Genomic DNA, 57,671 nt, shown 5'->3' with positions numbered 1-57,671 from the left:
ATCGTCGGGCGGCTCATGGCCAATGCCGGCATGGGCACGCTGGAAATCGCCATATTGCTGATCATGTTCTCTCTTCCGGCATCGGAGGGAGCAACAGGTCTTTTCAATACCTTGCTGTCCTTCTTCGTGACGCCGTCGCGGCTTGTCGGCTACGAGTTCAAGGAAGGCATTCCGGAGGATGCGCGCACGCTGCTTGTCGTGCCATGTCTGATTTCGAACCGCGACAGCGTCGATGACCTGGTTCGCAATCTTGAGGTTCACTATCTCGCTAATCCCCGCGGCGAAATTTATTTCGCGCTGCTGAGCGACTGGCCGGACAGCGACGTCGAGGAGACGGCAAACGATCTCGAAGTGCTAGACTACGCCAGGCGCGAAATCGCCAATCTTTCGGCACGTTACGCCTATGACGGCAAAACGCGCTTCTATCTCCTGCATCGCCGCCGCCTCTACAACCCGTCTGAGGGTGTATGGATGGGCTGGGAGCGCAAGCGCGGCAAGCTGCATGAGCTGAACATGCTTTTGCGCGGCGACAGCGACACGACTTATCTGCCGGGTGCCAATATTGCTCCGGCTGGCGTTCAATATGTGATGACGCTCGATTCCGACACGCGCCTGATGCGCGATGCCGTGACCAAGCTTGTCGGCAAGCTCTACCATCCGATCAACCGTCCGGTGATCAATCCGAAGAGCGGCCGCGTCGAAAGCGGCTATGGCGTGTTGCAGCCGCGCGTGACCCCGTCGCTGACGACTGGAAAGGACGCCTCGGTCTTCCAGCGCGTCTTCTCCATCAATCGCGGTCTCGACCCTTATGTCTTCACCGTTTCCGATGTCTACCAAGACCTCGCGGGCGAAGGCACGTTCACCGGGAAGGGCCTTTACCATGTCGATGCTTTTGAGACTTCGCTCAGGGGCCGTATCGATGAGAATTCGGTGTTGAGCCACGACCTTCTCGAAGGCTCGATGGCGCGTTGCGCGCTTGTCACCGATCTGGAGCTCGTCGAAGACTTCCCGATCCGCTACGAAGTCGAGACGTCACGCCAGCATCGCTGGGCACGTGGCGACTGGCAGCTTCTGCCATATATGTTCAATCCGAAATACGGCGTCACCGCTCTCGGGCGCTGGAAGATGTTCGATAATCTGCGCCGGTCGCTGACGCCGATCGCCTGGTTTTTCGCTTCCGTGCTCGGCTGGTATTTCATGGGCCCGCTTGGCGCACTCGTATGGCAGATACTCCTGATCTTCTGCCTGTTCGTTGCGCCGACGCTGTCGCTCATCCACGGCATCATCCCGCGCACCAGCGATATCGTCGCACGGGCACATCTCTATACCGTCTGGTCGGATATCCGCGCTGCGAACGCCCAAGTGGCCCTTCGTATCGTCTTCATTGCCGATACCGCTTGCATGATGGCCGATGCGATCGGCCGTTCGCTCTATCGTCTTCTCGTCAGCCATAAACTGATGCTGCAATGGCGTACCGCCGCCAGCGTTCAGGCGGGCGGGCAGGGAACAATCCTCTCCTACTACAGCGCCATGTGGCACGCTCCGGTGCTTGCGCTGCTCGCACTCGGTTTTGCGGCACTTCCCGGCGACAACGCATTTCTCGTCGGCATTCCGTTTTCCCTGTTGTGGATCCTTTCACCACTCGTTGCCTGGTATGTTAGCCAGTCAGCAGAAACCGAAGACCGGTTGGAAGTCGCCGATTCGGTATCGAGCGAGCTTAGAAAGATCGCGCGCCGCACCTGGCGTTATTTTGAGACCTTCACCACGGCGGAACAGAACTACCTGCCGCCAGATAATATTCAGGAAACGCCGCACGTCATCGTCGCGAGCCGTACCTCGCCGACCAATATCGGTGTGTATCTACTCTCGGTCGTTTCCGGCCGCCAGTTCGGCTGGTTTTCCTTCGAGGAAACGATCGAGCGGCTGGAGCAGACGATCGCCACCATCGACAAGATGGAGAAGTACCGTGGGCACCTCTTCAACTGGTACCACACCGACACGCTGCAGACGCTTGGGCCGCGATATGTTTCCGCTGTCGACAGCGGCAATCTCGCCGGTCACCTGATCGCAATTTCGTCTGCCTGCCGCAACTGGGCCGAGGCGCCTTCGGCGCATATGCAGGGCAATCTCGACGGGGTCGGCGATACCGCCGGTATTCTCCGCGAAGTGCTCGCCGACCTTCCGGATGATCGCAAGACCGTCCGTCCGCTTCGCCGCCGTCTGGAAGAACGGATTGTCGGCTTCCAGAACGCGCTCGCAGCAGTCAAGCGCGAGCATGAGTTCGCTTCGATCCGCGTCATCAATCTTGCAGTTCTTGCGCGCGACATCCAGAAACTTGCGGCAAACCTCGATCACGAGGTGAAATCGGCGCTTAGCGGCGAACTAACGCGTTGGGCGGAGTCGCTCGTCAGAGTTTGCGAAGCGCATATTTCCGACAGCACATTCGACCTTTCGAATATCGACGCGTTGCGCCCGCGCCTGATTGCGCTTCGCGACAAGGCCCGCGATCTCGCCTTTTCGATGGACTTCAGCTTCCTCTTCCGTCCGGAACGCCGTCTTCTCTCGATCGGCTATCGTGTCGAAAGCGGCGAACTCGATCAGGCCTGCTACGACCTCCTGGCGTCGGAATGCCGTCTCACCAGCCTCTTCGGCATCGCGAAGGGCGACCTGCCGACGGAGCACTGGTATCGCCTCGGCCGCCAAGTCGTGCCGGTTGGTCCACGCGGCGCTCTGGTCTCTTGGTCCGGCTCGATGTTCGAATATCTGATGCCGCCGCTCGTCATGCAGGAGCGCGGCGGGGGTATTCTCAATCAGACCAACAATCTGGTCGTGGTCGAGCAGATGAACTACGGACGCAAGCTCGGTATTCCGTGGGGCATTTCGGAAGCGGCCTTCAATGCTCGCGACCATAACCTCAACTATCAATATACGAACTTCGGCGTGCCTACGCTCGGCCTGAAGCGCGGCCTCGGCCACAATGCCGTCATCGCGCCCTATGCCTCGATTCTCGCCAGCCAATACGACCCGCGGTCGGCACTCGAAAATCTGCAGCGCCTGCGTAAGCTTGGTGCGCTCGGCAAGTTCGGATTCCATGACGCCGTCGACTTCACGCCGACCCGCGTGCCGGAAGGCAAGAAATGCGCAGTTGTCTATAACTACTATGCGCACCATCACGGCATGTCGATCGCGGCTGTCGCCAACGTCGCCTTTAACGGGCATCTGCGCGAACTCTTCCATTCCGATCCGGTGATCGAAGCCGCCGAATTGCTGCTGCAGGAAAAGGCGCCGCGCGACATCCCCGTCATGAGCGGCAAGCACGAATCGGATACGCCCGCCAGCATCCAGGAAGACCTGTTGCGGCCGGAACTTCGCAAGATCGCCGATCCACTTTCGCGCGACCGCGAACTCGTGTTCCTGTCCAACGGTCACTATTCGATGATGCTGACGGCGACCGGTGCCGGCTATGCGCGCTGGAACGGCCAGGCCGTTACCCGCTGGAAGGCAGACCCGACGGAAGACCGCTGGGGGAGCTTCATCTTCCTGCGTGATACGGCGACCAACGAATGGTGGTCCGCGACGGCCGAACCGAAAAGTGTCGAAGGTGAAAAGGTCAATGTGCTTTTCGCCGACGAAAAAGCGGAATTCACCAAGGTCGTTGGCGACCTCAGCAGCGAATTGGAATGCATTGTTGCGACTGAACACGATGCAGAAGGCCGCAGGCTGACGCTTGTGAATATGGGATCGGAAGACCGCTTCATCGAAGTTACCTCCTATCTGGAACCCGTGATCACGACCGACGATACGGACAATGCCCATCCGGCATTCGCGCGCATGTTCGTGAAGACGGAATTCGGCAAACGCGGCGACGCCATCCGTGCCGAGCGCAACAAACGCGATCCGGGCGAACCGAACATGAGCATTGCCCATCTGATCGTTGATAGTGCCGGTCCTTCACGCCAGACGGAATTCGAGACCGATCGCCGCAAGTTCATCGGCCGCGGCCGCAGTCTCGCGGATGCCGCAGCTTTCGATCCCGGAGCGACCCTTTCGGGCACCGACGGCTTTACGCTCGATCCGATTCTTTCCCTTCGCCGCACGGTGCGTGTACCGGCCGGCAAGAAGGTCAGCGTGATCTTCTGGACCATCGTCGCCCCCAGCCGCGACGAAGTGGATAAGGCCGTCGCGCGCTATCGCCACGCCGATGCCTTCAACCATGAGCTCGTGCAGGCCTGGACACGTACGCAGGTACAGATGCGCCATGTGGGCGTGACGTCGCAGCAGGCCGCCGCCTTTCAGTATCTCGGCCGGCATCTGGTCTATCCGGACATGGATTTGCGCGCCGATGCCGCGGTAGTTCGGGCTGGCATGCACTCGCAATCGTCGCTGTGGCCGCTCGCGATCTCCGGCGACTTCCCGATCTTCATGTTGCGGATCGATGACGACATGGATCTTGACATCGTTCGCGAGGCATTGCTGGCGGAGGAATATCTGCGCTCGCGTGGCGTGACGGCCGATCTTGTCATCATGAATGAACGTGCATCCTCCTATGCGCAGGATATGCAGCACGCGGTCGACCAGATGTGCGAAAACGTGCGCCGCATCGGCCAGGCCGATGGTCTTCGGCAGCATATCTTTGCCGTCCGGAAGGATTTGATGGAGGAGGCGACCTATCATGCACTGATGGCCACTTCGCGGGTCACCTTCCATGCGAAGAACGGCAAGGTTGTCGATCAGATCAACCGCGCCATCGCCCTTTCTGCGCCTTCCAAGGACGAAGTGCAGGAAATGGAACGCGAGCAGCGTAAGACTCCGGTCAAGCGCGTGGCGCGCGTCGTGAAGCCCAAGCCGCCGGCGCTTGCGATCGAGGAAGAAGGCGATCTCGACTTCTGGAACGGATTCGGTGGATTTGCACGCGACGGCCGCGAATATGTCGTCCGCCTTGCCGGCGGCACGGCGACGCCGCAGCCCTGGATCAACGTGATCTCGAACGACAAGTTCGGCTTCCACGTGTCTGCGGAAGGCGCGGGTTTCACCTGGAGCGTCAACTCGCGCGACTACCAGCTGACCTCGTGGTCGAATGATGCCGTCGTCAACCGCTCAGGCGAGGCGATTTACGTCACCGATCTGGAAACCGGCGCGCTGATGACGCCCTTTGCTGGGCTTTCGCAGCGGAGCGATGTCCGCTTCGAGGCACGCCATGGTCTCGGCTACTCCGTCTTCTCCAGCGAGCAGAACGACATCGCGCTGGAAGTGACGCAGACGGTCGATCGCCAGAGGCCGGTCAAGCTGCAGCGCGTCCGGTTGCGCAACATGGGCACTACGGCGCGCAAGCTGCGGCTCTATGGCTATGTCGAATGGGTTCTCGGTAATAATGCACAGCGCTCGGTGCCTTTCATACTCTCATCGAATGATGAGGAAACCGGCGCACTCCTTGCCGCCAACCAGTACAGTATCGACTTCTCGAACCGCGTGTCCTTCTTTGCTGCCAGCGTGAAGCCGTCCAGCTTCACAACAAGCAGGCGCGAGTTCATCGGCAAGGCAGGTACGATCCAAGCTCCTCAGGCGCTCAAGCCATCCGTTGCACTTTCCGGCGCCACGGAACTTGACGGCGATCCGGCAGCGGCGCTCGCAATCGATATCGAAATCGGCGCCGGGGAAGAGCGTGACGTCACCTTCTTCCTGGGCGACACGGCATCGAGGGAAGAGGCCCAAACCTTGATCGCCGAGATCCGCAAGACCTCCGTTGAGGACACCGTTCAGGCAAACCGCGATTTCTGGCAGAGCTTTACCGGCAAGGTTCAGATTTCGACGCCGAACCAGGCGATGAACAATCTCGTCAATGCCTGGCTGCCCTATCAGAGCCTCGGCTGCCGCATCATGGCGCGGTCTGCCTTCTATCAGGCAAGCGGCGCTTTCGGCTTCCGCGACCAGTTGCAGGATACGCTGGCTTTCGTGCTTCAGGAACCGTCGCTCGCGCGCAACCAGATCGTCAACGCTGCCTCGAGGCAGTTCCGCGAGGGCGATGTCCAGCATTGGTGGCTGCCGGGAACTGGCGCGGGTGTCCGCACACTGATCTCGGATGACGTGGTCTGGCTTGCCTATGCGATCCACCACTACTGCACCACAACAGGCGACAAGAGCGTGCTCGACGAGGAACTTCCTTTCCTTGAAGGGCCGGCGCTGCTCGAAGGCCAGCACGACTCCTTCTATCGTCCGGAAGTCTCGGACGACAAGGTCAGCATCTACGAGCATGCGGCATTGGCGCTCGATCTTGCGATCAAGCGCAAGGGGGCCAATGGCCTGCCGCTGATCATGGGGGGCGACTGGAACGACGGCATGAACCGGGTCGGTATCCATGGCCAAGGCACGAGCGTCTGGCTCGGCTGGTTCCTGGCCGGCGCGCTGCGGTCCTTCACGCCTTTTGCGGAAGAGCGGGGCGACACCGCCCGCGTCGAGCGCTGGACGAAACATCTCGTCGAATTGAAGAAGGCGCTCGAAACCGCCGGCTGGGATGGCGGTTATTATCGCCGAGGCACATTCGACGACGGTAGCCTGCTCGGTTCGAAGGAAAGCCTGGAATGCCAAATTGATTCGATCGCGCAATCCTGGAGCGTGCTTTCCGGCGAAGGCGATCCGGATCACGCGGTCAAGGCCATGGACGCGCTTCTGAACCGCCTCGTGGATAAGGAAGCACGGATCATCCGCCTGTTTACCCCGCCGTTTGCTACGTCGGTCAGGGATCCGGGTTATATCAAGGCCTATCCTCCGGGCGTTCGCGAGAATGGCGGCCAGTATACGCATGCAGCCACTTGGGTGGTCATGGCGCTTGCTCAGCTCAACCGGGGTGACGAAGCGATGGCCTGTTTCGAACTCCTGAACCCGATCACCCATGCGCGCGACAAGGCATCGGCCGAGCACTATCGAGTCGAGCCCTACACCGTCGCTGCCGACGTCTACGGCGAAGGTGCGTTAAAGGGCCGCGGCGGCTGGACGTGGTATACGGGTTCCGCGGGCTGGCTCTATCGTGCCGCAGTCGAGGGGATTCTCGGTATCCGTTTGAAAAACGGAAAGCTTTTTGTTCGCCCGGCGCTGCCGAGTGGTTGGGACGGCTTTTCGGCAGAGATCGAACACTCAGGTGTGAAATATCGCATTTCTGTCTCAAAATCGTCCCATCCGGACGGTTACACTTTGGAGATCAACGGCAGCGAAGTCGCCAATCCCCATGAGGGATATCCGGTCGGATAGCAGCATTTTACACGCTCACACTCCGGCGATTCGTTGCAGCCAAAAGGTGAAACTTTTTGGCTGCAACTGCGTTTGCAGGTCAAACAGGAGAGACATCATGGCGGCTACGCCGGAAAACGCCATCGGCGCTGAGCGCTTGTCCCAATCCGCAGCGCGGCCAGCGCGCGATACGAGGCTCGATGTTTTGCGCGGCCTTGCCCTCATTACGATTTTCATCAATCACGTTCCCGGCCAGATATTCGAATACGTGACGACGAAGAATTTCGGCTTCTCCGACGCTGCGGAAGCCTTTGTGCTGGTTTCGGGCATTGCGGTCGGACTCGCCTACGGCTCCGGCTTCAAGGTCGGGAAGCGGCTGGACACGGCGAGGAAGGCGATCAAGCGTGCCTTCACGCTCTATCTCGCCCATATGATTACGACCTTCATAACGCTCGCGCTGTTCATTTGCGGCGCCTGGTTGTTCCACCGGCCGGGATTATTGGTTGAAATCAATATCCTCGCCGTCTTGATGAACTTAACCGATGGAATACCCGCTCTGCTTCTGCTTGGTCACCAGATCGGCTACAACAACATACTGCCGATGTACGGCGCCCTGATGCTCATGGTGCCAGTCATCTTGCTTCTGCACTCAGCCCATCCGCTGGTGGCGCTCGGTGTTTCGGGTGCTGTGTGGCTGCTTGCGGGCATCTATCAGATCGCGCCGCACAACATGCTCATCGCCGACTACTGGTTCCTCAATCCGCTCTCGTGGCAGTTCTTGTTCACGATCGGCGTTGTCGGCATCATGCATGTAAAGCGCGGCGGCAAGCTGCCTCAGCATCCGGCGCTTTTCATTCTCGCATCGAGCTATGTGGCGCTGTCCTTCGCGTGGGTGGTCGGTCAGCTTTGGGATCTCGGAAATTCGCTTGCGGCGCTTGGCTTGCCGCCTGTCCTTACCGGTTTCGACAAGACTTTCCTGTCACTGCCGCGGCTGCTGCATGTGCTGGCGCTCAGCTACCTCATAATCAACATTCCCGTGCTATCTCGTATCCTGCGCCGTCCGTCCGATCATCCACTGACCATCATCGGCCGCCACTCGCTGAATATTTTCGTCGCGGGAACAATCCTCGCGATGGCGGGTCAGGTGCTGCTCTACATTACTAATCACGACCAGATGATCGGTCCGCTCTTTGTTGTCGCAGGCATCTCGGGTCAGTTCGCTTATGCTTACCACCTCGAGCGCAAGCGCATCGACGGGAGCGCGAAGGCCAGATCCATGGCTCGCAGCGCTTCCGTTCCCGTCGCCGTACGCGTTGGTGATGGCCCAAAGCTCTATCGGGACGGCCGGAAATAGCCCACTTCTTTGCGATATTAGAACCGGCTGGCGGATCCGGCAGCCGGTTTTGATCAATCGGCCGAGGGCAACGCCAGCCTGCGGTCGACAATTGACAATGGCGGGCCGGCTCTATCTACACCCGCCTCAGATGCAATTGCTCGAGGAGAAATTCATGGTTGATGAAAAGCAACTGATTTCCAAAATCACGTGGCGGCTCATGCCGTTCCTAGGCATTCTTTATCTCATTGCCTACATCGATCGCCAAAATGTCAGCTTCGCCAAATTGGAAATGGTCGGCGCGCTTGGCATGAGCGAATATGCCTACGGCCTCGGCGCCTCGCTCTTTTTCATTGGTTATTTTCTGTTTGAAGTCCCGAGCAATCTGCTGCTCGAGCGGTACGGCGCCAGCAAATGGTTTGCGCGTATTTTGCTCTCGTGGGGCGCTGTTACCGTCGCGCTGGCCTATACGCAGAATGCGACGATGTTTTACATTCTCCGCTTTCTTCTTGGCGCCTGCGAAGCCGGGTTCTTTCCGGGCGTCCTTTATCTGCTGACACTTTGGTATCCGTCCACCTATCGCGGCAGGATGGTCGGATTGTTCATGATCTTCAGTGCTCTTGCCAATGCTGTCGGCGCACCGCTCGGCGGAATGCTGCTCGATCTCGATGGGCTTTATGGAATTGCCGGCTGGCAATGGGTATTCATCGCGACGGGCATTCCCGCCGTCATAGCAGGCGTGGTCACTCTGTTTTTCCTCTCGGATCGGCCGGAGAGTGCAAACTTCCTGAGCGATGCGGAGAAGAGCTGGCTGAAACGCAGGCTTGACGTGGAAAATGCAGACATGGACAAGAACGCCGAGAACGGCTTCAAGGCGCTCATCAACCCGAAGGTGCTACTGATGGCATTGTGCTATGTCGGCTTTCCCCTTGCAGCCTACGGCCTCAGCTATTGGCTCCCCACCATCGTCAAGGAATTCGGCGTCAGCAACACGGCCAACGGCTTTCTAAACATCATACCCTGGGTTCTGGTGGCGGTGGCTCTTTATATCGTCCCGTCGATGGCAGACAGGGCAGTCTCGAAGACGCCTTATATCGTCATTCCAGCCCTGCTGGGTGCCATATGCCTTGTCCTTTCGGCTGTTATTCCGGACCATGGCGTCCAGTTCGCATTTCTCTGCATCGCTGCAGCGGGCATCTTCGCCGGCCAACCGGTTTTCTGGAGCCTGCCGTCACGCTTTCTGAGAGGTGCCGGCGCGGCGGCCGGGCTCGCCGCCATCAACTCCGTCGGCAATCTCGGCGGTTTTGTCGCCCAAAACGTCGTGCCCTGGATCAAGGACAGTACGGGAAGCACGATTGCGCCGATGTTTTTTCTTGCCGCATGCCTGGCTGCCGCCGCGCTGCTGGTGTTCGTGGTCGGGCGCCTGATGCCGCGTGGGCAGATTTCCGCCGAAGAGAGCGGGGCTGTGCAACAGCGCGCGCATACCTAATAACCGCAAGCGGAAGTCCCAGCAGAGATATAAGGCTGCTGGGGCTTTGGCTTTCGAGTTCTGTTCAGGGATCTCATCAGGAGAAGGTAAACGTTAACCAACGGAGCCTAACAGTCTCATGGAAACATGGATTGATTCGATGGCATCTTCTTTCGACACCCCTCTCGCCGCGCTGACCGCAAGCGAAATCGTGATATTTCCAAGCATCCCCCGGCCAGGGGATATCGAGCGTTGCGCCGCGACGCTCGACGATCTGCACGGAGAACCGGCGGTCGGCTTCTGGAAAGCGGAATGCCGTCTGCTGGCGGACGAACTTGCGCGATGCGGCTTGCGCGAGGAGAAGATCCGGGAGCGCGTCTTGTCCTTCCAGGCTGCAGTGCAAGCCGCCTTGGTAGAGAGACATCAGTTGCGCGCTTTATCCGAAAGCCGCGCGAGGCAAGACAGACAGCGCCGTCGCTTCTGATGCGACAAAGCGCTTGTCCTCTGCCGCAGCCGTAACCGGCATCAGCCTTGAGTCTCGTCTGAAGTACTGAGCCCGTATCGATTTACGATTCATCGTCAGCGCTGTTTCAGCCCCACGTTGTCCTTCCCGCCTTAATCTGTGATTGCCTTTCCATGGACGAGCGAAGGGAGTTTCTCCATGGAGAGTACATTGGAGGTGCTCACAACCAGGAAGTCCGACGTGAGGTTCACCGGCACTGGCCGGACGAGGTTAGGGGCAGATCGTTTCGGAGAGCCTTCGGCCCGGCGCGATGGTGAATGAGGTCGCAGTGCGGCATGGCCTGAAGCCGAACCACCTGTCCACTTGGCGAACAATGGCGCGGCAGGGCAGTTGGTTCTGCCCGCACCCGAGTACCCGGTAGAGTTTGCAGCGATGATCGTTGATCCAATGCGAAGCCCGTCGGCATTGCAAAGGTGCTTTGAAATGAAAGCCCGGCAATTGGGGTGGTTCCTCAGCGTTAGAAATCGAGAAGGCTCTGAAGAAGCTGCTGTCGATGTCGGGGTTCAAGCTTCTCACCCGTCTTGCAGCAATGTATCTTTTGTTCTTCAAGGAGGCGGGACATGGAGGGACTACAAAACTCGTTGGATTTCTATAGTCAGGCAGGCCCCCTGACATCAGGAGGGCAGCATGCCGAAGCTCTTGGCGCGTTAGCAGGAGTTGCTGAGGTCGCCAGTGCTCTGCACGGCATATTGATACATGATGCCTGGGCGCAACGGTATGGCCAAGAGCTAACGCCGGCGCGCCGAGCGCAATCACAATTGCGATCTACACAACGAATGCTCGATGCAATCATTGAAATCGATGCCGCCCCGCTCGTTGTAACGCGAACGCCCAGCCAGAGGGCGGTTGGCGTATGCCGTCACTTTGCTGTTCTTGCCTGTGCGTCGCTGAGGGCTCAAGGGATCCCCGCGCGAGCCCGCTGTGGCTTCGGGATGTATTTTGAGCCTGGTAAAGGTGTTGATCATTGGATCACCGAATACTGGAGCGGACGACATTGGGTATCCGCAGACTTTCAGATCGATGATCTCCAGTGCTCCGAATTGAAGCTTGATTTCGATCCGCTCGACCTGCCGCGTGGAAAGTTCCTAACCGCTGGCGAAGCCTGGCGGCTGTGCCGTGCCCACACTGCCGATCCCGGAACCTTTGGCATCTTCGACGAGGGAGGCTTCTGGTTTATCGCGATGAACCTGGTGAGGGATTTCGCCGCGCTCAATAAAATGGAGATGCTTCCTTGGGACAATTGGGGCTTGATGCCGCGACCCGATGAAGACATATCCCCGGATCGCGCAATGCTCTTCGACCATCTTGCCATGCTAACGGAAGAAGTCGACGAACGGTTCGATGAGATCAGGACACTCTACCAGCAGGATGACAAGCTGCATGTACCGACGCGGGTATTCAACGGCGCGCGCAAGCAGATCGAAGATGTTGCGTCGACTTGATCGAGGAAGAGCCTTGCCTTAGGGCACGGTCGGCGTATTCGTCCGCAAAGCGGTCGTCAGGTTTGGGGGTAAATGCCCAAGGCAGCCGTTTGCCGCTCTGCGGCCCTCAGACGATGTAACCGTTGGCGGTCGATACCGATCGGAAGGACTTCAGGTCAAAAAGGGCATGATATCTACGCCGTCACCAGGAAACACGGTGATGTGCGGGTGGTCCTCGAACAGCCTTGCTGCGGCGTCGACGGTTTCCGCTTCGACGACAAGGTAGCCGCAAAAAGGATTCACGGCATTGGCGACCCCGTCCTTGGTTATGCGCGTCGTCTTGCCCACCATGCCACCACGATCAAGGATGGATGCGGCGTTTCTGTTTTCCCAGGCGGCCCACTGTTTCAGGCCGATGGCGTCGATAGCGTCCTGCTCGGCTTTGGGCAGGCTCCTAAAGGAGGCGAGGTCTTCGGGCTTCATGGTGTAAACGGCAAGAAATCGGGCCACTGGGTTCTCTTCGTGGTGTCAGATGGTTTGTCAGCTTACACTCGTCGCATCAGAGTTCACCCGTGTTGCCGCACAAATGTTGTGGGACACACTATGCCGTAATTGGCGCGATGGCGACCACCGGCTTTTTCGGATGGCCGTCGGTTCAGAGCTCTATCTGTTCGGCAATTCGCAACGCGTCATCAATCTCGATCCCGAGGTACCGAACTGTGCTTTCCAATTTAGTGTGTCCAAGGAGGATTTGGACAGCGCGCAGGTTACCCGTCTTCTTGTAAATCAAAGCTGCCTTGGTCCTTCGCATCGAATGGGTTCAATAGGCGGTCGGCTCAAGACCAATGCTGCGTACCCCTCGATGGAGGATGCGCGCGTATTGTCGAGTCGATAGCTGAGCCGACTGACGGCGTCTGCCGGGGAACAGGTAGCTTCCTCCGGTCCTTTTGACCGACGGAAGCCATGCTGCCAGCGCGATTTTCGTCTGCTCCATCACTTCAAACTGGACGGGGCGCTTTGTCTTCTTCTGGATGATGGTCGCGCGATCTCTGATGGGTCTTCCAGACCACAGGTCTTCGACCCTCAGCCTGACCAGATCACATGCACGTACTTTGCTGTCGATGGCCAAATTGAAGAGCGCCAGTTCGCGTGTGGCCCCACTCATCTCGAGGCGGACTCGGATTGACCACACGTTTTTTGGCTGCAGCGGTCGCTTCTGGCCTACGAGAATTCCTTTGTTCCACGGACGCCGTGAACGCAATACGTCGGATTCCATGTTGGTGCCTCCGCCACACCTCCCACCTCATCGCCTACCTTGGGCGGGCGAAGGATACCATCGGCAGAGTTCGTGGCCCGAAGCGGACAAGAGGTTGCTCTGTCGTCCCAGCTGGCGGGGCTCGTCCATTCGGATTCTGGATATCAAACTAGCCCACCTATCCTATGGTTCCGCGGAGTTCGCCGTTGCGCCGGGAGCTAGAAAATGTTCTCGGTGGGAAGTCCGAGTGCGAATGAACCCGCGTATTGCGCCTGGGCTCCGGGCTGCATCGGATGATAGCGAGCGCCCTGTATGTCACGGAAACAGCGCTCCAGCCCATTCTCTCGATAGAATGCCGCGCCGCCTGCGACCTCCATTGCAAGCTCCGTCACCTCGATAGCGTGCCGCGCGACCAAGGAACGGCCGATCATAACCTCGTTGACGGTTTCCGCGGACGGTTCGTTTCGAGCAACCACCTCCAACATCCAGCGATGCGCAATCTGTGCGGCCCTCAGAGACGTTTCCATGCGCCCGACCAACTCGATCAGATGATCGCCGTTGGCCTTGCTTCGGACCATCTTGACTGCGATGTCGCGGGCGCTCTCGGCGACGCCAAGATAGACCGCGTAGATCAGAGGAAACGCGATCGTGGCGATGACTTGAAATACGGGATGCCATTGTCCCGCACTTCTGGAAAATGCGACACTCGCATCCGGCACGAAGAGGTTTTCGATGATGATATCGTTTGACCCGGTTCCCCTCATTCCAAGTGTTCGCCAAGTATCCTCTATCGAAACCTCTGGCGATGCCATCGGAACGCCGAAATGAATGACGGAGCGCGCGCCGTCCTGTTCTTCATAAACAGCACCGGTCATCAGGATGTTTCCTGCCGCCGCGCCGGAAGTGAAGCGTTTACGCGCGGTGATCCGGTATCCGCCATCAACTTTCATGGCCTTGCCCGATCCGCCGATCCAGTCTGATCCGCCGCTCGAGAGCAATATGATTTGCTCCGATGCAACACGTCTCAGGAGCGGCTCCACCGCGGCCACCTTTTGATGTCGCCAGCGCCAGGCGGGGATCGCGACTTGATGGGTATGCATGGAAAAGGCAAGCGCAGTGGACCCACATGCACGAGCAATGGATTTGAGCATCTCAGAAAGTTCGGGCACTTCAGCGCCCAGCCCGCCCAATTCGATTGGAACGCCTGCCCGTGCGAGGCCAGATTCCTTTAGCAGCGCGTAATTCTCGCCGACGAAGGTGTCGCTCTCGTCGATCGATGCGGCGCGTTGCGCGAAGGTGGGCAGGACTGAATTGGTTAGTTCGACGATGCTCTGACCGCCGACAAGGTTCTGTGTTGGTTCTGCAAGCCCGCGCATATCAATGCCTCCTATCTCGTGAGGATTGAAACTCTGCGCTCGTCTCACAATTGCGGCTAGTACACGAACTGTACTGAACTCCGCCTCAGTATGAGTAGGCAAGGAGCGTTTGGCGGATCGGTTGCTTTGCAATATCGTGCCTGATCCAGACCGGTGGAGGGTCCTTATGGTAGAGCGTGACGGCTACGGGCAATTCTGTCCAGTATCAATGGCGTCGGAAATCCTCTGCTCGCGGTGGACGACCTTGGTCGTCCGCGAGCTCCTTTGCGGATCGACGCACTTTAACGAGTTGCGCCGCGGTCTACCAAAAATGTCTCCGGCACTCCTTTCAAAACGACTGAAAGAACTGGAACAATCGGGCGTCATCACGGTGACAAGGAGTGCGAACGGCATGACCGATTACCACCTCACGGCAGCGGGCGAAGAATTGAGGCCTCTGATCATAGGTCTCGGAAATTGGGCTCAACGGTGGATGGAATCGCGACTTTCCTTGAAGAATCTCGACCCTTCTCTGCTCATGTGGGACATGCGGCGGAGCCTCGATACAAAAAGACTTCCGCGCCGCCGTTGTACGATACAGTTTCTGTACCCGGAACTTTCGGCCGCGCAAAAGAGCTGGTGGCTTGTGGTCGAAAACGGAAAAGTCGATCTCTGTAACTTCGATCCGGGCTATGATGTAGACCTTCTCGTTGAAGGGTCGCTCCGTTCGATGACCGCAATTTGGATGGGCCTCACGACCATACGTCAGGAAACCGATGCAGAAACGCTGAAACTTGAAGGGGACAGGGGTCTCGCGCGCGACATGCAGGAATGGCTCGGTCTTAGTGTGTTCGCCAAAACCCCCCGGATGAGGGTTTAAACTCGAAGGCGAGAGGTTCTGACGGATACAATCCAGAAACGAAGACCCGTCACCCAGCCGGAAAATGGCACGCACTCCTGCGGAAGCCGATGTCCGCTGTCTGCGCATAGCCGCCGAAGGGGTCGTCTGCAGTCGGCCCGAAGCGGCCCTTGCTGGGCCGATTTGGCGGCTCGCAAGCGGACGTTGACCGGAACCAGTGACTTTGACCCGAAGCCGACTTAGGTATTGCGTGACGTGAATGGCAGCTCTGCGCCCCCATAGTGGTCATCGAGCCACCGGCCGCCGTTGCTGCAAAGCGGACATGACGCAGTGACAACGCGGGCCGCAGTTGCGCCAAGCCGCCATTCCGCCCCATGCGGGTGATTAGATCACGAATTCCTCCTCGTACGTCTGTGGCTCGGGAACGACACTAACCTCCACCGGAACGATCCAATTGGCCGCGTAGCTCTCGCAGTCGGAACGCTGGAGGTCGGGCTGCACGCACCCCGCCCCATCGATCGCGCGACATCGCAGTTTATATCGCCCCACTTCTTCAGGGGTCCACACGTACTCCCACAAGCGCCATGCAAAGGGACGTTCTGTTTCGAGGAGCCTTCCCTCGCGCCAGCCCCTGCCATCTCCGGTGCAGACCTGCACCTGCCGGATAACAGCCTCTCCGCTCCAGGCGGCTCCGAAAATCCGGTACGGCTGGCCGGCGATGAGACGCGCCCCCTGTACGGGACGCGCGATCTGCGCTTTGACCTCCATCTCCGCGAGGGGGACCAGCCTGGGTTCCCCGAGGCTGCGCTCCCAACGGAAATAGTCGCGCGCCTGCCAGTAGCCAAGGAACGGTTGTTCCACAACCGTGATATGCGTGATCCACTTGACCCAAGCCATGCCGAACCAGCCACCCACGACCGCGCGTAGCGGATAGCCGTGATCGCGCGTCAACGGCTCCTCGTTCATCGAATAGGCAAGGATCGTGCTGTCAGAGATGGCCTTCTCAAGCGGTAAACTGCGCGCAAAAGCGATGGGGCCGGGAGAAGCCGTTTTCTTGTTCGTGTCGACGACGCCACTGTCGGCGCCTGCAAGCAGAACCTCACGTGCGGTTCGCTTAACGCCCGCCATTTCCAAAATCTCGCGCAGAAGAACACCTGTCCACGCGGCATTGCCGACGGCTCCGTTCTGCCACTGCAACCCCTCCTTCGGCGGCACATAGTAGACGCGCCCGTTCCCTGCGCACTCGACGACGGCGGTGAAAGTCGTGCTCCGCATCGCCTTGATGCTGTCGAGGTCAAGTTCGATCGGCCGCTCCACCGCCCCGCCAACGCGCAATCTCCAGTCTCGCGCATCGAGGTCCGGCGACGGGAAATGGTTTCGCACGAAGAACAGCTCGGTTGGGATCAGCCAATCGGAGAGCGACGCAAACGGAAACTCGATGTTCTGTGGGGATTTCTGTCGAACTATTAGACTGGGTTGCTCTGGTGTCGGCATCGTCCTCGTCTCCCCTTCCAAGAGCACAGTGTTGGCACTCGGTCGCGCGAATTCCGGTTCGATAACACCGCCCCTCGCAGCGTGTCTGTCGCGTTCCGCCTTCGGCCGCATTCTAGCACATACCGCACGTTCCTCGGATCGACCTCGAACGGCAGCAAAGGGCCCGAATGCTGCTATAGGCCCACGTCTCTTTCGCGCCCACTTGTCGTTCAGGCACTACTGCTGGAGAAGACCAGCAACATATTGTTGGTAGGCATCTCAATCGTCTCACGGAGATTAAGTCCAGCGGCCTCACCCACTTGTTCAAGATCAGCGATATCACGCACACCCCAGGATGGGTTGCGCTCCTTTAGAGCCGCGTCGAAAGCAGCGTTCGAGGGGGCGTTGTGTGCCCCGTCGCGCATGAATGGGCCGTAGAGAAGAAGAAGCCCACCAGCGTGAAGCAAACGGCCAGCTCCTGCGAACAATCCTAAGCTTGCCGCCCATGGCGCGATATGGATCATATTGATCGACACGATGGCGTCAAAATGCCCCGTTTGTTCGACGCCCCATTGTCCTGAGCACACATCAATATCCCGCGGCGCCAGCACATTCTTCAGCCCTGCGAATTTGATCCAGCTAGACGTGCTGGTGCGGGCGGCGGCATCCGGATCGCTCGGCTGCCAGGTGAGGTTGGGCATTGCTCCCGCAAAACACACGGCGTGCTCGCCGGTCCCGCATCCAATCTCCAGCACGGCGCCATGAGTTGGAAGGACACGTTTTAGGACCGCGAGGATCGGCGCCGAATTTCGCGCAACAGAAGGCGAGAACATGCGCTGGTCGGCGCTTACGTCGCGCTGTTCCAGCGCAACAGGCGAACGGTCCTTCTTCTCTGGGGGCATTGGCCTTGAATCCCCTTTGGGCGATGTCTCCCACCTTATAGCTGAAATGATGGGACTGAAACCAAGGATTTCGGACTTACGAAGGGGGGCGTCGGCGCGTGCGTTCGGCCGAGGGCGACCGAACGTCCACTTCGCGTCAGATCACGCGCCCGCCAGGCTCAAGGTCTGCTTTCGAAAATCGGAGCCCGGAAGCCGACCGACGGCTTTCGGCCCCGCTCAAGCCAGTCGTCAGGCCCGATCGAACCGCGACAAAGAGGTCTTAGTGGACGGGCTCCTTCAAGACGTTGGCCGCGACCGCCGATCACGTCTTGGTTTGGGTGGACTGCCGACAGGTAGGTTTTGGTCGGGTCGACCGCGATTGCTGCCGTTGTCGCATGCTCACGGCTTCCGGCCGGCCTCCGCTACCGACGCGCGGGGCGCGGTAGTGGACGGTCAATCATCATGAACTATGTAACACTACGTCGAACCCTTCGTCGGCAGCGGGGGGAACAAAGTGCTTGGTGAAGAGGGAAAAGTCTTCATCGCTGACGTTAAACTCGTGCGTGCCGGCCACATTCCTCTGTCGAAGCCGGGCTTTGCAAACCTCGTCCGCTACATCAAGAAAGTGAAGCTTGTGGGCGCATCCAGCCTGCTCAAACAGGGTGCGCATCCATGCTCGACTCGCAGGCGTGTTTGCAGGGAAATCCAGCACGACCGATAGCCCGGATCGCAGCAGATCGACGAGATGTGCGGCCATCGCATCACGTAAGCGCGTCGAATTACGCACATAGTCGGCAAGGCTATTTTGCTCGCCGGGGTAGAGCCGGGCCAGCCAATAGTCTTCTTTCACCAAAACCGTATTCGGCATTTTCTCCAAAGCGCTTGTAAGTGTTGATTTTCCGGCCGCTATCTTGCCGCACACGAGGTGTAGAGTGGGGTGTTCTAAGAGCATAATCAAAGACCTTCGCAGATGCGGGTAGCATCGTGATATTCACATGCGAACAGACCCGGCCCGACGCATCAGGCCGGGCGGTTAATTCGTCCGCTGCTCGCGGTGGCGATGTGAAATACGAAGGTCATCATAACAGGATGCCAAATCTACTGGCTATGGTCCAGTGGCGATCGTGCATCCCGGCCTTCCCGATTGGGAAGGTCCAGCGGGGAAGCGCGGTGCGAAGTGAGCCGCGTATCCCTGCCGGGCTCTGCTTTTCGCAAAATCTGTTCCCGATTGGGTTTTCCCAAAACTGCATATTGGACATGGGAAAACGGGAATGCTGCGGGGCGCTTGTACGGCCGGTTTCAGGATCTCGTGCCGCTCGATTAAACGACCAGGTCTGGGTCGGGAGCTGCCTGCCTTTGATCGGTTGATGAATGGCCGCTATCGCAGCCGGGACGCCACTCTTCTGTCGGCTGAAGGTTATGATCGATAATCTGCATGATCCCTCTGTTGGCAGAGTAGCACCTCGAAGGTTGGCGCGGCCAGTATGGCCTGCATGTGCAATGTCGCGCTTCCGGGTATTACGAAAGCCATGCCAGCTGCCGGCCGGCACGATGACTGATTGTCCCGTCGATACTGTTTTTCGTTCATCATCCAACCACATCTCGGCTTGGCCTTCCAGAATGGTCAAGACTTCCTCGACGGGATGGGTGTGAGTACGTGTGCCACTTCCTGGTGCGACCCACTGTTCGAATATGCAGAGCGTGACTGCCTCGGTGACTGCAGAAATGCGCATTCTGGTCAACATGCCTCTTTCGAGGGGCAGCCGGAATTGACGAGGCATTGGGCTACCGCAAAAGCGTAACACCGGCCGTCTTGACGACCGGAATGGGTCGAACTTGTGTAAAAACGCCGCGCCTGGCTCCAATCTGATCGGTGGATGGTGTACTGTGACGAGACGTCGAGATCGGGGATCAGCGGATATGGGCGAGGAGGGCTTGGCCGAAATCTCAGCCCGATATATTCGCTTCGCCGATACGGAGGCTCACGGTCGGTCGCCGCTATACGAGGAGTTGGCTCGTGCGGTCGCTGGGGACCGGGAAACACTCGGCTTCCTGTCGACTCTCCCGGACGTGAAGCGGCAACCGAATCTTCTGCTCGCCGCGGTGCGTCACCTGTTCGGCACGCCGACAGGATGGAACGAGTTTCGCCAGGCGCTTCAGGCTAATCGCGACGCTATCCGCTCACTAATGCTCGAGCGCTCGACGCAAACCAACGAGCCGGGAAGGTGCGCCACATTACTCCCCGTACTGGCGCGCTTGCCGCAGCCGCTGGCCCTTCTGGAGGTTGGGACTTCCGCAGGCCTCTGCCTCATGCCCGACCTCTACAGCTACGATTACGGGCGCAAGGCGATCCGCGCACCCGCGATGGCCGCGGAGCCGCCTGTCTTCCGATGTTCCGCCAGTGAGACAACGCCGATGCCTGCGGCCGCACCGCAGGTCGTCTGGCGGGCAGGACTGGACCTGAGCCCGATCGATGCTTCGGACCCCTCGCAAGTCGCATGGCTTGAGACGCTGGTCTGGCCAGAGCAGACGGCGCGGCTCGCCAATCTGCGGGCGGCCGTAAAGATCGCTGCCACGGTCAAGCCCCGAGTGCTGAAGGGCGACCTGCGCGGGAGCGACTTAGTGCGGCTCTGCAGCGAAGCTCCAAAGGATGCTACCCTCGTCGTCTTTCACACAGCCGTCCTCGACTATGTTTCCGACCCCGCAGACAGAGAGGCTTTCGCTGAGCAGGTGATGCGTCTCTCTCCGTATTGGGTATCGAACGAGTTCCCTCGCGTATTCCCGCGCATCGCCACATGCGCCGGAAAAAGACGGCCGCCAGGTCGCTTCCTCCTATCTGTGAACGGCTCCCCTGTCGCTTGGACCGACCCGCATGGCGCCTCGCTCGAATGGATCGCCGACGAGGCGTAGGCGGCTGGCAATGACAACGTCTCCAAACCGCTCGCCAAAGGTCAGCTATACGTCCGGCTCGAGCCGTTGCGCGAACGGCAGCTTTGAGGGAGCGCCATGGAGGTCGCCTTATGGCGCTTTCCCGCCAAGCCTTTCATCCCATGTCGGCACTTAACATTCATCCAGCGCGTTCTAAATCGGCCCTCGAAAACACTGGCAACACCGACAAGGCAGGAACGCTGTGGATGCGCGGAGTGCCGTCGCCACGCCATATAGCACACACGACTGCAAGAACATTGGCACCTTCGGCGGCCGCCAGTTGATAGGCACCCGCTACTGCACCGCCTGTCGTGATCACATCCTCAATGACCGTCACACCACGCCCAGCAACATCTTGACCCTCAATGGCGCGACAAGTGCCATACGCTTTGGCCTCTTTACGGACGAATGCTGCGGGTAGTCCGGTTTCCAACGAAATTGCCGTGACGAGAGGAATGCCGCCCGACTCAAGCCCGGCAATGATCTCTGTATTGGCGGGCAAGAGATCGGACATGGCGCGGGCGAGCGGCTTCAACAGGGCAGGCATACCTTCAAAACGGTACTTATCAAAGTAACGATGGGACACCTGACCAGAGCGAAGGACAAACTCGCCGTCTAGCGTCGCAGCAGTCGCAATCTGTTCGGCAAGAACCGCCAGATCCGATGTAACTCCATCCGTCATCTGCAATCTCCGCAAAATTGAAACGGTCGAGCATTAGGATGACCGCAACGAACCGGCAAGCGTTAACGGCCCCTAAACGTTTACCTCTGGCGCGATCCGGACGGGACCATCTCCCGCTGTCGGCCCAATGCGGCCATTGCTCAAGCCGACCTGGTGATTTCGAGCAACAGTGAACGTCTCCGACTCTGATGCTCTGAACGGCGTCATTCCTTTCACGCCGTTGTCATCTACGTAGCCTAGCCGTCCCACTAGCGTTTTCGTTTTGTGAGGCTCCTTTCTTGGCACAGCATCGGCCGCGCATCGTAGTTATCGGCGCAGGGATCATCGGTTCGGCGATCTCCTACAATCTAGCTATTCGGGGTGCAGACGTCTTACTCATGGATCAAGGTCAGATGCCTGGTTCCGGCGTAACAGGTAAAGCTTTCGGCTGGGTCAACGTCATCAACGGAACGCCAGGCGATAACAGCTATGCCCTCTGGCGCGAGGCAGTCGCTGAGTTCCGGAACCTAAAAGATGCCCTGCCAACGGCTTTTTCCCGCGCTCGTTCCGGCACCCTGCTGTGGAAGGCTACGGCACAAGAAACGGAGCAGTTTGCAGAGCTTCACCGGAGCGCCGGGGAGAATGTCGAACTATTGCAACGAAGCGCTTTACTGGAATTGGAGCCACGCCTCCGCGAAGTACCAGACCTCGCCGCCTTCTCGCCAAATGATCTGGCTCTCGACCCGATGCGGCTTGCCGGAGACTTGGTAGCTGCCGCGATCGCCGCTGGTGGCTCGACTCGCTTTGGCGCGGCCGTCTGTGCCATCGACACCATCAATGGCAAGGTCTCCGGGGTACGGGTAGGGGATGAGATAATCGCCGCCGACGTCGTTGTTGTGGCAGCGGGCGCGGGTGTCCTTCCGCTGACTGATCGGCTTGGCGTTCAAACGGGTTTGACGACGTCTCCGGCCTTGCTTCTCCGTTATGCGTGTAATCGCCCTATCATTAACTATATCCTGCGTGGTCCCCGGCTGGAAATTAGACAGGCCAGCGACAGCACGCTCCTCGTTGCGAAGTCCTACGTGGAAAACGGAGACGAAAATGGCCCTCGGCTCATCGGCGAGAAAATGCTGACTGTGATGAAGGACGAGCTGGATTTGCCCGACGAGGTTGAGTTGAAAAGCGCGGAAATCGGAGATCGTCCGATTTTTGCCGACGGCTTACCGCGTCTCGGATTCCTCCAGGAGATCGGTAGTCTCTATCTCGCAGTCGGCCATCCCGGCGTCATTCTGGCACCCCTGATAGGCCGCATGACCGCAGAAGAGTTACTCGAAGGCCGAAACGCAAACTCCACACACAGTCCTCTCATAGGCGGATCCTTACCAAGCTCGTGTCGCCTGTCGGCCCAAAGCGGACGAACGGAACAAACCTGTTCGTAAAAATTAAGGCCCAGATTTCCTTTCTGGGCCTCATGTGATGTCAATGACGTGCCGCGTGAATCACGCCGTCAGGTGCTGATTGAAGAACGTGGAGAGCTTGTCGAAAGGAATGAGGTCCACCCGGTCGTAGAGATCGACATGGCCGGCACCCTTGACCCAAATCAGCTCCTTCGGCTCGGCGGCGCGATTGTAGGCATCCTGGCTGAACTCCTTCGAATGAGCCTGGTCACCGGAGATGAACAGCATCGGACGCGGAGAGACAGTCTCGATGTCGTTGAACGGGTAGAAGTTCATGAACTTCACGGCGCTGGTCAATGTCGGCTTCGTCGTCGTTTGTACCGTTGCTCCAGCGGGCGTGAACTGGCCACGCAGTGTCCGGTAGAAGTCGTAGAACTCGCGCTGGATCGGATCGGTGTCGGCGGTCAGTTCCAGAACCGTGCCGCCGATATACTGGGTTTCTCCACCGTCAAACTCCGCCCAGCGGTGTTCGGCTGCCGTCGCGATGAACTGCTTGCGCTGTTCGACGGTCTGCGACTTGTTCAGTGCATCGCGGAACGCCGCACCCATATCGTACATGCTGACCGTGGCTATGGCGCGGATGCGAGGGTCGATCTTGGCTGCACTGATGATGAAGCTGCCACTGCCGCAGATGCCGATCCCGCCGATACGCTGGCGATCCACATAGGCTTGGCTGCCAAGGAAATCCACACCGGCGCTGAAGGCTTCGGCGTAAACGTCAGGGGAGACGAGGTTACGAGTCGCACCTTCGCTCTCGCCCCAGAACGGCAGATCAATGGACATCGCCACGAAACCCTGCTCGGCCATCTTGGTTGCGTAAAGGTTCGCGCTCTGCTCCTTCACGGCTCCCATGGGATGGCCGACGATGATCGCCGGTGTCTTGCCATCGCGGTCGAGGTCTTTCGGGGTGAACAGGCTGCCTGCGACACTCGTCTTGTACTGGGACTTAAACGTCACTTTCTGCGTGGTGACCTTGTCGCTGGTGTAGAAATTGGCAGCGCCACGGGACATGTCCTGCGCCATTGCCGACGAAAAGCCGAGCAGAGAGGCAGCTCCGACCGCAGCCACACCTGCACCAGTCATTTTCAGAAGCTGGCGGCGGTCGAGGCCTGCCGAGGTTTCGGTCTTGTCATTCATGGTCGTATCTCCGTGAGTTGAGGAAAAGGCGCATGCAAATTCGGGTGTCGTCAAACCTGTTCGATGCGGAGCGGGAACTCGCCGCGCATCAGCAGGGGTCCGAAGCCGTCGTCGAAACGGCCAAGACGGATCAGGCCGGATGAATAGCGGTAGCCGCTGTGGAAGAGCGCCAGGTTGCCCCAGGGCGCGTAATAACAGAGGTCGCCCGGACGCTCATTCTTGAACGGACCGCTCCCAGCCTCGGTCAGCTTGTGCGGTAGGTAGGTGATCTTCTCGTTGGTCGAGTAGTCCTCGATCTTCAGGTCCAGCGGTAGTATCGACGCGAAGTCGCGGGCCGAAGCGTTGTCGTAGAGGGTCGCGGTCATCGTCTGACCGTTGAACGTCATCCTGATCTTCACCTTGCTCGCCTCCTGGCTTGCGGGATCGTTGCCCTGTTGTGCTCGGGCCAGCGGCGGGAACATCGCTGTCACGACCATCGACCCGAGGATGGCGCGGCGGCTGAATGTCTTGGAATTCAGAACCATGTCAGTTGCTCCGGTTGTAACGCCATGCGACAGCGGCAAGGACGGACGAGCCAGTCAGAAGCGCGGCGGCAAAGGCAAAGGCGGTCCACCAACCCGTCGTGTCGAACAGAACGCCTCCGAGAGATGCGCCCATGGTGATGGCGAGCTGGATGGTGGCAACCTGCAGGCCGCCGCCTGCCTCCGCGTCGTCGGGCATGGTCCGACTGAGCCATGTTCCCCAGCCGACCGGGGCGGCCGTGCCGAACAGGCCCCATGCAATCAGAAGGATGGCGGTGACGACGGACGACGTGCCGAATGCGATCAGCAGCAGTGCGATGGCCGCCATCACCAGCGGGATCGATCCCAGAATGCTGAACAGCCGTGTTTGAAGAAGGCCGCTGACGCAGTAGGTGCCGACGATGCCTGCCAGTCCCATCAGAAGGAGCAGCAGGGAAAGGGTCGAGATCGAGACCTGGGTCACGGTTTCGAGGAACGGGCGCAGATAGGTGAACAGCGCGAACTGCCCCATGAACAGCAGCATGACGGAAGCCATGCCGATCGCCACCTGCGGACGGGCAAGCAGGCGCAGGACGCTCGGCGAGCCTTCCTTACGGCGTGGCGGAAGAGATGGCAGGCTGATCCACTGCCAGACGAAGGCCAGCAGGGCGAGTGGCACCACGGCGAAGAACGCGCCACGCCAGCCGATATAGGAACCGAGCAGGCTGCCCAGCGGCGCTGAAATCGTTGCGGCGATGGCATTGCCCGCGTTCAGCATCGCCAGCCCCTTGGGAACTGCGTCTTCACGCACCAGGCGCATGACGATGGCGGTCGACATCGACCAGAAGCCACCGATGGCGACACCGAGCAGTGCGCGGCCGACCATCAGCACCACATAGTTCGGCGCGACCGTGACGATGATCCCGGAGAGGATCAGGAGCAGCGTAAGAGACGTCACCACCAGACGACGATCCAGTCTACTGGTCAACGACGACACGAACAGGCTGGTGACGACAGCGAAGATGCCCGAGATCGAAATCGCCTGACCCATATGACCTTCTGTCACGCCGAGATCCGTCGCGATCGGCGACAGCAGGCTGACGGGCATGAATTCCGAGGCGATCAGCACGGCAACGCAAAGCGCCATGGAGAACACCGCTCCCCAGGCTGCGGCCAACGGGACGTCTTTACCTCGCGGGCTGGCCGCACTCTCTGCCATCAGTTCGAAGACGAGGTCGGGATCGATTGTGAGTGCTTGCTGTGTCATGAGGGCAATATACAGCGCACGCACTTCACTGATTAGCCGTTGCAATTAGGATGGACTTATCGAATGGTGACATAAGTTATCGGGAGGTGCCGCATGAAAAGAGAAGACCTGAACGACATGCTCTGGTTCCTCGTGGTCGCCGAGGAGCGCAGCTTCACCAAGGCGGCTGCAAAGCTCGGCACCTCGCAATCGACAATCAGCCATACGATCAAGAACCTCGAAGCGCGCATGGGCCTGCGGCTTCTGACCCGCACGACGCGCAGCGTTTCGCCCACGGAAGCCGGAGAGAGGCTCATTCGGTCGCTTGCTCCCCGGATTGAAGAGATCGAAACCGAGATCGACGAACTCATGGAAATCCGCGACACCCCGTCCGGCACGGTCAGGATCACCTTGTCCGACCACGCGATGGAAAGCGTCGTGTGGCCGAAGCTTCTGCCCGTGTTGAAGGACTATCCGGACATCAAGGTCGAACTCAACACCGACAACGCTTTCCGCAATATCGTCGAAGACCGATTTGATGCCGGGGTCAGACTGGGCGAGAGCGTCGACAGGGACATGATCGCCGTGCGGATCGGGCCGGATTGGCGTCTCGTGGCTGTCGGGTCTCCAGCGTATTTTGCCGCTCGGCCTGCGCCCCGGTCACCGCAGGAGCTTGTAGCGCACAACTGCATCAACCATCGCCAATCCCGATCCGGTGGCCTCTATACCTGGGAGTTCGAAAAGGGAGACAAGGAACTGCGTGTTCGTGTCGATGGACAGCTCACATTCAGCACGTCCTACGCGATGATCGATGCGGCAGCCAATGGCTACGGGATCGCCTACGTGCCGGAGAACATCGTCGACAACGACATCGCCTCTGGGCGATTGGTTCAGGTTCTCGACGACTGGTCGCCGATGTTTCCGGGCTACTATCTCTACTACCCGAGCAGGCGGCAGAACTCTCCCGCATTCAAGGTCGTGGTCGATGCGCTGCGCCTCTGAGTGAGAGGGCCGCCGCCAGAAGCGACTTCTCCTTTTGGCGCTTTCCGGAAGCGGCCGACCTTCTGCTGTCGGCCCGGAGCGAACATGCGCCGTGCCATTACGCAATTTCGTGATTGTGTTTCGTAGCGCCTTGGTGGAGTGTCATGCGCAGAAGCGAAGGAGTTGGCACGCTGATGGGATGGTCGGAGATACTTGCATTTTTGTTGGCGGCCACCTTTTTGGTCACCTCACCTGGGCCAAACGGAGTGCTGATTGCCAAGACTGTGCCCACGTCCGGTCGCGAGGCCGGATTTGCCAATATTGCTGGCTTCTTTACCGCGTTCTACGTGCATGGTGCACTGTCGATCATGGGCATCTCAATCATCCTACTGAAATCCGCAACCGCCTTTACGATCGTAAAATATCTTGGAGTTGCATACCTGGGCTGGATCGGGATCAAGGCGCTGTTTGCCGCGTACAAAGGGAACGAAACGCTAGCGAACGTTGCGCCTGCACGACCTCATCGAAGTCTCCTCAGAGCCTTCGCTGAGGGATTCCTGACGAATGGCTTGAATCCCAAGGTGTCGATGTTCTATCTCGCCGTATTTCCTAATTTTATACCGCTAAATGACCATGCCATAGCGTATGCCTTTCTACTCGTATTCCTGCATTCTATGGTCAATGTTGTTTGGTTTGGCTCCATAGTTGTTCTATTCTCGAAATTGACGTTCGTCGCACGGCACGGGCGCTTTCAGCGCTGGCTGAAAGGTGTGACAGGCGTCGTGTTCATCGGATTTGGGTTAAAGTTGGCAACTTATCGGCCAACCGTCTGAGGTCTGCTGTCTTTGGATTTATTGTAAGCCGTGTTGATGTCGGCTTTTGGCGCTTTCCCGCCAAGGCACTCTTCCGCAGTCGGCCCTTAGCGGGCATCCAGATGTGCGCCATTGGCGATTTCAGTGCAGCTGGGAAGACCGAATTGCTCGGCCCACAGACAAAGTGAACCTGCTGCTGCGTTGAGCCCCGCGCCTCGTTCTGTCAGCGAATAGACGACTTTCGCTGGAACCTCGGAAAAAACCTTCCGGTCAACAAGGCCGTCGGCCTCCAGTTCTCGCAATTGTTGCGCCAGCATCTTTTCACTGATGCCAGAAAGCGCGTGCTTCAATCGGCCAAATCTACGTGATGCCGTTCCGAGTTCGCAAAGTATATCTACTTTCCACTTTCCTTCGACCATCCTGATTGCCGCTGCAAAGCCATTGTCCGTCGATTTATTCATAGTGCTCTCCTTACCGTCTGGTGACCACTTACGCCCAGGTGCGTATTGTGCGCCGGCCATTTCAGCATACCTCCACAAAGTCACAGCAAAAGCGCGCCGTTTTGCGCAAATTGATATGGAGAGTTAGCATGAAGCGTTCAATCACAGTTTTGGGAACCGGCCGTATGGGATCGGCACTCGCCCGGGCCCTGCTTCATGCGGGTCATCGGACGACGGTCTGGAACAGGACGATACAAAAGGCCGAACCACTAGCCGCGCTCGGCGCGACTGTCGCGCCATCCGTGCTGGAAGCTGTAAATGCGGCAGAGATTATCATCGTGAATGTAAGCGACTATCAGGCAACAGCAGCAATTATGCGCAACGATGCTATTGCTTCAGCCGTTCGCGGCAAACTGATCGTGGAACTGACCTCGGGAACGCCGCATGGCGCACGCGAAGCAGCTGAATTTTGGGCTGAGCACGGAGCCAGCTATCTCGATGGCGCGATCATGGCCACGCCCGATTTCATCGGCACAGATGCGGGGACGATCCTGGTCTCGGGGTCAAGTCAGGCTTTCGACGCGAACGAGGACATGTTCCGTGCCTTGGGCGGCAATGTCCAGCATATCGGGGAGGAATCGGGACGCGCGAACGCGCTTGATAGCGCGCTGCTTGCACTGATGTGGGGCGCACTTTTTGGAACGCTCCATGCGATCGCTGTGTGTCAGGCCGAAGAGATCGACCTCGGCGAATTGGCGCAGCAGTGGAACGCAACAGCGCCTGTGGTCGAGGGACTTGTCGCTGACCTCATCAAGCGGACGAATGCTGGCCGTTTTGCCAGCGACGACGAGACGCTCTCGTCAATTTCTGCACACTACGGCGCATTCCAGCATCTCTTGGAACTGATGGAGGCGCGTGAAATCGACCGCTCCGTGGTCCTCGGTTACGACGCAATCTTCCAACGGGCGATTGCAGCTGGCCAGCTACATGAAGATTTCGCGGCGTTATCACAATTTCTCGGAAAGTCCGCATAAGAGTTGTGGCAAACAAAGGAGAATGTAGCGGGCGTTGTTTTTCAGCCTACCGCCAAGGATACACATGAGGGGAATAGAATGCTGTTGACGCTTCTCGTCGATTCGTATTGCGCCGCTTGGTCTACGGAAAACGCCCAGCAACGACGGGCGCTGCTGTTACCGATCTGGAGCGACGGCGCAACGTATACGGACCCTACAGTCCACACTACCGGCGCGGAAGAACTGCTAGCCCACATCGCAGGTATCCAGAGCAAGCATCCGGGGGCTCGCATTGTGCGGACCAGCAACGTGGATGTTCATCATGACGTCGCTCGCTTCGCGTGGAAGTTTGTGATGCCTGACGGATCGTCTTTACCCGAGGGCTTGGATATCGCCTTTCTCGATGCGGAGCAAAAACGCCTGACGCGCATCATTGGCTTCTTCGGTTCATTGAAGCCAGCTTGACGTCCGCATTTGGGCGCATAGTTGCCGTCCCCGTCATGGCTCCAGCCCTCGACACTGCTGGTCAAGGTGTGAGCGGGTAAACGCTTACGATTCATCAGCGGTCACCGAACAAAGTCCGAGGAAATCAAATCAAAAAGGCCGGAAGGTTTTCCCTCCGACCTTTTAATTTCGTTTTCGAACCTGGTTAAGCAGCTTCGGTCGTGTGAGCCTTGCGGACTTCCTCGTCCGTCAGGATACCGCTAGCGCGAAGCAGTGCGGCAAAGCGACCATTGCTGTGGCTGAGTTCATCGAAGCTACCCTGTTCGACGATCCGGCCATTGTCGAGGAAAAGCACCTTATCTGCTTCGCGAACCGTCGACAGGCGGTGCGCGATGATGAAGGTGGTGCGGTTCTGGCGAAGGTTGTCGATCGCAGCCTTCACCCGGTTCTCGGTTTCCACGTCCAGCGCGCTGGTCGCCTCATCGAGAACCAGGATTGGTGCGTCCTTGAGGATGGCGCGGGCGATTGCTACGCGCTGACGCTCACCACCTGAAAGCCTGTTGCCACGCTCGCCGACATGCGTGTCATACTGCGCCTCGCGCGTCTCGATGAAGTCCGCAGCAGCTGCCGCTTCAGCAGCGCGGCGCATCTCTTCCTCGCTGGCACCTTCGCGGCCAAGACGAATGTTGTCGCTGATCGAGCGGTTCAGCAGACCCGCATCCTGGAACACGGTGGCGATGTAGCGGCGCAGCGATTTGCGGGTGACCTTGGTGATGTCGTGACTATCCACCAGGATCTTGCCGCTATCCGGATCGTAGACGCGCTGCAGCAGATTGACGAGCGTCGTCTTACCCGCGCCGGTCGGGCCTACGATCGCGACCGTCTGGCCGGCCTTCACGGAGAAGGAGACATTGTGCAGGCCCTGTGACGAGTTGCCGAAGCCGAAGGAGACGTCGCGGAATTCGACTTCGCCCTTGACATCCTTGATGTCGGCATTGCCCGCCGGCTCTTCGCGCTCGCGGACGGAGTCTTCGAGCATATAGAAGTCTTCAAGCTTCGAGCGGGCTTCGAAAATCTGCGTAGCGAACTGGCGCATCTGGTCGAGGCGGGAGATCAGCAGGTTTGCAAAGCCGATGAAGGCGATGACGTCACCGATCCGCAGTTCGCCGGCCTGAACCAGCAGCGTGCCGATCACAAGGATAATCATCATGGCGATGGTCGATGCCATGCGGTTCAGCGCACCGGCAAGCGCCCACCAGTCGAGCACCGGGTACTGAGCCTGCAGGAGCCGCTCGGCAAAGCCCTTGAGCGCCTTGGTTTCAGCCTCGATGCGGTTGTAGCTGTGCAGTACCGAAACGTTGCTGATTGAGTCGCTCACATGCGAGAAAACGGTATGGTAGTGGTTCTCGACCGAAGCCTGGCCGTCCTTCGTGCGGCTCATGACCAGACGGCCAATCAGCCAGTAGGCAAGACCAAGCACGACCAGAACGCCTGACAATCGCAGGTCCATGGACATGGCGGTCGGCACCAGGAGTGCAATGGCGACGACAGTCGAGAGGTGATTGCGCATGAATTCGAGCCAGAGGCCGAACAGCGTTTCGCAAGCGCGCAGCAGCGTATGCAGCGCGTTCGACGTGCCACGCTGGTGATGCCAGGAGAGCGGCATCGAGATGATGCGGCCGAATGCTTCCGTCAGCAAAGTCGCCCGCCGGCCGTGGGCTAGTCTGTCCGCCTCGCGGGCGACAAGAACGAAGGCGATCGTATTGAAGACGGCAAATCCGGCCCACATGAACAGGATGGGCTTGACCTCACCCTTGCCTGAGATGGCATCGATGATGCGACCGAACAGGATAGGCTCCGCAATCGTGATCGCGGCCAGAACAATGTTCGCAACGACCACCAGGGATACGCGGAGCTTGTAAGCGCCAAGGTAGCGCAAAGCTCTGGCATAGACCTTGAATAACGACACGGCGGTACCTCTTGTGTGGATCTGCAAAAACGGGATGGCGCGATGCTATGAAAAGACACCTGAACCGACGATTAACGGCGCATTCAGGTGAGGTGTTTCTGCAGAATGTGACGAGGCAACTGCGGTGGAAAGCTGCCCAACCGATCGGGAGTGCAACAATTTCCACTTGTATTTAAACCAAGCTTTAGCAATCCATAAACCTTATATGGAGCCAGCTTGTTAATCGAAGACCGTCGCCGCCACGTCCAGGTGGTCCGATCGGCGGATCTCACCTATCGCCCATTGCCGGGCAAGGGGCATTTTGTGAATATCCATTCTTTGGTTCAATTGCTTGTCGTCATAGAAGAATGCAAGAAGCCGGAAAACGTCGTTGAGGAGCTCCGGCGGGCCGTCCATTCCTATGGCTTCGAATATTATGGACTGCTTCGCCACCTGAAGCAGAGCCAAGATCCCTGGGGCCTCGTTCTTGCGGGGCATTGGCCCGAGCAGTGGCCGCAAACATACGTTGCAAAAAAATATGTCCTCATAGATCCAACGGTCAGGTATCTGGCGCAGGCGCAAAGGCCGTTTCGATGGAAGGACAGCCTTGCCGCCTACCGCCGCGACCCGCATCAGCGGCGCATGGAGCAGATGATGGCGGATGCCCATGCCCACGGCCTCCGCGACGGGTACATCTTCCCCATTCACGGAAAGAGCGGCGTGCTCGGAAATCTGAGCGTCGGCGGTGGGCCTGTGGAATTGTCGCCGGTCGAGATGTCGTTGTTCGAAACGGTTGCACGCAAAGCGTTCTGGCGGCTGCTCGATCTCAAGGGCGAAGCGAAGGCACTCGAAAGCACTTCATTGCTCGAGATGCCGTTGACGCGCCGGGAACTGGAAATCCTCCACTATCTGGCGGACGGCCTCACCTCGATCGAAATCAGCAAGGTGCTGAATATATCGAACCATACGGTCGATTGGTATATGAATGGGCTGCAGGACAAGCTGAAAGCCAAGAATCGGCAGCAGGCGGTGGCGCTGGCTTTCCGTCACGGGCTCGTTATCTGACCCTCGCATTTGGGAAACTCTATTTCGCAAGGGAAATTGAACTTTTCGTAACGGCGCGTTAAGAATTTTCTTCGCGGGTGCAGCATTGCCCGTTTCGATGCCGTGAGGAGAGCGCATTGCCCATTTCCAAGATACTCGTTGCCAACCGTTCCGAAATTGCCATCCGCGTGTTCCGCGCGGCCAATGAGCTGGGGATAAAAACGGTCGCGATATGGGCGGAAGAGGACAAACTGGCGCTGCATCGCTTCAAGGCGGACGAAAGCTATCAGGTCGGCCGCGGCCCGCATCTTGACCGCGATCTCGGGCCGATCGAAAGCTATCTTTCGATCGATGAGGTGATCCGCGTCGCCAAGCTCTCTGGTGCCGATGCAATCCACCCGGGTTATGGCCTCCTGTCCGAGAGCCCCGAATTCGTGGACGCCTGCAACAAGGCCGGCATCACCTTCATCGGCCCGAGGGCCGATACGATGCGTCAGCTCGGCAACAAGGTCGCCGCGCGCAATCTGGCGATCTCGGTCGGCGTGCCAGTGGTTCCGGCAACTGAGCCGCTGCCGGACGACATGGCGGAGGTCGCCAAGATGGCCGAGCAGATTGGCTATCCGGTGATGCTCAAAGCTTCTTGGGGCGGCGGCGGTCGCGGTATGCGCGCCATTCGTGACCCGAAGGACCTTGCCCGTGAGGTGACGGAAGCCAAGCGCGAGGCAATGGCGGCCTTCGGCAAGGATGAAGTCTATCTGGAAAAGCTTGTCGAGCGTGCCCGCCACGTCGAAAGCCAGATCCTCGGCGATACCCACGGCAATGTCGTGCATCTCTTTGAGCGCGATTGCTCGATCCAGCGCCGCAACCAGAAGGTCGTCGAGCGTGCGCCGGCACCTTACCTGGCAGAAGCCCAACGCCAGGAGCTTGCCGCCTACTCGCTGAAGATCGCCAAGGCGACGAACTATATCGGCGCCGGCACCGTCGAATATCTGATGGATGCCGATACCGGTAAGTTCTACTTCATCGAAGTAAACCCGCGCATCCAGGTCGAGCACACGGTTACCGAAGTTGTGACCGGCATCGATATCGTCAAGGCGCAGATCCATATCCTCGACGGCTACGCGATCGGTACACCGGAATCGGGTGTTCCCAAGCAGCAGGATATCAAACTCAACGGCCACGCGCTGCAATGCCGTATCACGACGGAAGATCCGGAACATAACTTCATTCCGGACTACGGCCGCATCACCGCCTATCGCTCGGCCTCGGGTTTCGGCATCCGTCTTGATGGCGGCACGTCCTATTCGGGCGCGATCATCACCCGCTATTACGATCCACTGCTCGTCAAAGTGACGGCCTGGGCGCCGAATCCGCTCGAGGCGATCTCCCGCATGGATCGGGCGCTGCGTGAATTCCGCATCCGTGGCGTGGCGACCAACCTCACCTTCCTTGAAGCGATCATCGGGCACCCGAAGTTCAAGGACAACAGCTATACGACCCGTTTCATCGATACGACGCCGGAGCTCTTCCAGCAGGTCAAGCGTCAGGACCGCGCGACGAAGCTTTTGACCTACCTTGCCGACGTCACAGTCAACGGCCATCCGGAGGCAAAGGACCGCCCACAGCCTTCGGAAGATGCAGCCAAGCCTGTTGTGCCCTACACCAACGGCAGCAAGGTCCAGGACGGCACCAAACAGCTTCTCGACAAGCTCGGCCCGAAGAAGTTCGGCGAGTGGATGCGCAATGAAAAGCGTGTTCTGATGACCGATACGACGATGCGTGACGGCCATCAGTCGCTGCTCGCGACGCGCATGCGCACCTATGATATCGCCCGCATCGCCGGCACCTACGCACATGCGTTACCGAACCTGCTGTCGCTCGAATGCTGGGGTGGTGCGACTTTTGACGTTTCCATGCGCTTCCTGACGGAAGATCCATGGGAGCGTCTGGCGCTGATCCGTGAAGGTGCACCGAACCTGCTCCTGCAGATGCTGCTGCGCGGCGCCAATGGCGTCGGCTACACGAACTATCCGGATAACGTCGTCAAATACTTCGTCCGTCAGGCGGCCAAGGGCGGCATCGACCTCTTCCGTGTCTTCGACTGCCTGAACTGGGTCGAGAACATGCGTGTCTCGATGGATGCCGTAGCGGAAGAGAACAAGCTCTGTGAAGCGGCCATCTGCTATACCGGCGATATCCTGAATTCGGCGCGCCCGAAGTACGATCTAAAATACTATACCGATCTTGCCGTTCAGCTCGAAAAGGCCGGCGCGCACATTATCGCGCTGAAGGATATGGCCGGCCTGCTGAAGCCCGCCGCCGCGAAAGTTCTCTTCAAGGCCCTGCGTGACGCGACAAGCCTGCCGATCCATTTTCATACGCATGATACGTCCGGTATTTCCGCTGCAACCGTGCTTGCAGCCGTCGATGCCGGTGTCGACGCGGTCGACGCCGCCATGGATGCGCTGTCCGGCAATACCTCGCAGCCCTGTCTCGGTTCGATCGTCGAAGCGCTGCGCGGATCGGATCGGGATCCCGGGCTCGATCCGGAATGGATCCGGCGCATCTCCTTCTATTGGGAAGCGGTACGCAACCAGTACGCAGCCTTTGAGAGTGATCTCAAGGGGCCGGCGTCGGAAGTCTATCTGCACGAAATGCCCGGTGGGCAGTTCACCAACCTCAAGGAGCAGGCCCGTTCGCTCGGCCTCGAAACCCGCTGGCATAGGGTGGCGCAGGCTTACGCCGACGCCAACCAGATGTTCGGCGATATCGTCAAGGTGACACCGTCTTCCAAGGTAGTGGGCGACATGGCGCTGATGATGGTTTCGCAGGATCTGACGGTTGCCGATGTTGTCAGTGCGGATAAGGAAGTCTCCTTCCCGGAATCTGTCATCTCGATGCTAAAGGGCGATCTAGGCCAGCCGCCGGGTGGATGGCCGGAAGCGCTGCAGAAGAAGGCGCTGAAAGGCGAGAAGCCCTATACGGTTCGTCCGGGCTCGCTGCTCGAAGACGCCGATCTCGACGCCGAGCGCAAGGTGATCGAGACCAAACTCGAACGTACGGTCAGCGATTTCGAATTTGCCTCCTACCTTATGTATCCGAAGGTTTTCACGGATTTTGCGCTCGCTTCCGATACTTACGGCCCGGTCTCGGTTCTCCCTACGCTCGCCTATTTCTACGGCCTGGAGGACGGCGAGGAACTCTTTGCCGATATCGAAAAGGGCAAGACGCTGGTTGTCGTCAATCAGGCGATGAGCGGTACGGACAGCCAGGGCATGGTGACGGCTTTCTTCGAGCTTAACGGCCAACCGCGCCGCATCAAGGTGCCGGATCGTGCGCATGGCGCTTCCGGTGCCGCTGCCCGCCGGAAGGCCGAGCCTGGAAACGCCGCCCATGTCGGCGCGCCGATGCCGGGCGTCATTTCCCGCGTTTTCGTTTCGCCGGGCCAGGCAGTCAGCGCCGGCGACGTGCTGGTCTCGATAGAGGCCATGAAGATGGAGACAGCGATCCACGCGGAAAAAGACGGCACGGTCGCCGAAGTGCTCGTCAAGGCCGGCGACCAGATCGACGCCAAGGATCTGCTGGTCAGCTATGCCGGCTAACCGGAAGCCGAAGGGTTAGGGTGGCCCCAAGGTCGCCCTTTCGTTGTAAGGAAGGCCGAAAATGAACAAGCTCAAGATTGCAGTTATCGTCGGAAGCACACGCATCCGTCGCTTTGCCGATCATCCGGCGAAGTGGATTGCAGAGATTGCCGCGCAGCGGCCGGAATTTGAAGTCGAAGTGCTCGATCTTCTCGACTACCCCATGGCTTTCTTCGGTGAAGCACGTGCGGTGGAAGCTGAGAGCGAAACGGCGGAGCGCTGGAAGAAGAAGCTGCGCGAGTTCGACGGCTTCATTTTCACTGTTGCCGAATACAATCACGGGCCGACGGCCGTGCTCAAGAATGCCATCGACCTCGGCGACTTCATCCAGAAGCCGGTTGCCTTTGTCGGCTATGGCGGCGTCGGCGGTGCGCGTGCCGTCGAGCAATTGCGGCTGGTCTTCGTTGAAATGGGCGCTGCTTCGGTAAAGACCGGCGTCCACATATCGTTCCCGGAATATCTCGCCGTTGCCAAGGAAGGCAAAAGCCTCAGCGACTATCCGCACCTTGTCGAAGCGGCGAAGAACCAGCTCGATCAGTTGGCCTGGTGGGGCAAAGCACTGAAGGCGGCGCGCTCGCAGTAAACGAGAGCTGCAGTGCTGGGCCGCGTGGTGAGAATCTGACGCTCGGATCCGGAGCCGAAAAACCATTTTCGAGGCCTTCAATCGGACAAGCGTTTGAGCTGTCGGAGCTGGATCGCGCACGAAGTCCTATCTTTTCAACCCGGAAATGCGTCCCAAGCCGGCAGCGCTTGGCTGGAGCTGCGCGCGTCGGGCGGTATATATTGCAGTTGTCATGTTGCGATCTACGCGGCCCGCAAACTGCCCTATTGCAATTTCGGTCAAAGCATCGAGCAGATGGGCGCGCTCTGTTGGCGCAAGGGCGGAAATATTAGAGTACGTGGCATAGAGGCTACGCACGCCAGACGCATCAAGCCTCAATGTCCAGCGGATAAATTCAGGAGGATCGGGTACGAACCCAGCATCCGTCATCTCCTCAATTCGTGCATCCGTATCAAGCGCATAAGGAGAACTGTCGGCCCCACCCGCTGACGGGCTCGCACGATGGCCAACGAACAAATGTTTGGTGGCATCATGAAAGGGATCGGGCCGACTTACATCGCCAAAAACGTTCCACCAAAGGGCGACCGCGCCGCCCGGTCGCAGCAATTCATGAATACGTCTCAGAGCAGGCGTAGCTTCCAGCCAGTGAAAAGCCGTCGCACTGGCAACCAAGTCGAACGAGGCAGGCTCCGGGTTTGCGTCTTCAAAAGGCAGCGCGAGCACCTGCAGGCAGTCGTCCGCAAACGAGGTTCGCAGGAAGTCCGCCAGCCGCATGTCAGGTTCAACCGCTGCCAACCGCCGCGGCTTGTGCGCCAGCAATTCTGCCGTTGCAAGGCCAGTACCAGCGCCGATCTCCAAAATATCAATGCCGGGTCCAAGGTTAGAGCGTTCGCGCAACAGCTGCCATGTTTCTTCAGGATAGCGCGGACGGGCAGCATGATAGTTGGACGGTTCGGCCCCGAATGCCACACGACCAAACACACGATCCAGTGTGGGAACTGTCATCGCGTCCTCCCAAAGGCACTGACCACTCAGACCTTTTTCGCCCGTGATGTGCATATTATTCAAGTAGCGTGAGTCTTCACCACTAGATTTCGTAAGTATGTGCGGCGTTGATCGTCGAAATGAAGCGCTTGGTACGCTCACGCTCTGGCGCGGTGAAGATGGCCTTCGCCGTGCCGGTTTCGACGACGTTTCCTGCTTCTAGGAACACGACGTTGTGGGCGATTTTTGAGGCGAGCCGCAAGTCATGCGTTGCGATGACCATGGTCGTGCCTTCGCTGGCCAGCTTTGCAAGAACATCGACGACTTCCGCCGAAAGTTCGGGATCGAGCGCCGAGGTCGGCTCGTCGCAGAGCAAGACGCGTGGCGAGGGGGCCAATGCACGGGCGATTGCGACACGCTGCTGCTGGCCGCCGGAGAGCGTCGAAGGCCACGCATCGGCCTTATGCGCCATTCCTACCTTGGTCAGCAGTTCCATGGCGCGGGCATGGGCCCTTTCCTTCGGCCACTTCAGCACCGTCACCAGACCTTCCATGACGTTTTCGATCGCGGTTTGATGCGGGAAGAGCTGGAAATTCTGGAAGACCATCCCCGTCTGGCGGCGAATCTTCTGGATTGATGGCCAGCCCGTTTTCCTGCCGGGTACAAAATCCAGCTTCTCTTTGCCGATCCTGATGGATCCCGTTGTCGGGATCTCAAGCAGGTTGATGCAACGGAGAAGCGTACTCTTGCCGCCGCCGGAGGGACCTACGAGGGCCGTGACGCTGCCTTCCGGAATGCGGATGCTGATATCCCTGAGGATGATGGCATCGCCGAAACGTTTCTCGATGTTGGAAAGCTCGATCATGCATTTGTCTCCAGCATGCCGCCGTAGCGCGCGAAGCGGCGCTCGAGGCGCACCTGCAGCGCTGAGAGAACAGAGCTCAGCACAAGGTAGATCAGCGCCGCCTCGATATAAAGGATCAGCGGCTCATAGGTTGTCGCAACGACGCGCTGTGCAGCCTGGAAAAGTTCGGGCACGGTGATTGCTGCTGCTAGCGAGGTATCTTTCACCAATGAAATGAAGGTGTTCGAGAGCGGCGGCACGGCAACGCGGCCGGCCTGCGGCAGAATCGTGCGGCTCATTGCCTGCCGCCAAGTCATGCCGATCGAATAGGCAGCTTCCCATTGTCCCTTCGAAACGGAGGAGATGACGGCCCGGATGATTTCAGAACTGTAAGCACCGATATTCAGCGTGAAGCCGATCAGAGCCGCCGGAAAGGCGTCAAGCAGAATGCCGACGCTCGGGAGGCCGTAGAAAATGACGAAGAGCTGCACGAGCAGCGGCGTGCCACGGATCACCCAGACGTAGAACCGCGCGATCGAAGCAACCGGAGCCGGGCCAAAGAGGCGAGCCACGGCAGTCACCAGCCCGAGCGCCAGGCCGAAGACGAAGGAGAGCAGGGTCAGCGGTATGGTGAAGATCAGTCCGGCCCACAAAAGGGTGGGGAGTGATTCCGCCATCAGTTGAAGCCAGTGCGGCACGGGTGTGTTCCTTGATAAAAGGGCGTCCAGCGGGATTTCGCTGGACGCTCTTCAGCAGATATAGAGGATGTGCCGGCGGCAGGAAACCGCTCCTCTGGAGCGCTTACTTCGAGACGTCTTGGCCAAAATATTTATCGGCGATCTTCTTATAGGTGCCGTCGGTCTTGATGTCTGCCAGTGCCTTGTTGATCGCCTCGAGCAGTTCCGGCTCTCCCTTGCGGATGATGATGCCGGAGTAGTCGGCGTTTTCCTGCTCGGCTGCAATCTTCACATTTGCGTCCGGCTTGTGCTTCTTGAAATCCAGAAAAGAGAGGCTGTCGTTGATCGTCGCATCGGCGCGGCCGGTCAGCACGAGCTGGATAGACTGGTCGAAACCTTCGGTGCCGACGAGTTCTGCGCCGGATTGCTCGGCGAGCTTGCCGAAGTTGCTCGTCAACGACTGGGCAGCTTTCTTGCCCTTCAGGTCCGCAAAGCTCTTGATGCTGTCGTCGTCTGCGCGGGCGATGAGCACGGCCTTGGATGCGATATAGGGCTCGGAGAAGTCGTACTTCTGCTTGCGGGCTTCGGTGATGCCGACCTGGTTGATGACGGTATCGTAGCGCTTGGCATCGAGGCCGGCGATCAGGCCGTCCCACTTGCCTTCAACGAACTCAGCCCTGACGCCGAGCTTGGCGGCAATCGCTTCGCCGATCTCGACGTCGAAGCCCACGAGCTTGTTGCTTTCATCATGATAGGTGAAAGGCGCGTAGGTGCCTTCCGTGCCGATCTTGAAAACGCCTGCCGACTTGATGGCGTTGAGATTTTCGCCGGCCTGGGCGGAGACGAAAGCAGCGGCTGAGATAAGGGCTGCTGCGGCGATGGTCTTGAGGAGCTTCATGTTTTGCAGGTCCAATGTGGGAGGAATTCAATGAGAGATAGATCGCAGAAAATAGGGCGTCGCGAAGCGTAGAAAACTGCAAAGAAATTGGGCAACTGCGAATATTTTTCTCATTTGTCTGGCTTTTGACGCGGCCTGTTTCAAGGCGTCAGAAAACGTGCGTCCGATGCCTATTGTGTGCACGTTGATATACGTTTATGCACGTTCTTAGAAATTAATGCCAACTTGTGAGCTAAACAGGCATGAACACGACAGAGATGCTGTTGAGGGAGCGGCAGAACATCATATCGGGCAAGCTTCAAGCAAACGGCCGCGTGCTTGCAGCTGAACTCGCTCTGGAATTCAGGGTCTCAGAAGACACGATCCGCCGGGATCTGCGCGAGATGGCGGCTGCTGGGCTTTGCGAGCGGGTCTATGGTGGTGCGCTGCCGATTTCGCCGGCGGGCGGCAGCCTCAAGCAGCGAATGGATATTGCCCTTGATCGCAAAGAACTGCTGGCGCAGGCCGCCGTCTCGCAGATTGCGCCCGGGTCGACGGTATTCTTCGATGCCGGGAGCACCAATCTTGCGATTGCCAATGCACTTCCATCAGACATGAGACTGACGGCTGCAACGAATGCTCCGGCGATCGCCGCGGCGCTGATGGACAACGGCGGTGTCGACGTCATCGTGATCGGCGGTATGGTCGACCGGCAGGTGGGCGGCGCGCTCGGCGCCAAGGCGATGCGGGATATGGAGCAGCTCTCGCCCGATCTTTGCATTCTCGGCGCCTGCGGCATCGATCTGGAAGCAGGTGTCACGACCTTCGGTTTCGAGGATGCGGAGTTCAAGCGGTTTGCGACATCAAGGAGCCGGAAGGTTCTGGTTGCGGTGACTTCGGAAAAATTTGGGACAGCGGCGCCGCACAGCGTTTTGCCGGTTGCGCATTGCGAATGCCTTGTGGTCGAGCACGATGCCGATGAGGCACTGCTTGCAGCCTACCGTGAGCGGGGTTGCCGGACCGTCAAGGCCGGAAGGCTCGATGAATTGAGATGAGGAGCCGACTCGTAGCGTAGGCGGCAGGAGGAAGACGGTAATAAAATGGATAATTCGACGAATATAGCGTACGGAGTTCGGCGCGGCTTCCTGCCGAAGAGCAGGGTGGCGGTGTCGCTGCTGTTCCTGATGAACGGCTTTGTCGTCGGTTGCTGGGCGCCGAAGATTCCGGATTTTGCGGAGCGGCTGGAACTGACAAAATTCGAGCTTGGGCTGATGATCCTGGTGTTCGGCGTTGGATCTTTGACACTGATGCCGATTGCCGGCGCGCAGATCGCCAGGCACGGCTCGCGCGTGGTGTCGCGGGCAACTGCGATCTGCCTGCTGCCAATTCTTCTGGCCCTGACGCTGGCACCGAATGTAGTTACCGGCGCAATCGCGCTCTTCCTGTTTGGCGGGTTCATTGGTGCGATGGACGTTGCGATGAACGCCAACGCAGTCGCCGTCGAGAAATCGATGCGGCGGGCGATCATGTCGTCCTGCCATGCCTTCTGGAGCCTCGGCGGGTTGATCGGTGCGGGCCTCGGCGGCTTCGTTATCGCCAAGCTCGGCGTCCTCGGCCATGCCGAGCTCGCCACAGTGTTCGCGTCGATTTTCCTCGTGATCGCCTGGCCGATGATCCTTGCCGATCCGCCGCATCCGGACGAGAAGAAAGAGAAGGCACGTCTGCCGATGACGCCTCTGCCATGGCTGCTCGGGTTGATGGCGCTCTTTTCGATGGTTCCGGAAGGTGCGGTGCTGGACTGGGGTGCGCTCTATCTCCGCCAGGAAATGAATGCATCCGTGGCTCTTTCCGGTTTTGGTTTCGCGGCCTTTTCGCTGACCATGGCAATCATGCGTTTCGCCGGCGATCTGGTGCGCGACAGGCTCGGTGGCGTCAGGACGCTGCGAATCTGCACCCTGTTTGCCATCGCCGGCATGCTGATCGCAGCCCTGGCGCCGAATGCCGAACTCGCCATCGTCGGCTTCGCGTTCTGCGGCATCGGTATTTCGAACATGGTGCCGATCGCCTTTTCCGCCGCAGGCAATATCCCTGACCTGAAGGCCGGGATCGGCCTTTCGGTCGTCACGACCCTGGGCTATTCCGGCATGCTGGTCGCGCCTTCTGCAATCGGCTTCGCTGCCGAGCATGTCGGCTTTAGCGCCGTTTTCATGGCACTGCCGGTGTTGCTGCTGGTGGTGCTGATCTTTTCGAAGCTTGCACGCTACGCAGACGGCATCTCCGGCGGCAGCCACTAGGGCTGCCAAGCGAAAGTGATGCTTTGGGCGTTGACAAGAAAGCGGGTATGATCCACCTGAAAGGCACAAATTCAAGGGTTCAAGAGCGCGATCCATGTCTTTAGCTACCGATTTTGATCCGAAACCGCGCCGCGCTTCCGTCGCGGTCGACGTGGGCGGTGTCGTCGTCGGCGGCGGTGCACCGGTCGTCGTACAGTCGATGACGAATACGGATACCGCGGATATCGATTCGACTGTCGCGCAGGTTGGAGCCCTCTTCAAAGCAGGCTCCGAGCTCGTGCGAATCACCGTCGATCGTGACGAGAGTGCTGCTGCCGTTCCGAAGATTCGCGAGCGATTGCTGCGCCTTGGCATGGATGTGCCGCTTGTCGGCGACTTCCACTATATCGGCCACAAGCTGCTTGCCGATCATCCGGCCTGTGCCGAAGCGCTGGCGAAATACCGGATCAATCCCGGCAATGTCGGCTTCAAGGATAAGAAGGACAAGCAGTTCGCCGAAATCATCGAGACGGCGGTCCGCTATGACAAGCCCGTGCGTATCGGCGTCAACTGGGGTTCGCTCGACCAGGATCTGCTGACGGCACTGATGGACAAGAACGCCGAGGCGGGCTCGCCGCTTTCAGCACGTCAGGTGACGCGGGAGGCGATCGTGCAATCGGCGCTGATCTCGGCCAACCTTGCCGAAGAGATCGGCCTGCCACGCAACCGCATCATCCTGTCGGCCAAAGTCAGCCAGGTCCAGGACCTAATCGCTGTCTATTCCATGCTTGCCGACCGCTCCAACCACGCGCTGCATCTGGGACTCACCGAAGCGGGAATGGGCACTAAGGGCATCGTCGCTTCGTCGGCGGCCATGGCCTATGTTCTGCAGCACGGCATCGGCGATACGATCCGCGTTTCGCTGACGCCTGAGCCGAATGGCGATCGTACACGTGAAGTGCAGGTAGCACAGGAACTGCTGCAGGTCATGGGCTTCCGGCAGTTCGTGCCGGTGGTCGCCGCCTGTCCGGGTTGCGGCCGCACGACGTCGACGGTTTTCCAGGAGCTGGCGCAGAATATCCAGAACGACCTCCGAAAGAACATGCCGGTCTGGCGTGAGAAATATCCTGGCGTAGAAGCGCTCAACGTCGCAGTCATGGGCTGCATCGTCAACGGTCCGGGCGAAAGCAAGCATGCTGATATCGGCATTTCGCTGCCTGGCACCGGCGAGACGCCGGCTGCTCCCGTCTTCATCGACGGCAAGAAGGCGCTGACGTTGCGTGGGCCGAACATTGCTTCGGATTTCGAGACGCTTGTTGCCGATTACATAGAGAAGCGTTTCGGCCAGAAGACTGCCGCTGAATAGGTTCAGCCGCTGACGCCAAGAGACGCCAGCTTGTGTCAGTTCTTGCGGTCGGCAACAAAATGCGCGGTGGCGGCGAGCGTCGCAGCGGCATCGCCGTAAGGCGCCAGAAGCTGTGTGGCATCCTCGACGTGCCGCCGAAGCTCAGCTTCCGCCCATTCGATACCACGGAGAGCGACGAGCGTGCCTTTGCCGCGGCTTATGTCCTTGCCAGTTGCCTTACCCATGGTCGTGGCGTCGGATGTAACATCCAGAAGATCGTCGGCGAGCTGGAAGGCAAGGCCGATCTTTTCGCCGAACGCGCGCAGGCGTTTGCGGTCATCAGTCGAAGCGCCGGCGATGAGCGCACCCGCTTCGCAAGCAAAGCGGATCAACGCTCCCGTCTTCATAGACTGCAATGTGACGATACCATATTCATCCGGCGTATTTTCTTCCGCGGCGAGGTCGAGTGCCTGTCCGCCAGCCATTCCGCCCAGACCAGCGCTGCGCGCAAGCGCAAGGATCAGCGCCACCTTGCTTTGGTCGGGAAGTTTCGTCTCGTCGGCAGCGATAATGTCGAAGGCATAGGTCAGAAGGCTGTCGCCTGCGAGGATCGCGGTCGCCTCGTCGAAGGCGATATGCACCGTCGGTTTGCCGCGGCGCAGATCGTCGTCGTCCATCGCCGGAAGATCGTCATGGACGAGCGAATAGCAGTGAATGCATTCAAGTGCCGCACCCACTCTCAAGGCCGCCCCTTTATCTCCGCCTAAGAGCAGCGCGCTCTCCACGACGAGAAACGGGCGAAGCCGCTTGCCGCCGTTCAACACGGCATAGTGCATTGCCGTCCTCAGGATTTCGGGCCGGGCTATTTCATCCTCTCGCATGCCTTTGGAAAGCAGCGCGTCCAGCAACGTCTCGATCTCTCGGGCGTTGGTCTTCAAACGTGCTTCGAAGGCTGCGGGGCTCGCGTTCATGCGCGCTCTTTGGCACGAGCGGCGGCGCAGTTGCAACGGAATTGTCGATGGTCACGGCAAGATTTCGTCTGTGCACTGGCCTTCCGAACCGGCAAACGGTATGAGAACGCAGGGAACAGGTATTGGGCTTATATATTGGACATAGCGCCGGAGAGAGAGGACAGCATTGCGATGCCGGCTCATCGCCGTTTATTCGCTTGGCTGCGAAGCCAGCCGATGATGATGCGCATCGTCCTTGCAATCGCCGGACTTCTGATCCTGCCTTATGTGCTGATCTTTATTTATCTCATTCCCTTTATTCATCCCGTCTCGACACTGATGCTGCGCGATCTCCTGCTTCTGCGTGGCTATGACCGGCAATGGGTGTCCCTGGACGACGTCTCGCCGGTTCTTGTCCGGTCGGTGATGATGTCCGAGGACGGCCAATACTGTTTCCACGGTGGTGTCGACTGGGGGGAAATGCGCATGCTGGTCCTAGACACGCTCGACGGTGAATCGACCCGCGGCGGCAGCACCATACCCATGCAGACTGCCAAAAACCTGTTTCTTTGGAACGGCCGTTCCTTTGTGCGCAAGGCGCTCGAGCTGCCGCTCGCGGTTACCTCTGACTTCGTCTGGACAAAGCGCCGGTTGATGGAGATCTATCTCAACATCGCCGAATGGGGCCCGGGTATCTATGGCATCGAGGCGGCAGCACGCTATCATTTCAAGGTACCGGCTTCCAAGCTCTCGCGACGCCAAGCAGCGCTTTTGGCCGTTTCTCTTCCGAACCCGATCGACCGGAACGCCGGAAAGCCCCGTCGCGGCCTTCGCACGCTTGCCTCGGTCATCGAGCGCCGGGCTCAAGGTTCCGGCGATTACATCAGATGCCTTTATGATTGAGGCATGAATTATTCATTGGTCGCTTTAGCCGGGCGCCGCTAAATTCGGCCTCGAAATCAATTTGCGGATGCTTCATGGATAGCCTTACCCTCTATATCGGAAACAAGAACTACTCCTCATGGTCGTTCCGGCCATGGATAGCGATGGAAGCAACGGGCATTCCGTTCGAAGAAATTCTGATCCCCTTTGATTTTCCCGCAGGCAATCCGCGCATCAGGGAGATCTCTCCCACGGGCAGAGTGCCGGTTCTATTCCATGGCAGCCTGCGGGTATGGGAATCGCTCTCGATCATCGACTACGTCTCCGAGCTCTATCCCGAGGCGGGGCTTTGGCCCAAGGATCGCGCACAGCGCGCGGTGGCGCGTTCGGTCTCGATGGAGATGCTTTCGGGTTTCCGAGCGCTCAGAGGCGCTTGTCCGATGAATATCCGGCGTGCTCGCGGCAAGATCGCACTTGCGGACGGCGTGATGGCTGACGTCCTGCGGATCGAAACCATTTTCCGCGACTTGCGCGGCCGCTCGGGCGGACCGTTTCTCTTTGGCGGATTTTCGGCAGCCGACGCAATGTTTGCGCCGGTTGTCAACCGCTTCGATACCTATGACCTTGTGACTGCCGGCGATACGTTGAGTTATATGTCGGCGATGAAGGCGCATCCTGCCTGGCAGAAGTGGGAAACAGCGGCCCGGGCCGAACCCTGGATTGTGCCGGAAGACGAGGTCTGATCTTCAATCCGCGAGAATCACAAAAAATCCGTTTTGGGACTGGTCAACCACCTTCAGGGCATGTATAAGCGCGCGAAATTTCCGAAATCGCGACACGTCCGTTTCGGCCGCCAGCTTGGCCGGGGAATGTGTTGCCTGTGAATTGGAGTATGTAAAATGGCTGTACCGAAGAGAAAAACAAGCCCGTCCAAGCGCGGTATGCGCCGTTCTGCAGACGCACTGAAGGCCGCGACCTACGTGGAAGACAAGAACTCCGGCGAACTGCGCCGCCCGCACCATATCGATCTGAAGACCGGTATGTATCGCGGCCGCCAGGTTCTGACGCCGAAGGAAAGCGCATAAGTTTCCAAATTCTGGCATGGCCAGGATTGAAAAGGCCGGCTTTAAGCGCCGGCTTTTTCGGTTTTGAGAACTATTATATTTCTGATGCCTTGAAGTGGCGCTGTGATTTGCTGCAGTATTCCCGTCGAGTAGGGGGACATGCTGACATGATCGCTGTAATGCCGCTGATGGTAATTCCGTATATTCTTTACAATATGACGATTGCCGGTTTGATGGGCGGCGGAGGCATTCCCGCGCTCCAGCATGACATCATCGTGCTTTCGATGATCTCCGGGGCGATCTGGAGCATGGCACTTGGCGATCTCTTCATCGTCGTGGCGCTGGTCATTCTGTTCGTCGAGATACTGAAGGCCACCAGCAATGGATCTGGCAGCCTGATCAACCACATGCTGTCAATGCTGGTCTTCATCGCCTTCCTGGTCGAATTCCTTCTCGTCCAGGACGCAGCAACACAGGTCTTCTTCATCTTGATGACGATTGCACTGATCGACGTGATCGGCGGATTTGCCGTCTCGATCCGCAGTGCCGGGCGCGATGTTTCGATTGGGCTTTGAGCCTTAGAGATTGTCGAGCTTATTCTGCAGGGCGCGCAGCTGCTCCTTCAACTCATCGATATCCTTCGCCTCCGCCTTCTTCGTTTCCTTGGCGGGAGGGGTCATGAAAGGAGAGAACATCTGCATGGCCTGCTGAAACATCTCGGTGTTGCGGCGGACCTGGTCTTCGACCATCTGCATCGGGAGCTGCAGGTTCTTGCCGAGCGGCGATTCACCGAAGGCGCGGGTCACTTGTTCGCGCATCTGCGACTGCTGTTCGGTAAAGGCACGCATGGAATGTTCGAGGAAAGTTGGAACGACCATTTGCATCTGATCGCCGTAATAGGTGATGAGTTGGCGCAGGAAGGAAATCGGCAGCAGCGTGTTCCCGGTCTTTGATTCCTGCTCGAAAATGATCTGGGTCAATACGGAGTGCGTAATGTCATCACCGCTCTTTGCGTCCTGTACCGTAAAATCCTCACCCTTCTTCACCATCTCTGCCAGATCTTCCAGCGTCACATAGGTGCTGGTGCCTGTATTATAGAGGCGGCGGTTGGCGTATTTCTTGATAACTATTTGGCCCTCATTCTTCGCCATATCAGTTCTCCTGAACCCCGTCTGATTGTTATGGATATTCCTCCACCACAGACTGTAGACGCAAAAGAAGCCTGGTGACAATCTCTTTGTGCGATGCGGCAACCCCTTTGATAGAAGGGATAATTCGTATCTTCGTCAGCGGCTGCAAAAATTGCCGCAATCGTCTTGCCGTTTGACTTAGGGCTGAACCTTTGCCAGTTTCAGCTTATATATGCTGAAGGAAACGAGGAGGCCTTTATGAGCAGTTCGTCCATCGTCATCGCCAGCGCGGCCCGCACAGCGGTCGGCTCTTTCAATGGTGCATTCGCAACCGTCCCAGCGCATGAGCTTGGGTCTGCCGCCCTCAAAGCTGCGCTCGAACGCGCAGGCGTCGAGGCGGCGGAAGTCGACGAGGTGATCCTCGGCCAGGTGCTGCAAGCAGGCGAAGGGCAGAACCCAGCTCGGCAGGCGGCCATGAAGGCGGGGGTTCCAAAGGAGGCCACGGCCTGGGGTGTCAACCAGCTTTGTGGCTCAGGCCTTCGCGCCGTAGCGCTCGGTATGCAACAGATCGCGCTTGGGGACGCGAAGATCATCGTCGCCGGCGGCCAGGAATCCATGTCGATGGCTCCGCATGCCGCGCATCTGCGTGGCGGTACGAAGATGGGCGACATGAAGATGGTCGACACCATGATCAAGGACGGCCTGATCGACGCTTTTTACGGCTATCACATGGGCATCACGGCCGAGAACGTCGCCCGCCAGTGGCAACTTTCCCGCGACGATCAGGATCAGTTCGCGGTTTCCTCTCAGAACAAGGCGGAAGCGGCCCAGAAGGAAGGCCGCTTCAAGGATGAGATCGTTCCCTTCGTCATCCAGACACGCAAGGGCGATGTGACGGTGGATGCCGACGAGTATATCCGCCACGGCGCAACGCTCGATGCGATGGGGAAGCTTCGTCCGGCTTTCGACAAAGAGGGCACAGTGACGGCTGCCAACGCATCGGGTCTCAATGACGGAGCCGCAGCCGCAGTACTGATGACGGAAGCAGAGGCCGTAAGGCGCGGAATCCAACCGCTGGCACGCATCGTTTCCTGGGCAACGGCTGGCGTCGATCCTCAGGTCATGGGAACCGGACCGATTCCCGCGTCGCGCAAAGCGCTCGAGAAAGCCGGCTGGTCTGTTGGTGATCTCGACCTGATCGAGGCGAACGAGGCCTTTGCGGCCCAAGCCTGCGCCGTGAACAAGGACCTCGGCTGGGATCCGGCCATCGTCAATGTTAACGGCGGGGCAATCGCGATCGGCCATCCGATCGGCGCATCCGGGGCGCGTATTCTCAACACGCTGCTTTTCGAAATGAAGCGGCGTGGCGCAAAGAAAGGACTTGCCACGCTTTGCATCGGCGGAGGCATGGGCGTCGCCATGTGCTTCGAAGCATTATAATAGCATGCGATTGATGATTCAAAACGCCTGATCAATGGCGAAATAGCCTCGAGGGGAGCGAAACATGAGCAGAGTGGCTTTGGTCACCGGTGGCACGCGCGGTATCGGTGCAGCGATTTCGATGGCGCTCAGGAATGCGGGTTATAGGGTCGCCGCCAACTACGCCGGCAACGATGAGAAGGCGAGGGCCTTTCATGACGTGACCGGCATTCCGGTCTTCAAGTGGGACGTGTCCGATTATGTCGCTTGCGGCGAGGGTGTCGCGAAGGTGGAAGCGGAACTTGGCGGTGTCGAGGTGCTGGTCAACAATGCCGGTATCACACGCGACGCAATGTTTCACAAGATGACGGCGCAGCAGTGGCATGAGGTGATCAATACCAACCTCACGGGCCTCTTCAACATGACGCACCATGTCTGGGGCGGAATGCGCGATCGGAGCTTCGGACGCATCGTCAACATCTCTTCCATCAACGGCCAGAAGGGCCAGATGGGGCAGGTGAATTACTCGGCTGCCAAGGCGGGGGATCTCGGCTTTACGAAGGCCCTCGCCCAGGAAGGGGCTGCGAAGAACATCACCGTGAACGCTGTCTGCCCCGGTTATATCGGCACGGAAATGGTTCTCGCCGTTCCGGAGAAAGTGCTCAACGAGAGGATCATTCCCCAGATTCCGGTCGGACGCCTTGGTGAGCCGGAGGAGGTCGCGCGCTGCGTTGCCTTCCTCGTCTCCGACGATGCCGGCTTTATCACGGGCTCGACACTTTCGGCAAACGGTGGGCAATTCTTCGTCTAAGCTTACTTGCTACGCGGATGCTTGGTCTTTGCCTTGACGGGCACTCTTTGCAACCGTCTGTCTGCATCGCGAAGCGCGGCGATAGCTGTCGTGAGAAATGCTGCCGCAACAAGGATAGCGACAGCGGAATTTAAGACAATCTGGGCCATAAGGCATTCCTTTCATACCCGGCGTACTGTTCCGTGTTCATGAGGGAAATATGAGCCCGTTTCCCGCAACGCGGTAGATTTGGATTTCGGGACCGATCGTCAACATACCATTGACGATGCGCATAAACAAAAACGGACGCCGAAGCGCCCGTTTTGCATACAAAACGGCGATGTTTAGTAACGGCGTGGGCAGCGTGCTTCGTAGCGGCGGCCGTAGCGATCGCGATAGACGCAGTAGCCGCGGCGCTCTACCGACTGGCCGATCAGGGCGCCAGCGAGACCGCCAGCAACGGCGCCGATTGCAGCGCCACCCCAGCTGTCGGAGACAGCACCGCCAATAATTGCGCCGGTACCGGCGCCAATTGCCGTTCCTTTTTCGGTCGGTGTGCAGGAGGCAAGCGCGCCTACGAAGGCGGCAACAATTGCAATTTTTTTCATCATGAACTTCACTCCCTATGTTACCAAGCCGCTATATCCGGCCCATTAGGACAAGAATAATAATGATGATGAGGACTAGCCCTAAACCGCCGGAAGGTCCATAGCCCCAACCACGGCTATATCCCCAATTCGGTAGGGCACCAATCAAAAGCAAAATAAGGATAATGAGAAGTATCGTTCCGAGCATGTTCCGGTTCCTTCAACTCATTGTGAGTCCGAATGGACAATAAACACGCATCCGCGATTTTTGTTCCCGGCTAAACTCCGCACGGTGCGAAGGGCGCTGGTTTCTGCTTGAACCGGGCGATCAAGAAACCTAAAAATCCTTAATAGGGCTGCGATCAGAAGTGCCGCGCGACCAGAATCTTGCAATTGTTTTATGGTTAAAATTGCATTCATGTACAACATGTTGCGGTGAACGAACCGGGAAAATCCCGATGTCGCTGATTCGTCGGCGATTCGTTCCGTCTTTGGTCGAAGCGTTAATAGAGCCGGGCGCAGGCGTTAATCAAATATGAATCCGGCTTCCGAAACAGACACCAGAGTTGCCTCCGCGATTCGCCGCCGAGTCGTTCCGAATTCCACGGAAGCGTTATTTCCCGGCAGTTTTTCCAACCGCTTCTGGGTGATATTCTCTGTTCGGTAAGAAATGTTAACCGCGTGACGCTCCAGCTCTTGCCGCGTCCGATGGCGATTCAGCATCTAGTAGGAAAAATCGATTCAAAACCAATACTTAGCCGTGAACAAAAGCTGAATCACCGCGAGTCACCGATTCGTCGCTGATTCGTTCTCACGCTGTTCCGAATCTTAAAACAACCATTTAGCGACATTTTTTGAATCGAGTTTGCAGCTCATTTTGAAGCCCGGCTCTTGCGTTTGGCCGGATGGCTGTCCATGTGTTGTCTGCTTCGGGAACGAAGCGCACTTGACCTTAAGGCTCCCCGCCTCACTTGCACGGACAATGACACTGACATCGCAGCCGATGATATTGAGCGGGCGCGGCGTGACCGCGGTGCTCGGGCCGACCAATACAGGCAAGACCCATTACGCCATCGAGCGCATGGTAGCGCACGGCACCGGCGTAATCGGCCTGCCACTGCGTCTGCTGGCACGTGAGGTCTATACGCGCGTTGTCGAAAAGGTGGGAGTGCAGAACGTTGCGCTTGTGACCGGCGAGGAGAAGATCTCACCGGCGAATGCGCGCTTTTCCGTTTGCACGGTCGAAGCCATGCCGCGCGAAACAAAGGCCGCATTTGTCGCGATTGACGAGGTTCAGCTTGCAGGCGACCTCGAGCGCGGCCACATCTTCACCGACCGTATTCTGCATCTGCGCGGACGCGACGAAACGCTGCTTCTGGGGGCCGACACGATGCGGCCGATCCTACAGCAGCTCCTGCCTGGCATCACGGTCGTCGAAAGGCCGCGGCTTTCGCAACTTTTCTACTCGGGCCAAAAGAAGATCACCCGTCTTCCGCAACGGTCGGCTATCGTCGCCTTTTCGGCAGATGAGGTCTACGCCGTTGCAGAGCTGATCCGTCGTCAGCGAGGGGGTGCCGCGGTCGTTCTCGGCGCTCTCAGCCCCCGCACCCGAAATTCTCAAGTCGCGCTCTACCAGGCCGGCGATGTCGAATATCTCGTCGCAACCGATGCGATCGGCATGGGCCTGAATCTCGATGTCGATCACGTGGCTTTCGCGCAGGACCGCAAGTTCGACGGGTATCAGTTCCGTAATCTCAATCCTGCCGAACTCGCTCAGGTCGCGGGACGTGCTGGCCGTCATGTCCGTGACGGCACATTCGGAGTGACGGGCCAGGTGCATCCGTTCGACGAGGAATTGGCGGAGAGGATCGAGGCCCACGAATTCGATAGTGTCAAAGTTTTGCAGTGGCGGACGAAGGAGCTTGATTTCTCCTCAATACAATCATTGCGGGCGAGCCTCGAAACTCCTCCGACCGCCCAAGGTTTAACGCGAGCCCTGCCCGCCGTTGACCAGCAAGCGCTCGAACATCTGGCGCGCTATCGGGAAATTATTGATCTGGCTACAAATCCGCAGCGCGTGGAGAAGCTTTGGGAAATTTGCGCACTGCCCGACTACCGGCGTATCGCGCCGGCACAGCATGCCGACCTGATCTCGACGCTCTTTTCCGATCTTGTGCGCCATGGCACGGTGAACGAGCAGTTTCTCGCAGAGCAGGTGCATCGAGCGGATCGGACGGATGGCGAAATTGACACGCTTTCGGCGCGAATCGCGCAGATAAGAACGTGGACTTATGTGTCGAATCGACCCGATTGGCTTGCCGATCCGACACACTGGCAGGAAAAGACGCGGGAAATCGAGGATCGATTGTCCGATGCGTTACATGAAAGGTTGACGAAACGCTTTGTTGATCGCAGGACATCTGTGCTCATGAAGCGCCTGAGAGAGAATGCGATGCTGGAAGCTGAAATCAGTGTGAATGGCGATGTCTTTGTTGAAGGACATCATGTGGGGCAATTGTCCGGATTCCGGTTCACGCCCCTTTCGGGTGCGGACGGACCGGACGGCAAGGCGATCCAGACCGCATCGCAAAAGGCGCTTGCCCTGGAATTCGAGGCGCGCGCCGCGCGCCTCCATGCTGCAGGCAACAGCGATCTGGCGATCAGCGCCGACGGCCTTATCCGCTGGCTCGGCGATCCGGTTGCGCGCCTTGCGGGCAGCGAACACATCATGCGTCCTCGCGTCATCCTGCTTGCCGACGAACAACTGACGGGCAATGCGCGCGATCACGTTGCAGCCCGCGTCGAGCGCTTCGTCAATCACCACATCAGCACGATCCTGAAGCCGCTCGATGATCTTTCGCGTGCCGAAGACCTGCAAGGCTTGGCCAAGGGCCTTGCCTTCCAGCTCGTCGAAAATCTCGGCGTCCTCTTTCGCCGCGACGTGACGGAAGAGGTGAAGTCGCTGGATCAGGACGCGCGTGCTTCCATGCGCCGTTATGGTGTTCGCTTCGGCGCCTACCACATTTTCGTGCCCGCGCTTTTGAAGCCGGCTCCGGCTGAACTCATCACGCTGCTCTGGGCCTTGAAAAATGACGGCCTCGAAAAACCGGGCTATGGCGACCTCATTCCGGTGCTGGCTGCCGGCCGCACGTCCGTCGTGACCGACCCGGGCTTCGAGCGCATGTTCTATAAGCTTGCCGGCTTCCGTTTTCTCGGCAAACGTGCCGTTCGCATCGATATTCTCGAGCGGCTTGCGGATATCATCCGTCCATTGCTGCAGTGGAGGCCGGGTCAGGTGAATCGGCCGGAAGGAGCTTATGATGGCCGCCGCTTCACGACGACCACCGCGATGCTTTCGATTCTCGGCGCGACGCTGGAGGATATGGAAGAGATTCTCAAGGGCCTCGGTTATCGCGCCGATGCCGTGACGGCCGAGGAGGCGGCAGCTCATCTTGCTGCTCAAGACACTTCCGCCGCCCCGGCAGCGGAGATCCCGGTGGACGAAGCGGCCGAGAAGGCAGATCATGACGATGCCGACAGCACATCGGAAGAAGCTGCTTCCGATGGGCCGGCTACAGAAGACAAGCCTGCTGTCGAGGCCGCTACTGCCGACTCATCCGCGGCTGAACCTGCTGAAGCCGTGGAGCCTGTCGAACAGAAACCTGTCCTTCTGTGGCGTCTTGGCGGGCGCAACGACAACCATCGCCAAGCACGTGGTCAAGGCGAACGCCGCAGCGGTGACCGTCAGCAGCATGGCACCCGCCGTCACGGCGGGGGCGAAGGCGCAGAAGGCAATCGTGGCGAAGGCCGTGACGGTAAACGCCAGGAACGGGACCGCGACGGCAGCAAGCCGCACCAGGGCCGTGGCGATCGCAACGAGAAGCGGGGTGATCGTCAGGATCGCGGCGACCGCAAGGATCGCAACAACAATCGCAACGGCGCACAGCCGCTGCGCTTCGAGGCAAAGCCGCCGCGCAAGGAAAAGCCGATCGACCCGGATTCTCCTTTCGCAAAGCTCGCTGCCTTGAAGGAGCAGATGAAGAAGTAGCCAATGAGCGGGGAGACACAGCCAGGGAGCGGTTCGCGGCAGCGCATCGACAAGTGGCTGTTCTTCACGCGCATGGTGAAATCACGCTCTCTGGCGCAAAGCCACATCCAATCAGGCCGCGTTCGTATCAACGGCGAGCGCGTACAGCAACCCAGCCAGATCGTAAAGGCAGGCGACCGTGTCGAACTGGCACTCGAGCGCCGGGATGTGGTTCTGATCGTGAAGGCACCGGGCGAGAGGCGCGGGCCTTTCGGGGAAGCAAAACTGCTTTACGAGGATCTCACGCCGCCGCAGGGTGAGACAAAACGTCTCACGTCCTATGAGCAAGCCATCCGTGCAGCCGGCAGCGGCCGGCCGACGAAAAAGGAGCGGCGTGCAACCGATCGGCTATTGCCCGACGAGGATTAGAAAACTCTATCAGCCAGAGCCTGCTTGGCAGATCGTTTATTCTTGAAATCCGGCCACAAAGCCGATACGTCACAGTCAACTTGCCGGACAGTGTGCTTGCCTCCCAAGCCTGTCCACGCTGTCCTCCGGCCAGGGGAAAGGCGCGACGTTCCAGGTTGCCCGGCCCCGCTTTCGTGAAAATCCTGGAGTTCTTCATGACCTATGTCGTGACCGACAATTGCATTCGCTGCAAATATACCGATTGTGTGGAAGTCTGCCCCGTCGATTGTTTCTATGAAGGCGAAAATTTTCTCGTCATTCACCCGGATGAGTGCATCGACTGCGGTGTCTGCGAACCCGAATGTCCCGCCGAGGCCATCAAGCCGGATACCGAACCGGGGCTCGACAAGTGGCTCAAGATTAATGCGGAATATGCCAGCATCTGGCCCAACATCACGATCAAGAAAGAACCGATGGCGGAGGCCAAGGAAATGGACGGAGAGGTCGGCAAATTCGAGAGGTATTTCTCCGAAAAGCCCGGCTCCGGCGATTGAAATCGGGATCAGAGCCGGGCGTAAACGTTTATATGATGCTCCGTTCATATAGGTGCCATGTGTTGCCCGCATGGCTCACATTAAGCAAATTATTGATTTCCTCATATTTTTATGATAGTTTTCGGAAACTGATCCATTTGAGGCACGAAGCGTGCCGAAGCCATCACGAAAGCAAGAGAAATCCGTACGCGGTTCCCCGTGAGATATCAACACCTTGAGCCGTTCGATCGTCGATCGCGCGCAAGGATTTCTTTTGCTTCTGTCTGGTGAGACCAGAGTGAAGTCACCCGACGGAGCGGATCCGTCTCATCCGGGCCTGACTGACCCGGCTCCGGCCGCTGCCGGACGCGTAACAGGGAGTTTTTGACTAGTATGACGACCCAGCAGAAAAAACCTTCAGCAGCACGCCACGGCTTCAAGACCGGTGAATCGATCGTATACCCCGCTCACGGCGTCGGTAACATCACCGCTATCGAAGAGCAAGAAGTCGCCGGCATGAAGCTCGAACTTTTCGTTATCGATTTCGAGAAGGACAAGATGCGCCTGAAGGTTCCGGTTGCCAAGGCAATGAACATCGGCATGCGCAAGCTGTCTGAAACTGATTTCGTCGAGCGCGCTCTGAAGGTTGTGCAAGGCAAGGCGCGCGTCAAGCGTACGATGTGGTCCCGCCGTGCCCAGGAATATGATGCCAAGATCAATTCCGGCGACCTGATTTCCATCGCCGAAGTCGTTCGCGATCTCTATCGCGCTGAAAACCAGCCTGAGCAATCCTATTCCGAACGCCAGCTCTACGAAGCCGCACTCGATCGCATGGCGCGTGAAATCGCTGCGGTGAACAAGATGTCGGAAACTGAAGCCGTCCGCCTTGTCGAGACGAACCTCAACAAGGGTCCGAAGCGCGGCAAGGCAACCGAAGAGGACGAGTCGCAGGACGAAGCCGCTTAATACAGCATTGTTTTCCCTAGGAAAAAGCCCGGCCTGCGTGCCGGGTTTTTTTTGTGGAACTTTTCCCGGCTAGCCGCGTTTAAATAGCGTAAATGCGGGCTGCATCGGGAAATATTCGTCCCCTCGAACGTTCGCATTCCTGTCAACGTTCGATGAGGAGCGGATCATGCCTTCCCCAATTTGCCCTGCCGGCAACTTGAAGAAACAGGTCCAGCTTTACTGCCTTAACGGCACATGATGAAGAGATAGGGCCCCCTCCTGAAAAATCCAGAAGCGGGGCCTTTATGCAATTCAGACGCTGGATTGGTTCGGACAGCGATGTTCCGGAAACGGATCTTGTTTGTTTCTTTCAGGGGCACGAGGCCTGATTTTTAGGAGACCGATATGAAGAACATGTCTGCAGACCGGCGTATGATCAAAATCGCCATGGCGGCTCCCTATCTTGCTCGGGAAGAAGAACATAACCTCGCTATTCGCTGGAAGGACAATGAGGATCGCGGCGCGCGAAACCAGATCGCGATGGCTCACATGCGCCTCGTTATTTCCATGGCGGGCAAGTTCCGGAATTTCGGTCTGCCAATGAGCGATCTCGTACAGGAAGGTTATGTCGGACTTCTTGAGGCCGCTGCCCGCTTTGAGCCGGAGCGCGAGGTGCGCTTCTCCACCTATGCAAGCTGGTGGATCCGCGCGTCGATCCAGGACTATATCCTGCGCAACTGGTCGATTGTTCGCGGCGGCACGAGTTCCGCGCAGAAGGCCCTTTTCTTCAATCTGCGCCGCCTCCGCGCCAAGCTTGCCAGAGGCGACTCGCATCTCACCCTTCAATCCATCCATCAGGAGATCGCGGCTGCCTTGGGTGTCAGCCTTGCCGACGTTCAGACGATGGATGCGCGTCTTTCGGGCAATGACGCCTCGCTGCAGGCACCTTCGGTCTCCGGCGATGCTGACAGCGCGGAGAAGATGGATTTCCTTGTCAGCGATGATCCGCTGCCGGACGAGCAGGTTTCCAACATGATTGACGGTGAACGCCGCCGTATCTGGCTGACATCGGCGCTGAAACATCTCAATGAGCGCGAAATGAAGATCATTGCAGCGCGCCGCCTTGCCGAAGAAGGCGCGACGCTCGAGGAACTCGGCGCCGATCTCGGAATTTCGAAGGAACGCGTTCGCCAGATCGAAAGCCGCGCCATGGAAAAATTGCGCAGCGCGCTTGTCAATGCGGATCCGCATATGGCGGCTCACGCCTAAGAGCCTTTACTCCCAGCAGCACAAACTCACCCGGTGAAAGCCGGGTTCTTTTTTATTCGGA

General features: G+C 58.6%; 51 protein-coding genes and 1 pseudogene (2 of these 52 cut by a window edge). 30 read left to right on the top strand and 22 right to left on the bottom strand.

Annotated features, from left to right (window positions below):
* The 6 genes from N2599_RS17545 to N2599_RS17525 all read left to right on the top strand — a co-directional run.
* Positions 1-7,245, top strand: the 3' portion of a protein-coding gene (locus tag N2599_RS17545; RefSeq protein WP_027512035.1) for a glycoside hydrolase family 94 protein. Its footprint begins 1,272 nt before the window's first position; 7,245 of the gene's 8,517 nt are visible here — the last part of the coding sequence; its start codon lies beyond the left edge, outside the window; the stop codon is at positions 7,243-7,245.
* Between the two features lie 97 nt (positions 7,246-7,342).
* On the top strand, positions 7,343-8,578 hold the full coding sequence (locus N2599_RS17540) for an OpgC family protein (protein ID WP_027512036.1): 1,236 nt from the start codon (positions 7,343-7,345) through the stop codon (positions 8,576-8,578).
* Between the two features lie 154 nt (positions 8,579-8,732).
* Complete coding sequence (locus N2599_RS17535) at positions 8,733-10,046, top strand: MFS transporter (protein ID WP_027512037.1); 1,314 nt, start codon at positions 8,733-8,735, stop codon at positions 10,044-10,046.
* A 139-nt stretch (positions 10,047-10,185) separates the two neighbouring features.
* Positions 10,186-10,509: a DUF6074 family protein gene (locus tag N2599_RS17530; RefSeq protein WP_037142989.1), complete on the top strand. Its 324-nt coding sequence runs from the start codon at positions 10,186-10,188 to the stop codon at positions 10,507-10,509.
* Between the two features lie 289 nt (positions 10,510-10,798).
* Positions 10,799-10,909, top strand: coding sequence for a transposase (locus tag N2599_RS37845; RefSeq protein WP_084606577.1), 111 nt, complete (start codon positions 10,799-10,801; stop codon positions 10,907-10,909).
* A gap of 199 nt (positions 10,910-11,108) precedes the next feature.
* Positions 11,109-11,990: a transglutaminase-like domain-containing protein gene (locus N2599_RS17525; RefSeq protein ID WP_027512039.1), complete on the top strand. Its 882-nt coding sequence runs from the start codon at positions 11,109-11,111 to the stop codon at positions 11,988-11,990.
* 150 nt (positions 11,991-12,140) lie between these two features.
* On the opposite strand, the gene N2599_RS17520 is transcribed toward N2599_RS17525, so the two are convergent.
* From N2599_RS17520 to N2599_RS17510, 3 genes and pseudogenes are all read right to left on the bottom strand, one after another.
* Positions 12,141-12,479 (bottom strand): hypothetical protein, encoded by a 339-nt coding sequence (locus N2599_RS17520; RefSeq protein WP_027512040.1) that lies wholly within the window; start codon positions 12,477-12,479, stop codon positions 12,141-12,143.
* A gap of 145 nt (positions 12,480-12,624) precedes the next feature.
* Positions 12,625-13,245, bottom strand: a pseudogene (locus N2599_RS17515) (tyrosine-type recombinase/integrase).
* Between the two features lie 197 nt (positions 13,246-13,442).
* Positions 13,443-14,600 carry an acyl-CoA dehydrogenase family protein gene (locus N2599_RS17510; RefSeq protein ID WP_027512043.1) on the bottom strand — a complete coding sequence of 386 codons (1,158 nt, stop codon included), beginning with the start codon at positions 14,598-14,600 and terminating at the stop codon, positions 13,443-13,445.
* A gap of 166 nt (positions 14,601-14,766) precedes the next feature.
* On the opposite strand from N2599_RS17510, the gene N2599_RS17505 reads away from it, so the two are divergent.
* Complete coding sequence (locus tag N2599_RS17505) at positions 14,767-15,459, top strand: winged helix-turn-helix transcriptional regulator (protein ID WP_027512044.1); 693 nt, start codon at positions 14,767-14,769, stop codon at positions 15,457-15,459.
* Positions 15,460-15,822: 363 nt separating this feature from the next.
* On the opposite strand, the gene N2599_RS17500 is transcribed toward N2599_RS17505, so the two are convergent.
* The 4 genes from N2599_RS17500 to N2599_RS37610 form a co-directional block, all read right to left on the bottom strand.
* Positions 15,823-16,932 (bottom strand): sulfite oxidase, encoded by a 1,110-nt coding sequence (locus N2599_RS17500; protein WP_260307464.1) that lies wholly within the window; start codon positions 16,930-16,932, stop codon positions 15,823-15,825.
* A gap of 209 nt (positions 16,933-17,141) precedes the next feature.
* On the bottom strand, positions 17,142-17,813 hold the full coding sequence (locus N2599_RS17495) for a DUF938 domain-containing protein (protein ID WP_027512046.1): 672 nt from the start codon (positions 17,811-17,813) through the stop codon (positions 17,142-17,144).
* Between the two features lie 439 nt (positions 17,814-18,252).
* Entirely contained in the window at positions 18,253-18,744 is a 492-nt protein-coding gene (locus tag N2599_RS17490) for a P-loop nucleotide/nucleoside kinase family protein (RefSeq protein ID WP_027512047.1), read from the bottom strand.
* A 127-nt stretch (positions 18,745-18,871) separates the two neighbouring features.
* A complete protein-coding gene (locus N2599_RS37610; protein WP_311319500.1) occupies positions 18,872-19,525 on the bottom strand; it encodes a cupin domain-containing protein in 654 nt (217 codons plus the stop codon).
* Between the two features lie 202 nt (positions 19,526-19,727).
* On the opposite strand from N2599_RS37610, the gene N2599_RS17480 reads away from it, so the two are divergent.
* The gene (locus tag N2599_RS17480; RefSeq protein ID WP_244915111.1) at positions 19,728-20,702 is read left to right on the top strand and encodes a DUF2332 domain-containing protein; all 975 of its coding nucleotides are present in this window, start codon (positions 19,728-19,730) and stop codon (positions 20,700-20,702) included.
* Positions 20,703-20,859: 157 nt separating this feature from the next.
* Here the strand turns inward: N2599_RS17480 and pyrE are convergent, their stop codons facing one another.
* Complete coding sequence (gene pyrE, locus N2599_RS17475) at positions 20,860-21,402, bottom strand: orotate phosphoribosyltransferase (RefSeq protein ID WP_027512049.1); 543 nt, start codon at positions 21,400-21,402, stop codon at positions 20,860-20,862.
* 278 nt (positions 21,403-21,680) lie between these two features.
* On the opposite strand from pyrE, the gene N2599_RS17470 reads away from it, so the two are divergent.
* Positions 21,681-22,820, top strand: coding sequence for an NAD(P)/FAD-dependent oxidoreductase (locus N2599_RS17470; RefSeq protein WP_027512050.1), 1,140 nt, complete (start codon positions 21,681-21,683; stop codon positions 22,818-22,820).
* A 60-nt stretch (positions 22,821-22,880) separates the two neighbouring features.
* On the opposite strand, the gene N2599_RS17465 is transcribed toward N2599_RS17470, so the two are convergent.
* The 3 genes from N2599_RS17465 to N2599_RS17455 are packed head-to-tail and all read right to left on the bottom strand — an operon-like array spanning position 22,881 to position 25,694.
* A complete protein-coding gene (locus N2599_RS17465; protein ID WP_027512051.1) occupies positions 22,881-23,975 on the bottom strand; it encodes an alpha/beta hydrolase in 1,095 nt (364 codons plus the stop codon).
* 50 nt (positions 23,976-24,025) lie between these two features.
* The gene (locus N2599_RS17460; protein ID WP_027512052.1) at positions 24,026-24,499 is read right to left on the bottom strand and encodes a cyclophilin-like fold protein; all 474 of its coding nucleotides are present in this window, start codon (positions 24,497-24,499) and stop codon (positions 24,026-24,028) included.
* Between the two features lies 1 nt (position 24,500).
* A complete protein-coding gene (locus tag N2599_RS17455; protein WP_051336721.1) occupies positions 24,501-25,694 on the bottom strand; it encodes an MFS transporter in 1,194 nt (397 codons plus the stop codon).
* A 141-nt stretch (positions 25,695-25,835) separates the two neighbouring features.
* On the opposite strand from N2599_RS17455, the gene N2599_RS17450 reads away from it, so the two are divergent.
* Positions 25,836-26,723, top strand: coding sequence for a LysR family transcriptional regulator (locus N2599_RS17450; RefSeq protein WP_027512054.1), 888 nt, complete (start codon positions 25,836-25,838; stop codon positions 26,721-26,723).
* Positions 26,724-26,896: 173 nt separating this feature from the next.
* Positions 26,897-27,535 carry a LysE family translocator gene (locus tag N2599_RS17445; protein WP_027512055.1) on the top strand — a complete coding sequence of 213 codons (639 nt, stop codon included), beginning with the start codon at positions 26,897-26,899 and terminating at the stop codon, positions 27,533-27,535.
* Positions 27,536-27,621: 86 nt separating this feature from the next.
* Here N2599_RS17445 and N2599_RS17440 read toward each other — a convergent pair whose 3' ends face one another.
* Positions 27,622-27,975 (bottom strand): winged helix-turn-helix transcriptional regulator, encoded by a 354-nt coding sequence (locus N2599_RS17440; protein WP_051336719.1) that lies wholly within the window; start codon positions 27,973-27,975, stop codon positions 27,622-27,624.
* Positions 27,976-28,103: 128 nt separating this feature from the next.
* On the opposite strand from N2599_RS17440, the gene N2599_RS17435 reads away from it, so the two are divergent.
* Together N2599_RS17435 and N2599_RS17430 are read left to right on the top strand one after the other, a co-directional pair.
* Positions 28,104-28,988, top strand: coding sequence for an NAD(P)-dependent oxidoreductase (locus N2599_RS17435; protein WP_027512056.1), 885 nt, complete (start codon positions 28,104-28,106; stop codon positions 28,986-28,988).
* A gap of 78 nt (positions 28,989-29,066) precedes the next feature.
* Complete coding sequence (locus tag N2599_RS17430; protein WP_027512057.1) at positions 29,067-29,432, top strand: hypothetical protein; 366 nt, start codon at positions 29,067-29,069, stop codon at positions 29,430-29,432.
* 184 nt (positions 29,433-29,616) lie between these two features.
* Here N2599_RS17430 and N2599_RS17425 read toward each other — a convergent pair whose 3' ends face one another.
* Positions 29,617-31,380, bottom strand: coding sequence for a glucan ABC transporter ATP-binding protein/ permease (locus tag N2599_RS17425; RefSeq protein WP_027512058.1), 1,764 nt, complete (start codon positions 31,378-31,380; stop codon positions 29,617-29,619).
* Positions 31,381-31,683: 303 nt separating this feature from the next.
* On the opposite strand from N2599_RS17425, the gene N2599_RS17420 reads away from it, so the two are divergent.
* From N2599_RS17420 to N2599_RS17410, 3 genes are all read left to right on the top strand, one after another.
* On the top strand, positions 31,684-32,424 hold the full coding sequence (locus tag N2599_RS17420) for a LuxR family transcriptional regulator (protein WP_027512059.1): 741 nt from the start codon (positions 31,684-31,686) through the stop codon (positions 32,422-32,424).
* Between the two features lie 116 nt (positions 32,425-32,540).
* The gene (pyc, locus tag N2599_RS17415; protein WP_027512060.1) at positions 32,541-36,005 is read left to right on the top strand and encodes a pyruvate carboxylase; all 3,465 of its coding nucleotides are present in this window, start codon (positions 32,541-32,543) and stop codon (positions 36,003-36,005) included.
* 61 nt (positions 36,006-36,066) lie between these two features.
* Positions 36,067-36,627 (top strand): NADPH-dependent FMN reductase, encoded by a 561-nt coding sequence (locus N2599_RS17410; RefSeq protein ID WP_027512061.1) that lies wholly within the window; start codon positions 36,067-36,069, stop codon positions 36,625-36,627.
* Positions 36,628-36,753: 126 nt separating this feature from the next.
* On the opposite strand, the gene N2599_RS17405 is transcribed toward N2599_RS17410, so the two are convergent.
* The 4 genes from N2599_RS17405 to N2599_RS17390 form a co-directional block, all read right to left on the bottom strand.
* A complete protein-coding gene (locus tag N2599_RS17405; protein ID WP_027512062.1) occupies positions 36,754-37,611 on the bottom strand; it encodes a class I SAM-dependent methyltransferase in 858 nt (285 codons plus the stop codon).
* 82 nt (positions 37,612-37,693) lie between these two features.
* A complete protein-coding gene (locus N2599_RS17400) occupies positions 37,694-38,455 on the bottom strand; it encodes an amino acid ABC transporter ATP-binding protein (RefSeq protein ID WP_027512063.1) in 762 nt (253 codons plus the stop codon).
* On the bottom strand, positions 38,452-39,132 hold the full coding sequence (locus N2599_RS17395; RefSeq protein WP_027512064.1) for an amino acid ABC transporter permease: 681 nt from the start codon (positions 39,130-39,132) through the stop codon (positions 38,452-38,454). The genes N2599_RS17400 and N2599_RS17395 overlap by 4 nt, the downstream gene beginning before the upstream one ends.
* Before the next feature lie 103 nt (positions 39,133-39,235).
* Positions 39,236-40,009 (bottom strand): amino acid ABC transporter substrate-binding protein, encoded by a 774-nt coding sequence (locus N2599_RS17390; RefSeq protein WP_027512065.1) that lies wholly within the window; start codon positions 40,007-40,009, stop codon positions 39,236-39,238.
* A 242-nt stretch (positions 40,010-40,251) separates the two neighbouring features.
* Between N2599_RS17390 and N2599_RS17385 the strand changes: the two genes are divergently transcribed.
* The 3 genes from N2599_RS17385 to ispG all read left to right on the top strand — a co-directional run bounded on the left by N2599_RS17385 (position 40,252) and on the right by ispG (position 43,627).
* The gene (locus tag N2599_RS17385; RefSeq protein ID WP_037142979.1) at positions 40,252-41,043 is read left to right on the top strand and encodes a DeoR/GlpR family DNA-binding transcription regulator; all 792 of its coding nucleotides are present in this window, start codon (positions 40,252-40,254) and stop codon (positions 41,041-41,043) included.
* 45 nt (positions 41,044-41,088) lie between these two features.
* Positions 41,089-42,282, top strand: a complete 1,194-nt coding sequence (locus N2599_RS17380) for an MFS transporter (RefSeq protein ID WP_027512067.1) — start codon at positions 41,089-41,091, stop codon at positions 42,280-42,282.
* A gap of 94 nt (positions 42,283-42,376) precedes the next feature.
* Positions 42,377-43,627, top strand: coding sequence for a flavodoxin-dependent (E)-4-hydroxy-3-methylbut-2-enyl-diphosphate synthase (gene ispG / locus N2599_RS17375; protein WP_027512068.1), 1,251 nt, complete (start codon positions 42,377-42,379; stop codon positions 43,625-43,627).
* Positions 43,628-43,662: 35 nt separating this feature from the next.
* On the opposite strand, the gene N2599_RS17370 is transcribed toward ispG, so the two are convergent.
* On the bottom strand, positions 43,663-44,577 hold the full coding sequence (locus N2599_RS17370; protein WP_027512069.1) for a polyprenyl synthetase family protein: 915 nt from the start codon (positions 44,575-44,577) through the stop codon (positions 43,663-43,665).
* Positions 44,578-44,712: 135 nt separating this feature from the next.
* On the opposite strand from N2599_RS17370, the gene mtgA reads away from it, so the two are divergent.
* The 4 genes from mtgA (at position 44,713) to N2599_RS17350 (ending at position 47,077) form a co-directional block, all read left to right on the top strand.
* Complete coding sequence (mtgA, locus tag N2599_RS17365) at positions 44,713-45,459, top strand: monofunctional biosynthetic peptidoglycan transglycosylase (protein ID WP_027512070.1); 747 nt, start codon at positions 44,713-44,715, stop codon at positions 45,457-45,459.
* 74 nt (positions 45,460-45,533) lie between these two features.
* Entirely contained in the window at positions 45,534-46,181 is a 648-nt protein-coding gene (locus N2599_RS17360; protein ID WP_027512071.1) for a glutathione S-transferase family protein, read from the top strand.
* Positions 46,182-46,337: 156 nt separating this feature from the next.
* Positions 46,338-46,523, top strand: coding sequence for a 50S ribosomal protein L32 (gene rpmF / locus N2599_RS17355; RefSeq protein ID WP_016556742.1), 186 nt, complete (start codon positions 46,338-46,340; stop codon positions 46,521-46,523).
* Between the two features lie 146 nt (positions 46,524-46,669).
* Positions 46,670-47,077, top strand: a complete 408-nt coding sequence (locus tag N2599_RS17350; protein WP_027512072.1) for a hypothetical protein — start codon at positions 46,670-46,672, stop codon at positions 47,075-47,077.
* 3 nt (positions 47,078-47,080) lie between these two features.
* On the opposite strand, the gene phaR is transcribed toward N2599_RS17350, so the two are convergent.
* On the bottom strand, positions 47,081-47,653 hold the full coding sequence (gene phaR, locus N2599_RS17345; protein WP_027512073.1) for a polyhydroxyalkanoate synthesis repressor PhaR: 573 nt from the start codon (positions 47,651-47,653) through the stop codon (positions 47,081-47,083).
* Between the two features lie 237 nt (positions 47,654-47,890).
* Between phaR and N2599_RS17340 the strand changes: the two genes are divergently transcribed.
* The gene (locus N2599_RS17340) at positions 47,891-49,072 is read left to right on the top strand and encodes an acetyl-CoA C-acetyltransferase (protein WP_027512074.1); all 1,182 of its coding nucleotides are present in this window, start codon (positions 47,891-47,893) and stop codon (positions 49,070-49,072) included.
* Positions 49,073-49,136: 64 nt separating this feature from the next.
* The gene (locus N2599_RS17335) at positions 49,137-49,862 is read left to right on the top strand and encodes a beta-ketoacyl-ACP reductase (RefSeq protein WP_027512075.1); all 726 of its coding nucleotides are present in this window, start codon (positions 49,137-49,139) and stop codon (positions 49,860-49,862) included.
* A gap of 323 nt (positions 49,863-50,185) precedes the next feature.
* Here N2599_RS17335 and N2599_RS17330 read toward each other — a convergent pair whose 3' ends face one another.
* On the bottom strand, positions 50,186-50,452 hold the full coding sequence (locus N2599_RS17330; protein ID WP_027512076.1) for a YMGG-like glycine zipper-containing protein: 267 nt from the start codon (positions 50,450-50,452) through the stop codon (positions 50,186-50,188).
* A 28-nt stretch (positions 50,453-50,480) separates the two neighbouring features.
* Positions 50,481-50,636, bottom strand: a complete 156-nt coding sequence (locus N2599_RS17325) for a DUF3309 family protein (protein ID WP_022717477.1) — start codon at positions 50,634-50,636, stop codon at positions 50,481-50,483.
* A gap of 774 nt (positions 50,637-51,410) precedes the next feature.
* Here N2599_RS17325 and N2599_RS17320 point away from each other — a divergent pair.
* The 5 genes from N2599_RS17320 (at position 51,411) to N2599_RS17300 (ending at position 57,610) form a co-directional block, all read left to right on the top strand.
* Complete coding sequence (locus tag N2599_RS17320; protein WP_027512077.1) at positions 51,411-54,476, top strand: helicase-related protein; 3,066 nt, start codon at positions 51,411-51,413, stop codon at positions 54,474-54,476.
* Between the two features lie 3 nt (positions 54,477-54,479).
* Positions 54,480-54,884 carry an Hsp15 family ribosome-associated heat shock protein gene (locus N2599_RS17315; RefSeq protein WP_027512078.1) on the top strand — a complete coding sequence of 135 codons (405 nt, stop codon included), beginning with the start codon at positions 54,480-54,482 and terminating at the stop codon, positions 54,882-54,884.
* Between the two features lie 194 nt (positions 54,885-55,078).
* Positions 55,079-55,417: a ferredoxin FdxA gene (fdxA, locus tag N2599_RS17310; RefSeq protein ID WP_027512079.1), complete on the top strand. Its 339-nt coding sequence runs from the start codon at positions 55,079-55,081 to the stop codon at positions 55,415-55,417.
* 372 nt (positions 55,418-55,789) lie between these two features.
* Positions 55,790-56,362 carry a CarD family transcriptional regulator gene (locus N2599_RS17305; RefSeq protein WP_027512080.1) on the top strand — a complete coding sequence of 191 codons (573 nt, stop codon included), beginning with the start codon at positions 55,790-55,792 and terminating at the stop codon, positions 56,360-56,362.
* Positions 56,363-56,746: 384 nt separating this feature from the next.
* Entirely contained in the window at positions 56,747-57,610 is an 864-nt protein-coding gene (locus tag N2599_RS17300) for an RNA polymerase factor sigma-32 (protein ID WP_027512081.1), read from the top strand.
* A 52-nt stretch (positions 57,611-57,662) separates the two neighbouring features.
* Here the strand turns inward: N2599_RS17300 and N2599_RS17295 are convergent, their stop codons facing one another.
* On the bottom strand, positions 57,663-57,671 hold the final stretch of the coding sequence (locus tag N2599_RS17295; protein WP_027512082.1) for a M48 family metalloprotease. 1,536 nt of this gene lie beyond the right edge of the window; only the last 9 of its 1,545 coding nucleotides appear in the window; its start codon lies off the right edge, out of view; its stop codon occupies positions 57,663-57,665.

This window comes from Rhizobium sullae (assembly GCF_025200715.1).
In the GTDB taxonomy this organism is placed as follows: Bacteria; Pseudomonadota; Alphaproteobacteria; order Rhizobiales; family Rhizobiaceae; genus Rhizobium; species Rhizobium sullae.
Note: the sequence above shows the minus strand (reverse complement) of the source record. Positions and strands in the feature narration are given on the sequence as shown.

Excerpts from the sequence above, each read along its gene's own strand:
- N2599_RS17450 (WP_027512054.1), top strand. The coding sequence starts at position 25,836 with ATGAAAAGAGAAGACCTGAACGACATGCTCTGGTTCCTCGTGGTCGCC.
- N2599_RS17405 (WP_027512062.1), bottom strand. The coding sequence starts at position 37,611 with ATGACAGTTCCCACACTGGATCGTGTGTTTGGTCGTGTGGCATTCGGG.
- N2599_RS17385 (WP_037142979.1), top strand. The coding sequence starts at position 40,252 with ATGAACACGACAGAGATGCTGTTGAGGGAGCGGCAGAACATCATATCG.
- N2599_RS17440 (WP_051336719.1), bottom strand. The coding sequence starts at position 27,975 with ATGAATAAATCGACGGACAATGGCTTTGCAGCGGCAATCAGGATGGTC.
- N2599_RS17370 (WP_027512069.1), bottom strand. The coding sequence starts at position 44,577 with ATGAACGCGAGCCCCGCAGCCTTCGAAGCACGTTTGAAGACCAACGCC.
- N2599_RS17540 (WP_027512036.1), top strand. The coding sequence starts at position 7,343 with ATGGCGGCTACGCCGGAAAACGCCATCGGCGCTGAGCGCTTGTCCCAA.
- N2599_RS17535 (WP_027512037.1), top strand. The coding sequence starts at position 8,733 with ATGGTTGATGAAAAGCAACTGATTTCCAAAATCACGTGGCGGCTCATG.
- N2599_RS17490 (WP_027512047.1), bottom strand. The coding sequence starts at position 18,744 with ATGCTCTTAGAACACCCCACTCTACACCTCGTGTGCGGCAAGATAGCG.
- N2599_RS17340 (WP_027512074.1), top strand. The coding sequence starts at position 47,891 with ATGAGCAGTTCGTCCATCGTCATCGCCAGCGCGGCCCGCACAGCGGTC.
- N2599_RS17435 (WP_027512056.1), top strand. The coding sequence starts at position 28,104 with ATGAAGCGTTCAATCACAGTTTTGGGAACCGGCCGTATGGGATCGGCA.
- N2599_RS17445 (WP_027512055.1), top strand. The coding sequence starts at position 26,897 with ATGGGATGGTCGGAGATACTTGCATTTTTGTTGGCGGCCACCTTTTTG.
- N2599_RS17380 (WP_027512067.1), top strand. The coding sequence starts at position 41,089 with ATGGATAATTCGACGAATATAGCGTACGGAGTTCGGCGCGGCTTCCTG.
- N2599_RS17525 (WP_027512039.1), top strand. The coding sequence starts at position 11,109 with ATGGAGGGACTACAAAACTCGTTGGATTTCTATAGTCAGGCAGGCCCC.
- N2599_RS17465 (WP_027512051.1), bottom strand. The coding sequence starts at position 23,975 with ATGAATGACAAGACCGAAACCTCGGCAGGCCTCGACCGCCGCCAGCTT.
- fdxA (WP_027512079.1), top strand. The coding sequence starts at position 55,079 with ATGACCTATGTCGTGACCGACAATTGCATTCGCTGCAAATATACCGAT.
- N2599_RS17455 (WP_051336721.1), bottom strand. The coding sequence starts at position 25,694 with ATGGCAGAGAGTGCGGCCAGCCCGCGAGGTAAAGACGTCCCGTTGGCC.
- pyrE (WP_027512049.1), bottom strand. The coding sequence starts at position 21,402 with ATGACGGATGGAGTTACATCGGATCTGGCGGTTCTTGCCGAACAGATT.
- N2599_RS17530 (WP_037142989.1), top strand. The coding sequence starts at position 10,186 with ATGGCATCTTCTTTCGACACCCCTCTCGCCGCGCTGACCGCAAGCGAA.
- N2599_RS17360 (WP_027512071.1), top strand. The coding sequence starts at position 45,534 with ATGGATAGCCTTACCCTCTATATCGGAAACAAGAACTACTCCTCATGG.
- N2599_RS17305 (WP_027512080.1), top strand. The coding sequence starts at position 55,790 with ATGACGACCCAGCAGAAAAAACCTTCAGCAGCACGCCACGGCTTCAAG.
- N2599_RS17460 (WP_027512052.1), bottom strand. The coding sequence starts at position 24,499 with ATGGTTCTGAATTCCAAGACATTCAGCCGCCGCGCCATCCTCGGGTCG.
- rpmF (WP_016556742.1), top strand. The coding sequence starts at position 46,338 with ATGGCTGTACCGAAGAGAAAAACAAGCCCGTCCAAGCGCGGTATGCGC.
- N2599_RS17430 (WP_027512057.1), top strand. The coding sequence starts at position 29,067 with ATGCTGTTGACGCTTCTCGTCGATTCGTATTGCGCCGCTTGGTCTACG.
- N2599_RS17320 (WP_027512077.1), top strand. The coding sequence starts at position 51,411 with ATGACACTGACATCGCAGCCGATGATATTGAGCGGGCGCGGCGTGACC.
- N2599_RS17325 (WP_022717477.1), bottom strand. The coding sequence starts at position 50,636 with ATGCTCGGAACGATACTTCTCATTATCCTTATTTTGCTTTTGATTGGT.
- N2599_RS17495 (WP_027512046.1), bottom strand. The coding sequence starts at position 17,813 with ATGCCCCCAGAGAAGAAGGACCGTTCGCCTGTTGCGCTGGAACAGCGC.
- N2599_RS17400 (WP_027512063.1), bottom strand. The coding sequence starts at position 38,455 with ATGATCGAGCTTTCCAACATCGAGAAACGTTTCGGCGATGCCATCATC.
- N2599_RS17315 (WP_027512078.1), top strand. The coding sequence starts at position 54,480 with ATGAGCGGGGAGACACAGCCAGGGAGCGGTTCGCGGCAGCGCATCGAC.
- N2599_RS17350 (WP_027512072.1), top strand. The coding sequence starts at position 46,670 with ATGATCGCTGTAATGCCGCTGATGGTAATTCCGTATATTCTTTACAAT.
- N2599_RS17500 (WP_260307464.1), bottom strand. The coding sequence starts at position 16,932 with ATGCCGACACCAGAGCAACCCAGTCTAATAGTTCGACAGAAATCCCCA.
- N2599_RS37610 (WP_311319500.1), bottom strand. The coding sequence starts at position 19,525 with ATGCGCATTTCTGCAGTCACCGAGGCAGTCACGCTCTGCATATTCGAA.
- N2599_RS17410 (WP_027512061.1), top strand. The coding sequence starts at position 36,067 with ATGAACAAGCTCAAGATTGCAGTTATCGTCGGAAGCACACGCATCCGT.
- N2599_RS17335 (WP_027512075.1), top strand. The coding sequence starts at position 49,137 with ATGAGCAGAGTGGCTTTGGTCACCGGTGGCACGCGCGGTATCGGTGCA.
- N2599_RS17330 (WP_027512076.1), bottom strand. The coding sequence starts at position 50,452 with ATGATGAAAAAAATTGCAATTGTTGCCGCCTTCGTAGGCGCGCTTGCC.
- N2599_RS17510 (WP_027512043.1), bottom strand. The coding sequence starts at position 14,600 with ATGCGCGGGCTTGCAGAACCAACACAGAACCTTGTCGGCGGTCAGAGC.
- N2599_RS17300 (WP_027512081.1), top strand. The coding sequence starts at position 56,747 with ATGAAGAACATGTCTGCAGACCGGCGTATGATCAAAATCGCCATGGCG.
- phaR (WP_027512073.1), bottom strand. The coding sequence starts at position 47,653 with ATGGCGAAGAATGAGGGCCAAATAGTTATCAAGAAATACGCCAACCGC.
- ispG (WP_027512068.1), top strand. The coding sequence starts at position 42,377 with ATGTCTTTAGCTACCGATTTTGATCCGAAACCGCGCCGCGCTTCCGTC.
- N2599_RS17390 (WP_027512065.1), bottom strand. The coding sequence starts at position 40,009 with ATGAAGCTCCTCAAGACCATCGCCGCAGCAGCCCTTATCTCAGCCGCT.
- N2599_RS17505 (WP_027512044.1), top strand. The coding sequence starts at position 14,767 with ATGGTAGAGCGTGACGGCTACGGGCAATTCTGTCCAGTATCAATGGCG.
- N2599_RS37845 (WP_084606577.1), top strand. The coding sequence starts at position 10,799 with ATGGTGAATGAGGTCGCAGTGCGGCATGGCCTGAAGCCGAACCACCTG.